Origin of the sequence: Curtobacterium sp. PhB146, from assembly GCF_004342995.1 — a bacterium.
GTDB lineage: Bacteria > Actinomycetota > Actinomycetes > Actinomycetales > Microbacteriaceae > Curtobacterium.
On the sequence record NZ_SMBN01000010.1, the window covers coordinates 1 to 47,863 of the forward strand.

At 69.2% G+C, this 47,863-nt stretch carries 53 protein-coding genes; 23 read left to right on the forward strand and 30 right to left on the reverse strand.

What is annotated here, in order from left to right; all coding sequences use genetic code 11:
* Positions 1-114 precede the first annotated feature (114 nt).
* From EDF33_RS19170 to EDF33_RS19195, 6 genes are all read right to left on the reverse strand, one after another.
* Complete coding sequence (locus tag EDF33_RS19170) at positions 115-939, reverse strand: helix-turn-helix domain-containing protein (protein ID WP_132100894.1); 825 nt, start codon at positions 937-939, stop codon at positions 115-117.
* A gap of 46 nt (positions 940-985) precedes the next feature.
* Positions 986-1,381 (reverse strand): hypothetical protein, encoded by a 396-nt coding sequence (locus EDF33_RS19175; protein WP_131847680.1) that lies wholly within the window; start codon positions 1,379-1,381, stop codon positions 986-988.
* A gap of 43 nt (positions 1,382-1,424) precedes the next feature.
* The gene (locus EDF33_RS19180; RefSeq protein WP_132100895.1) at positions 1,425-1,925 is read right to left on the reverse strand and encodes a hypothetical protein; all 501 of its coding nucleotides are present in this window, start codon (positions 1,923-1,925) and stop codon (positions 1,425-1,427) included.
* Between the two features lie 174 nt (positions 1,926-2,099).
* Positions 2,100-3,146: a GrpB family protein gene (locus tag EDF33_RS19185; protein ID WP_132100896.1), complete on the reverse strand. Its 1,047-nt coding sequence runs from the start codon at positions 3,144-3,146 to the stop codon at positions 2,100-2,102.
* 76 nt (positions 3,147-3,222) lie between these two features.
* The gene (locus tag EDF33_RS19190) at positions 3,223-3,849 is read right to left on the reverse strand and encodes a hypothetical protein (protein ID WP_132100897.1); all 627 of its coding nucleotides are present in this window, start codon (positions 3,847-3,849) and stop codon (positions 3,223-3,225) included.
* Between the two features lie 114 nt (positions 3,850-3,963).
* Complete coding sequence (locus tag EDF33_RS19195; RefSeq protein WP_132100898.1) at positions 3,964-4,242, reverse strand: hypothetical protein; 279 nt, start codon at positions 4,240-4,242, stop codon at positions 3,964-3,966.
* Positions 4,243-4,360: 118 nt separating this feature from the next.
* Between EDF33_RS19195 and melA the strand changes: the two genes are divergently transcribed.
* From melA to EDF33_RS19215, 4 genes are all read left to right on the forward strand, one after another.
* Positions 4,361-5,785: an alpha-galactosidase gene (gene melA, locus EDF33_RS19200; RefSeq protein ID WP_123293867.1), complete on the forward strand. Its 1,425-nt coding sequence runs from the start codon at positions 4,361-4,363 to the stop codon at positions 5,783-5,785.
* 125 nt (positions 5,786-5,910) lie between these two features.
* Positions 5,911-7,215 carry a sugar ABC transporter substrate-binding protein gene (locus EDF33_RS19205; protein ID WP_243692508.1) on the forward strand — a complete coding sequence of 435 codons (1,305 nt, stop codon included), beginning with the start codon at positions 5,911-5,913 and terminating at the stop codon, positions 7,213-7,215.
* Positions 7,199-8,158, forward strand: coding sequence for a sugar ABC transporter permease (locus EDF33_RS19210; RefSeq protein ID WP_132100899.1), 960 nt, complete (start codon positions 7,199-7,201; stop codon positions 8,156-8,158). Before EDF33_RS19205 ends, EDF33_RS19210 begins: the two co-directional genes overlap by 17 nt.
* Complete coding sequence (locus EDF33_RS19215) at positions 8,158-9,033, forward strand: carbohydrate ABC transporter permease (protein ID WP_071252441.1); 876 nt, start codon at positions 8,158-8,160, stop codon at positions 9,031-9,033. Before EDF33_RS19210 ends, EDF33_RS19215 begins: the two co-directional genes overlap by 1 nt.
* Positions 9,034-9,218: 185 nt before the next feature.
* Here the strand turns inward: EDF33_RS19215 and EDF33_RS19220 are convergent, their stop codons facing one another.
* The 4 genes from EDF33_RS19220 to EDF33_RS19235 form a co-directional block, all read right to left on the reverse strand.
* A complete protein-coding gene (locus EDF33_RS19220) occupies positions 9,219-9,428 on the reverse strand; it encodes a cold-shock protein (protein WP_111086735.1) in 210 nt (69 codons plus the stop codon).
* Positions 9,429-9,444: 16 nt separating this feature from the next.
* Positions 9,445-10,554: an acyl-CoA desaturase gene (locus tag EDF33_RS19225; RefSeq protein WP_123293869.1), complete on the reverse strand. Its 1,110-nt coding sequence runs from the start codon at positions 10,552-10,554 to the stop codon at positions 9,445-9,447.
* A 249-nt stretch (positions 10,555-10,803) separates the two neighbouring features.
* On the reverse strand, positions 10,804-11,790 hold the full coding sequence (locus EDF33_RS19230) for a Gfo/Idh/MocA family oxidoreductase (RefSeq protein WP_243692509.1): 987 nt from the start codon (positions 11,788-11,790) through the stop codon (positions 10,804-10,806).
* Complete coding sequence (locus EDF33_RS19235; RefSeq protein ID WP_123293870.1) at positions 11,787-12,290, reverse strand: heme-binding protein; 504 nt, start codon at positions 12,288-12,290, stop codon at positions 11,787-11,789. Before EDF33_RS19235 ends, EDF33_RS19230 begins: the two co-directional genes overlap by 4 nt.
* 116 nt (positions 12,291-12,406) lie before the next feature.
* On the opposite strand from EDF33_RS19235, the gene EDF33_RS19240 reads away from it, so the two are divergent.
* Entirely contained in the window at positions 12,407-14,224 is a 1,818-nt protein-coding gene (locus EDF33_RS19240) for a BCCT family transporter (RefSeq protein ID WP_243692510.1), read from the forward strand.
* A 44-nt stretch (positions 14,225-14,268) separates the two neighbouring features.
* Here EDF33_RS19240 and EDF33_RS19245 read toward each other — a convergent pair whose 3' ends face one another.
* The 4 genes from EDF33_RS19245 to EDF33_RS19260 are packed head-to-tail and all read right to left on the reverse strand — an operon-like array spanning position 14,269 to position 16,362.
* Complete coding sequence (locus tag EDF33_RS19245; RefSeq protein WP_132100900.1) at positions 14,269-14,898, reverse strand: hypothetical protein; 630 nt, start codon at positions 14,896-14,898, stop codon at positions 14,269-14,271.
* Positions 14,899-14,916: 18 nt separating this feature from the next.
* The gene (locus tag EDF33_RS19250; RefSeq protein WP_132100901.1) at positions 14,917-15,369 is read right to left on the reverse strand and encodes a GNAT family N-acetyltransferase; all 453 of its coding nucleotides are present in this window, start codon (positions 15,367-15,369) and stop codon (positions 14,917-14,919) included.
* A gap of 16 nt (positions 15,370-15,385) precedes the next feature.
* The gene (locus EDF33_RS19255) at positions 15,386-15,811 is read right to left on the reverse strand and encodes a VOC family protein (RefSeq protein WP_132100933.1); all 426 of its coding nucleotides are present in this window, start codon (positions 15,809-15,811) and stop codon (positions 15,386-15,388) included.
* A gap of 2 nt (positions 15,812-15,813) precedes the next feature.
* On the reverse strand, positions 15,814-16,362 hold the full coding sequence (locus tag EDF33_RS19260) for a hypothetical protein (RefSeq protein WP_132100902.1): 549 nt from the start codon (positions 16,360-16,362) through the stop codon (positions 15,814-15,816).
* A gap of 107 nt (positions 16,363-16,469) precedes the next feature.
* Here EDF33_RS19260 and EDF33_RS19265 point away from each other — a divergent pair, with 107 nt between their 5' ends.
* The gene (locus EDF33_RS19265; RefSeq protein WP_132100903.1) at positions 16,470-16,736 is read left to right on the forward strand and encodes a hypothetical protein; all 267 of its coding nucleotides are present in this window, start codon (positions 16,470-16,472) and stop codon (positions 16,734-16,736) included.
* Between the two features lie 81 nt (positions 16,737-16,817).
* On the opposite strand, the gene EDF33_RS19270 is transcribed toward EDF33_RS19265, so the two are convergent.
* Positions 16,818-17,681 carry an SMP-30/gluconolactonase/LRE family protein gene (locus tag EDF33_RS19270; protein WP_165918887.1) on the reverse strand — a complete coding sequence of 288 codons (864 nt, stop codon included), beginning with the start codon at positions 17,679-17,681 and terminating at the stop codon, positions 16,818-16,820.
* Positions 17,682-17,738: 57 nt separating this feature from the next.
* Between EDF33_RS19270 and EDF33_RS19275 the strand changes: the two genes are divergently transcribed.
* A complete protein-coding gene (locus EDF33_RS19275) occupies positions 17,739-18,782 on the forward strand; it encodes an LLM class flavin-dependent oxidoreductase (protein ID WP_132100905.1) in 1,044 nt (347 codons plus the stop codon).
* A gap of 129 nt (positions 18,783-18,911) precedes the next feature.
* On the opposite strand, the gene EDF33_RS19280 is transcribed toward EDF33_RS19275, so the two are convergent.
* Positions 18,912-19,994 carry a hypothetical protein gene (locus tag EDF33_RS19280; protein ID WP_131922623.1) on the reverse strand — a complete coding sequence of 361 codons (1,083 nt, stop codon included), beginning with the start codon at positions 19,992-19,994 and terminating at the stop codon, positions 18,912-18,914.
* Positions 19,995-20,129: 135 nt separating this feature from the next.
* On the opposite strand from EDF33_RS19280, the gene EDF33_RS19285 reads away from it, so the two are divergent.
* The gene (locus tag EDF33_RS19285; RefSeq protein WP_131922624.1) at positions 20,130-20,747 is read left to right on the forward strand and encodes a TetR family transcriptional regulator; all 618 of its coding nucleotides are present in this window, start codon (positions 20,130-20,132) and stop codon (positions 20,745-20,747) included.
* 27 nt (positions 20,748-20,774) lie between these two features.
* Here EDF33_RS19285 and EDF33_RS19290 read toward each other — a convergent pair whose 3' ends face one another.
* Both EDF33_RS19290 and EDF33_RS19295 read right to left on the reverse strand, forming a co-directional pair.
* On the reverse strand, positions 20,775-21,989 hold the full coding sequence (locus EDF33_RS19290; protein WP_123338439.1) for a glycosyl transferase: 1,215 nt from the start codon (positions 21,987-21,989) through the stop codon (positions 20,775-20,777).
* Positions 21,986-22,846, reverse strand: a complete 861-nt coding sequence (locus EDF33_RS19295; RefSeq protein WP_207906727.1) for an HAD-IIB family hydrolase — start codon at positions 22,844-22,846, stop codon at positions 21,986-21,988. Before EDF33_RS19295 ends, EDF33_RS19290 begins: the two co-directional genes overlap by 4 nt.
* Before the next feature lie 236 nt (positions 22,847-23,082).
* Here EDF33_RS19295 and EDF33_RS19300 point away from each other — a divergent pair, with 236 nt between their 5' ends.
* A complete protein-coding gene (locus EDF33_RS19300; protein ID WP_132100906.1) occupies positions 23,083-23,589 on the forward strand; it encodes a hypothetical protein in 507 nt (168 codons plus the stop codon).
* Between the two features lie 114 nt (positions 23,590-23,703).
* Here the strand turns inward: EDF33_RS19300 and EDF33_RS19305 are convergent, their stop codons facing one another.
* Positions 23,704-24,303 (reverse strand): TetR/AcrR family transcriptional regulator, encoded by a 600-nt coding sequence (locus EDF33_RS19305; protein ID WP_243692511.1) that lies wholly within the window; start codon positions 24,301-24,303, stop codon positions 23,704-23,706.
* Positions 24,304-24,483: 180 nt separating this feature from the next.
* Here EDF33_RS19305 and EDF33_RS19310 point away from each other — a divergent pair, with 180 nt between their 5' ends.
* On the forward strand, positions 24,484-25,032 hold the full coding sequence (locus tag EDF33_RS19310; RefSeq protein WP_235035867.1) for a hypothetical protein: 549 nt from the start codon (positions 24,484-24,486) through the stop codon (positions 25,030-25,032).
* Between the two features lie 32 nt (positions 25,033-25,064).
* Complete coding sequence (locus EDF33_RS19315; RefSeq protein ID WP_207906728.1) at positions 25,065-25,676, forward strand: hypothetical protein; 612 nt, start codon at positions 25,065-25,067, stop codon at positions 25,674-25,676.
* A gap of 9 nt (positions 25,677-25,685) precedes the next feature.
* Here the strand turns inward: EDF33_RS19315 and EDF33_RS19320 are convergent, their stop codons facing one another.
* The 6 genes from EDF33_RS19320 to EDF33_RS19345 form a co-directional block, all read right to left on the reverse strand.
* Positions 25,686-26,999 carry an MFS transporter gene (locus tag EDF33_RS19320; RefSeq protein ID WP_132100909.1) on the reverse strand — a complete coding sequence of 438 codons (1,314 nt, stop codon included), beginning with the start codon at positions 26,997-26,999 and terminating at the stop codon, positions 25,686-25,688.
* 24 nt (positions 27,000-27,023) lie between these two features.
* Positions 27,024-27,968 carry an amidohydrolase family protein gene (locus tag EDF33_RS19325; RefSeq protein WP_132100910.1) on the reverse strand — a complete coding sequence of 315 codons (945 nt, stop codon included), beginning with the start codon at positions 27,966-27,968 and terminating at the stop codon, positions 27,024-27,026.
* Between the two features lie 12 nt (positions 27,969-27,980).
* Entirely contained in the window at positions 27,981-28,919 is a 939-nt protein-coding gene (locus EDF33_RS19330) for an amidohydrolase family protein (protein ID WP_132100911.1), read from the reverse strand.
* Complete coding sequence (locus EDF33_RS19335; protein WP_132100912.1) at positions 28,912-30,204, reverse strand: MFS transporter; 1,293 nt, start codon at positions 30,202-30,204, stop codon at positions 28,912-28,914. Before EDF33_RS19335 ends, EDF33_RS19330 begins: the two co-directional genes overlap by 8 nt.
* An 86-nt stretch (positions 30,205-30,290) precedes the next feature.
* On the reverse strand, positions 30,291-31,634 hold the full coding sequence (locus tag EDF33_RS19340; protein ID WP_132100913.1) for a gluconate:H+ symporter: 1,344 nt from the start codon (positions 31,632-31,634) through the stop codon (positions 30,291-30,293).
* Positions 31,631-32,944 (reverse strand): homoserine dehydrogenase, encoded by a 1,314-nt coding sequence (locus EDF33_RS19345; protein WP_132100914.1) that lies wholly within the window; start codon positions 32,942-32,944, stop codon positions 31,631-31,633. The genes EDF33_RS19340 and EDF33_RS19345 overlap by 4 nt, the downstream gene beginning before the upstream one ends.
* 175 nt (positions 32,945-33,119) lie before the next feature.
* Here EDF33_RS19345 and otnK point away from each other — a divergent pair, with 175 nt between their 5' ends.
* The 3 genes from otnK to EDF33_RS19360 are packed head-to-tail and all read left to right on the forward strand — an operon-like array spanning position 33,120 to position 35,825.
* Complete coding sequence (gene otnK, locus EDF33_RS19350) at positions 33,120-34,340, forward strand: 3-oxo-tetronate kinase (RefSeq protein ID WP_132100915.1); 1,221 nt, start codon at positions 33,120-33,122, stop codon at positions 34,338-34,340.
* Positions 34,337-35,008: a class II aldolase/adducin family protein gene (locus EDF33_RS19355; RefSeq protein WP_243692512.1), complete on the forward strand. Its 672-nt coding sequence runs from the start codon at positions 34,337-34,339 to the stop codon at positions 35,006-35,008. Before otnK ends, EDF33_RS19355 begins: the two co-directional genes overlap by 4 nt.
* A gap of 4 nt (positions 35,009-35,012) precedes the next feature.
* A complete protein-coding gene (locus tag EDF33_RS19360; protein ID WP_132100917.1) occupies positions 35,013-35,825 on the forward strand; it encodes a DeoR/GlpR family DNA-binding transcription regulator in 813 nt (270 codons plus the stop codon).
* Here EDF33_RS19360 and EDF33_RS19365 read toward each other — a convergent pair.
* The gene (locus EDF33_RS19365) at positions 35,815-36,849 is read right to left on the reverse strand and encodes an alpha/beta hydrolase (protein WP_132100918.1); all 1,035 of its coding nucleotides are present in this window, start codon (positions 36,847-36,849) and stop codon (positions 35,815-35,817) included. The genes EDF33_RS19360 and EDF33_RS19365 overlap by 11 nt on opposite strands.
* A 275-nt stretch (positions 36,850-37,124) precedes the next feature.
* Here EDF33_RS19365 and EDF33_RS19370 point away from each other — a divergent pair, with 275 nt between their 5' ends.
* The gene (locus EDF33_RS19370) at positions 37,125-38,132 is read left to right on the forward strand and encodes a carboxypeptidase-like regulatory domain-containing protein (RefSeq protein WP_132100919.1); all 1,008 of its coding nucleotides are present in this window, start codon (positions 37,125-37,127) and stop codon (positions 38,130-38,132) included.
* A 195-nt stretch (positions 38,133-38,327) separates the two neighbouring features.
* On the opposite strand, the gene EDF33_RS19375 is transcribed toward EDF33_RS19370, so the two are convergent.
* Positions 38,328-39,041: a GAF and ANTAR domain-containing protein gene (locus EDF33_RS19375; protein ID WP_165918888.1), complete on the reverse strand. Its 714-nt coding sequence runs from the start codon at positions 39,039-39,041 to the stop codon at positions 38,328-38,330.
* Positions 39,042-39,191: 150 nt separating this feature from the next.
* Between EDF33_RS19375 and EDF33_RS19380 the strand changes: the two genes are divergently transcribed.
* The 4 genes from EDF33_RS19380 (at position 39,192) to EDF33_RS19395 (ending at position 42,402) form a co-directional block, all read left to right on the forward strand.
* The gene (locus EDF33_RS19380) at positions 39,192-39,659 is read left to right on the forward strand and encodes a hypothetical protein (protein WP_132100921.1); all 468 of its coding nucleotides are present in this window, start codon (positions 39,192-39,194) and stop codon (positions 39,657-39,659) included.
* A complete protein-coding gene (locus EDF33_RS19385; protein ID WP_132100922.1) occupies positions 39,647-40,939 on the forward strand; it encodes a hypothetical protein in 1,293 nt (430 codons plus the stop codon). The genes EDF33_RS19380 and EDF33_RS19385 overlap by 13 nt, the downstream gene beginning before the upstream one ends.
* Positions 40,936-41,598, forward strand: a complete 663-nt coding sequence (locus tag EDF33_RS19390) for an ATP-binding cassette domain-containing protein (protein WP_132100923.1) — start codon at positions 40,936-40,938, stop codon at positions 41,596-41,598. The genes EDF33_RS19385 and EDF33_RS19390 overlap by 4 nt, the downstream gene beginning before the upstream one ends.
* Positions 41,599-41,859: 261 nt before the next feature.
* Complete coding sequence (locus tag EDF33_RS19395) at positions 41,860-42,402, forward strand: VanZ family protein (protein ID WP_131881810.1); 543 nt, start codon at positions 41,860-41,862, stop codon at positions 42,400-42,402.
* Between the two features lie 152 nt (positions 42,403-42,554).
* Here EDF33_RS19395 and EDF33_RS19400 read toward each other — a convergent pair whose 3' ends face one another.
* Positions 42,555-42,938: an NUDIX domain-containing protein gene (locus EDF33_RS19400; protein ID WP_243692513.1), complete on the reverse strand. Its 384-nt coding sequence runs from the start codon at positions 42,936-42,938 to the stop codon at positions 42,555-42,557.
* 287 nt (positions 42,939-43,225) lie between these two features.
* On the opposite strand from EDF33_RS19400, the gene EDF33_RS19405 reads away from it, so the two are divergent.
* The 3 genes from EDF33_RS19405 (at position 43,226) to EDF33_RS19415 (ending at position 45,588) form a co-directional block, all read left to right on the forward strand.
* On the forward strand, positions 43,226-43,702 hold the full coding sequence (locus tag EDF33_RS19405) for a GNAT family N-acetyltransferase (RefSeq protein WP_132100925.1): 477 nt from the start codon (positions 43,226-43,228) through the stop codon (positions 43,700-43,702).
* A gap of 205 nt (positions 43,703-43,907) precedes the next feature.
* Positions 43,908-44,867, forward strand: coding sequence for an NAD-dependent epimerase/dehydratase family protein (locus EDF33_RS19410; protein WP_132100926.1), 960 nt, complete (start codon positions 43,908-43,910; stop codon positions 44,865-44,867).
* A gap of 64 nt (positions 44,868-44,931) precedes the next feature.
* Positions 44,932-45,588 (forward strand): hypothetical protein, encoded by a 657-nt coding sequence (locus tag EDF33_RS19415; RefSeq protein WP_132100927.1) that lies wholly within the window; start codon positions 44,932-44,934, stop codon positions 45,586-45,588.
* 176 nt (positions 45,589-45,764) lie between these two features.
* On the opposite strand, the gene EDF33_RS19420 is transcribed toward EDF33_RS19415, so the two are convergent.
* Both EDF33_RS19420 and EDF33_RS19425 read right to left on the reverse strand, forming a co-directional pair.
* Complete coding sequence (locus EDF33_RS19420; RefSeq protein ID WP_132100928.1) at positions 45,765-46,139, reverse strand: hypothetical protein; 375 nt, start codon at positions 46,137-46,139, stop codon at positions 45,765-45,767.
* A 13-nt stretch (positions 46,140-46,152) separates the two neighbouring features.
* Positions 46,153-46,821 carry a hypothetical protein gene (locus EDF33_RS19425; protein ID WP_132100929.1) on the reverse strand — a complete coding sequence of 223 codons (669 nt, stop codon included), beginning with the start codon at positions 46,819-46,821 and terminating at the stop codon, positions 46,153-46,155.
* Positions 46,822-47,092: 271 nt separating this feature from the next.
* Here EDF33_RS19425 and EDF33_RS19430 point away from each other — a divergent pair, with 271 nt between their 5' ends.
* On the forward strand, positions 47,093-47,638 hold the full coding sequence (locus tag EDF33_RS19430; protein WP_132100930.1) for a cysteine hydrolase family protein: 546 nt from the start codon (positions 47,093-47,095) through the stop codon (positions 47,636-47,638).
* Positions 47,639-47,863: the final 225 nt, after the last annotated feature.

Consider the following 47,863-nt stretch of genomic DNA (forward strand, 5'->3'; position numbering starts at 1 on the left):
CATCACCGCACAGATCAAGTAACACCCCACGTACTCCGGCTGTGCATGGCAGACCGGAACGGCCAACGCCCCGTCGCTCGCGACGGGGCGTTGCTCGTGCGTGGAGAAACCGGGTCAGCGAGCCCGCGCCCGGTACGCTCCCGGCGCAGTCCCGCACGCACGGGTGAAGTGCACGTAGAAACTCGACTGCGACCCGAATCCTGCGGCGTGCGAGATCTCCGACGTCGTCATGGACGTCGTCGCGAGCAACCGCTGCGCCTCGGCCACCCTGCACCGTGTCAGGTATTCGACGATCGTCGTGCCGACGTCCTGTCGGAACACCGACATCGCGTAGTGCGGGTGCAGGTGTGCGGCCGCAGCGACGTCAGCGACCTCGATCGGTTCGCGGAACCGGTCGACCACGAACCGCACCATGTCGATCACCCGGTGCATGGCATCCGCGGTGCCGTGCCCGCCGCCGGGCCGCAGGTCAACGGCGTCGCGGTGGTGCCGGAGCAGGCGACGCACGAGCGCCTGCGCCTCGAGGTTGGCGATGATCTCCGCACCGTCGTCCTCGAAGTCCTGCTGCCACGACCCGAGCATCGACTCGACGTCACGCCCGGCAGCTGCGGTCGGCACGACGACCGGGCGGTTCAGGAGCATCGCTCCGAGGTCGTGGTCGGGCAGTCCCCACGCCAGCACCTCGGCCAGCGGGATGTGCACCCAGCGGAACTCGCCCGTGCCGGTGCCGTCACCCACGAGCTGGTGCGGGGTCCAGCCCCAGAACAGTGCGATCTCGCCCGCGTGCACACTGACCGGCGCCCCGCCGAACCGGTAGTCCAGGTGCCCGTCGAGCACCAGGTTCATCTCGAGGTCGTCGTGCCGGTGGGACGATGCCATGAGCGGGGCCGGGCCGCGGTGGCTCCAGTACGCCGCTTCCATCGTCTCCACGTCGAGCACGTTGCTGAGCCTACGTCAGTGAGCCTTTCCCCACACAGGACCTCCGTCAGGGGGTCGCCTGACGAGACCAGTAGTCGGCCCTGATGACCAGGAGTTCCCCCTCCGCTTCCGAACTCAGGTTGACGGTGCGCGGGTCCCACAGTGTCCCGCGCTGACGAGCTTGGGGAGTCATCCCCAAGCTGGCCGCGAGATCCTGCGGGCGTACTCCCTCGGGCGGTCGGACCGAGAGCACGGCCCAGCACCCACCAGAAGCGCAGTCCTTCTCTTCCGCGATCAGCTCGCTGCCCGCGGGCAGCGAGACCGAGGAAGCGGGTGGCACATCCCCCTCGGTCGCGAATGCGAACAGGGACACGAGGCGAACTCCGGCGAGCAACGTGACGAGCGCAAGCGTCACCACGACCATCACCACGACCGATCGCTTCCGTCTCCCTGTGGCCGTCACGAGCGCCACCCTACGGCCTTGGCGCAGCAGCCTGTCCTGGTACTCACCCGACGGTGTGGAGTACTTCGATGCCCATGGAGCCGACGCACGGTCGGTACCGGACGAGCGCGACTCGTGCCCCGTGCATCTCTCCGAGCTCCTGGTGGCGCGATCGGTCCACGTGACGCACGACCGCTGCCTCGCGTGAGGCCTCGCGGTGCACACTGATCGAGAGGTGGGCCGTGTTCCTGATGAAGGCCATCGGAGGCGCGGCACCGCCGTGGAGCGCCGAGGCAGCCTCACGCATCCGGACACGGATCGGCCGCAGGGTGTCGTCGTCGAACCCCTGCACGAAGACGCCGGCCGCCGATCCTCCAAGGCCGTCGAGCCGGACTCGGTGGTCGAGCGCGCCGCGCAAATCCTCGACGACGTCGATGCAGTGCTCGAGCGTCGCACGGTCGATCCGATCGCGGTACGGTTCGAGGCTCGTGATCGTGAGGTGCACGTCCTCGACTCCGTACACGTGTTGCGTGCCGTCGTACGCGGCGGCCAGTTCATCCGCCACGCCAGCGATCCGCTGAGCGAGTGGCCTCGGAGGGAGCAGCCCCAGGCTCAGACCCCAGCGCGGATCACCGTCCACCGGTTCCCGGTCGAGCTGCAGGTCACCGACACGCAGCCGCTGACGGGCACGTTCCCAGAGCACGTCGTACTCCTCACGACTTGCCACAGGCGCCGACGCCTACTTGTCCCACGCCGTCACGGACGCGAGACCTCGAGCGGCACGTTCCTCATCGAGGAGCTGTTGCACCACCTGGCTCTTCGCGGCCGTGTAGGCACGACCGTCCGAGGATCGCGCTGCTCGGGTCTTGACCTCCCGGTACCGCGCAACGGCGGTGGGGTCGCGCAGCAGCTTGTCCCGGAAGAGCCGTTGGTTGCACTCGTCCCACTGGTCCGAGGCGAAGGCCTGGAGGATGTGGGTCCTTGCCCCGTCTCGCTCTCGGGTGTACACCCCGTGGCTCTTCGGACCGGAACGGTGCTGCGTGTAGCCCGTCGCCGCGAGCAACGGGCCGAGCGCCAACGGATCCGTGTCGACTGCGACCCGGACCGCGATGTCGATGACCGGCTTCGCTTCGAGGCCCGGGATGGCCGTGCTGCCGATGTGTTCGACCGCGAGCACGCGGTCTCCGAGCGCGGCGACGAGCCGCGACGCCTCACGCTGGTAGTCCGTCTCCCAGGAGTCGCGGTGTGCTTCCAGCTGCACCGCGGGAGGCTCTCCCCCGGACCGGATCGTGGCCATCGCCGCTGGCCACAGCGCGTCCAACCGCGGTCCCCACGGATCCGCCATCACGCCGCTCTCACGGAGTTCGACCACCTCGGACGCGGGGAGCCACTTCCAGGCCATCACCTCGGCCGGAGCTGGCCGCACGGTCGAGCCGGCAGGTTCCCGGACGGTGAAGAGATCCACCAGCGCAGAGTCCTCGGTGAAGCGACCGACCCACTGCAGCGCGTCGGGCGCGACCTCGATGGCGGTTTCCTCGCGCAGTTCACGACAGGCCGCCGCTGTCCCCGACTCGCCGGCGAGCGCGCTGCCACCGGGGAACTCCCACCCGTACGCGAACTCCTTCGTCGGCGCTCGTTGCGTGACGAGGACGGTCCCGTCGGCGCGGTGGACGCAGACCGTGACCACGAGGTGGAAGGACCCGGCGGGCCAGCCGCTGTCGCCTCGCCGGAACGTCGTGCCCGTCGCTCCACCGCCCGCATCGACCACGTCCCACCACTCGTCCACGTCCGCCAGCGTACGACGACCGTCGCGACGCCAGTCGAGCCGCTGCGCGACTCGTGGTCGCCGAGACCTCGGGAACCTAGGGACGCGCAGCGACGACGGCGACCAGACCGCGCCAGTCGGGGTGGTAGTCCTCGTCGACGGCCGCACGGCTCTCCGCGTAGACAGAGGCGACGCGCAACGCCAAGGACGGGCTCAGCGCTCCGGACAGTGCCGTCTGGCTATCGGCCGCGGCGAGGTCCGTGCCGGAGCCGAACCGGTGGTGCACCGTCCCCTCCCGCTGGTCGGCGAGGACCATGCTGTGCACGAGCGCCTCGCGGACCACCCCGAGCACGAGGTGCAGCCCGATGGCGTCAGCTCCGCGCCCGAATCGTGTGGCAGCCAGCGCGAGATCGAACCGCTGACTGTTGTCCGGAGGCTCCGGCGGAAGCTCCAGAGTCGCACCTCGCGTCGCGAGGTCCACGCGGCGACCGTCCGCGAGCACGATGCGAACGTGCTGCACCCCGTCGTCGAGGGTGCTCTGCCACGCCCACGGTTCACCTCCGAGGAGTGTCCGCGCGTCGACGTCCGCAATGAGATCGAGCTCGACGTCGAGGTCGCTCCACGGGTCCAGCTGGTCGGGCGTGAGGACGGAGCCGTACGGACGGACCGCGCCGACCGCCGGGTCCGTGCGGAGCCTCTCCAGGAGTGACTGCTGCCAGTGCATCACCGAACCCTACGAGCTCCACGCCATGAGCGGGGCCGGGCCACGGTGGCTCCAGTACGCCGCTTCCATCGCCCCGACGTCGAGCTCCACGTCGAGCACGATGTCGAGACCACGTCAGAGCCCCTTCCGTCTGTTCGTCTCCCAGTACCCCAGCACCAGCTCGTCGCCCGGCGGCAGTTCGCGTTCGACGAGCCGGAAGAGTCGACGCGCCTGGCGCTCGGACGAGCGCGCCGCGGCCTCGGTCGGCCATCCCGCTTCCACCGAGTAGTCCTCGTTGAACTCGGCGGCCCACCGCAGTACCTCGTCGCGGACCGTCTCCGACAACGCCGGTCTCCCCTCGGGGCACAGGCCGTCCTCGTCCCAGAGCGGCCAGTCGACGCTGTACTCGTTCATCAGTCGGTAGCGCACCGGACAACACTCGCACACCGGCCACGGACCGATCCGAGGATCCTGGAACCCCACCGTCCGAAGCCGGAGGACCGCACACCCCCGCGCTTCCTACCGTCGACACATGACCAAGATCACCATCATCGGCGCCGGCGGCTTCGTCTTCCCCTTCCGCCTCATCGGCGACCTCGTCTCCTTCCCCGCCCTGCAGGACGCGACGTTGCACCTCATGGACCTCGACGCGGGCCGGGTCGCCCGCACCGCGACCGCAGCCCGCGAGCTCGTCGCCCACCACGGCCTCGGTGTCGAGGTCCTCGAGACCACGGACCGCCGTGCGGCCCTGGCGGGTGCGGACGTCGTCATCATCACGTTCCAGGTCGGCGGCGTCGAGTCCTACAAGTGGGACGTCGAGATCCCGCGCAAGTACGGCATCGACCAGGCGGTCGGCGACACCGTCGGCCCGGGCGGCGTCTTCCGCTTCCTGCGGTCGGTCCGCGCGTACGAGGACATCGCCCGCGATGCCCTCGAGCTCTGCCCGGACGCCCAGTTCATCAACTACGCGAACCCGATGGCGATGGCCACGGCGTTCCTCAACGCGAAGGGGCTCCGGACGGTGGGGCTCTGCCACAGCGTGCAGGGCACGACCCGCATGCTGGCGCGCACGCTCGGCGTGCCGTACGACGAGGTCGAGTTCGTCAGCGCCGGCATCAACCACCAGGCGTGGATCCTCGAGTTCACGCGTCGCAACGGCGAGGACCTCTATCCGCGTCTGCGCGAAGTGATGACGGCGAAGCACCAGCGGGGCGTCGCGGCGTCCGACCTGCACGACGACGACGGCGACCACAGCGAAGCGGCTGCCGCGGCGAGCAACTACGAGGGCGGCAACGAGCAGGTCCGCACCCAGCTGATGCGCTCGTTCGGGTACTTCGAGACCGAGTCGAGCCACCACGCCAGTGAGTACGTGCCGTACTTCCGCAAAGACCCGGAGACGGTGCTCGAGTACATCCCGGAGCGCTGGGACTACTACGAGATCTGCCTGGCGCACGACGAGCAGGGCGACGTGGACACGCAGCTCGAGAAGCTCAAGGCCGACCTGACGCCGAGCGTCGAGTACGGCGCGAGCATCGTGAACGCGATCGTGACGGGTGTGCCGGCGGTCGTCTACGGCAACGTGCCGAACGCCACGGGCGTCATCCAGAACCTGCCGTCCGACGCCTGCGTCGAGGTCGCGTGCCTGGTCGACGGCAAGGGGGTGCAGCCGACGTCGTTCGGTGAGCTCCCGCCGCAGCTCGCCGCGATCAACCGCACGAACACGAACGTGCAGACCCTGGCGGTGCGCGCTGCACTCACGGGCAACGTCGAGCACGTCCACCACGCGGTGGCTCTGGACCCGCTGACGGCGGCGCACCTGACGCTCGACCGCATCGCCGAGATGACCGACGAGCTCCTGCACGCCCACGCGGCGCTCCTCCCCGAGTCGCTGCGTCCGGCGGACGCGGTCACCGCGGCACCGGTGGCCGACCGGGAGGCCCGCCCCGCGCTCGTCTGAACCGTCGCGCCCGACGTGGGGTCGGGTCCAGGACGCGACCCCACGTCGGACGCGCGGCGCCCCGTGTGCGCACCCCGCGCCTCCCGGCCGACCTGAACGGCACCACGACCTCAAAGGAGAGGACCATGCCGACCCGACCATCCCCCCAGCTCGCCAGACGGGGGTTCCTCGCCCTCGCCGGCATCTCGCTGACCGGCGCGCTGGCAGCGTGCGCCGGCGGCGGCACGACCGGCCGCGGCGGGACGAAGCACATCCGCCTGTCCACCTGGAACATCCCGACGGACATCACGAGCTACCAGGCGATCGCCGACGAGTTCGTCGCAGCGCACCCCGGTACGAGCGTCGCCGTCGAGGTGACCACCGGGCAGTTCCACCAGTGGTTCATCACCCGGCTCGCCGCCGACCTGGCGCCGGACGTCATCCGGATCACCCCGCAGCAGATCGGCCGGTACGCCGCGAACGGCAGCCTGGTCGACATCTCGGGGTCCGTCCCGGCGGACTACCGGCAGGACTACAGCGACCCGTTCTGGGCGATCGGCGCGCGGGACGACGGCGTGTACGGCGTCTTCCAGCACACCGACAACTTCATCACCTACTACAACCGCGACGTCATGGAGCAGATCGGCGTCACGCCACCGCAGGCGCTGGCCGACGCGTGGACGTGGGACGAGTTCCTCGACGTCGCGCAGGAGGTCAAGCAGGTCACCGGCAAGTACGCGTTCGGGTACGGGTGGTCGTCGCCCGAGACGGCGTACCGGTGGCTGCCGCTGGTCCACCAGAACGGCGGTGCGTTCCTCGGCGAGGACGGTGCCACCCCGTCGATGGACACCCCGGAGGCGATCGACGCCCTGGCCTTCGGCCGGAAGTGGTACGCCGAGGGACTCGCCACCACGGGCAACCTCAGCAAGAGCGGCGGCGGTGACGTCTCGCGGAACCTGTTCCTGACCGGGCAGATCGGCATGATGCTCAACAACCCGGAGTCGATCACGCAGCTCGACACCGACATGCCGGACAACTGGGGTACTGCCCCGATGATCCGGAACGTCGGCGAGGCGAGCGACCTGGGCGGCAACGCCCTGGCCGTCACGAAGTCGAGCAAGCACCCGGAGCTCGCGGCCGAGCTCGTGGCGATGATCACGTCACGGTCGAAGATGCAGCAGTTCTGCCACGACGGCAACTGGCTGCCCGCCCGGAAGTCCCTCGACGCGAAGGACATCGGGTACGCCGCGAACACCGACACGATGCAGCGGTTCATCGACCAGGGGACGACGATCCCGCTCTCGATGGTGAAGGCCGAGAGCGGCGAGTACTTCAGCTCGCTCAACGCGGTGTTCGCCGACTACCTCGACCTCTGTCTGCTCGGGCAACTGAGCCCGAGAGAGGCCTCGAACCAGATGATGGAGGCGATGCGCAGTGTCACTGCGAACTGAGACCGCGCCGGTCCGCACGACGGCGTCCACCGCCCCACCGACCGGCGGAGTCCCCGCTGGCGGCGGTGCCCGCCGAAGCCGGGGCCGCTTCGTCCCGTACGTGTTCATCGGCCCCGCGGCGCTGCTGTTCCTCGGCTTCTCGCTCATCCCGATCATCACGGCGATCGCGCTGAGCTTCCAGGACTCCAGCACCTCGCTCGGCGACGGCACCTGGGTCGCCGGGAAGAACTTCGTCGACATGGGCTCTGACCCGCTCATCGGCACGGCGCTGCGGAACACGCTCGTGTTCACGCTCGGCACCGTGCCGACCTCGATGGCGATCGGGCTCGCGCTGGCCGTTGCCCTGAACCGGCCGCTGCCCGGGCGCTCGGTGTTCCGCGCCCTGTTCTTCGTGCCGATGGTCGCGGCCGGCGTCGTGGTGGGCGTCATCATGTCGTGGATCTTCAACGGCGACTACGGCGTCGTGAACAACCTGCTCGAAGCGCTCGGCATGGGGCGCGTGCCCTGGCTGACCGCTCCGGGGTGGGCGATGGCGACCCTGGTGGTCGTCGTGGTCTGGACCCGGATCGGCTTCTGCATGGTGATCTACCTCGGCGCGCTGCAGTCCGTGCCCGCCGAGCTCAAGGAGGCCGCCGCGATCGACGGCGCCTCGCGCTGGGTGCGGTTCCGGACCATCACGTGGCCGCTGCTCCGCCCGACGACGTCGATCCTGCTCATCCTGAACGTCGTGTTCTCGTTGCAGGCCTTCGACGTCATCTACGTGATGACCGGCGGTGGCCCCGGCTTCTCGACGACCGTGCTGATCCAGTACGTGTTCCGGTCCGCGTTCATCGATGCCCGGATGGGCTACGCCGCGGCGCTCGGACTGGTGCTCGTCGCGATCCTGCTCGTGTTCACGCTGCTCCGGCAGCGCGCCAACCGCAAGGCGGAGGAGATGCTCTGATGGCCGTACTCGATGTCCGCGGTCCCCGCCGCCGTCCGGCTGGGGCCCGCTCCAGGCGCCGGCCTGGTCGCTGGGTGCTCGTCGCCGGGCTCACCGCCCTGGCCATCCTGATGGTGTTCCCGCTGTACTGGATGGTCGTCTCGGCACTCACCCCCGGCGGGCAGTCGCAGAGCGGCACGTTCTCGCTGTTCCCGACCCGGCCGACGTTCGAGAACTACACGCAGGTGTTCAGCACGCAGCCGGTCTGGCGGTGGCTCGGCAACTCGGCGCTCATCACCAGCGTCGGCACCGCGTTGAGCGTCGTCGTGTCGTTGATGGCCGGGTACGCCCTCGCCAAGTTCCGGTTCATGGGCCGGGGGCTGCTGTACTCGGCGTTCCTCGTCACGATCATGATCCCGATCCAGGTCACCCTGGTGCCGAGCTTCCTGGTCGTCGCGAAGATCGGCCTGGTCGACTCCCCCTGGGCGGTGATCCTGCCGACCGTGTTCGACGTCGTCGGGATCTTCATCGCGCGGCAGTTCATGCTCGGGGTGCCGGACGCCCTGATGGAGGCCGCTCGACTCGACGGCGCCGGCGAGTTCCAGACGTTCTTCCGGGTGGTGCTGCCCTCGTGCGGCCCCCTGGTCGGGGTGCTCGTGATCCTCGGCTTCATGACGCGGTGGAACGACTTCCTCTGGCCGCTCGTCGTGCTGCAGGGCAACGAGAATCTGACCGTGCCGGTGGCCCTGTCGACGCTGACGAACAACCCGGCGTTCAGTTCGCCGTGGGGTGCCGTGATGGCCATCGCGACCGTGACCGTGCTGCCGCTGCTCGTGGTGTTCCTGGCGTTCCAGCGCCAGTTCGTGCAGGGCATCGCCTCGACCGGCATCAAGTAACCCGGCGGCTCGCGCCGGCGCCGGCGGGGCGGCGGGCGGGCGGCGTACCTGCCCGAATCGGGCGTACCTGGTCGATTCTTTCGACCAGGTACGCCCGATTCCGCATACCAGCGCAGTGGACATGGGAAAGAAACGACGGGAGGCACGGTGCCAGCTGGCACCGTGCCTCCCGTCCGTCGTCCGCGTCAGCGGATGATCGAGATGTTGTCCGCCTGCGGGCCCTTCTTGCCGGGGCCCACGTCGTACTGCACGTGGTCGTTCTCCTCGAGCGACCGGTAGCCGGTCGTCGCGATGATGCTGGAGAAGTGGGCGAACAGGTCCTCGGACCCGTCGTCGGGGTGGATGAAGCCGTACCCCTTGGCGTGGTCGAACCACTTCACGGTGCCGGTCGGCATGGTCGACAGCACGGCGTCAGTGGATGCGCAGTTGCGCGACCATCGGGCAGGCGAACGGGTCACGGGCAGCGAGCCCGACCCGGTTCAGGTACCGGACGACGATGCCGTAGGAGCGCAGCAAGGTGGTCTCGGTGTAGGGCACCTCGAGCGTGTCGCAGTGGTCGCGGACGAGCAGGCGGGCCTGCTTCAGCGCCGGACGGGGCATCGACGGGAACAGGTGGTGCTCGACCTGGTAGTTCAGGCCGCCCATCAGGAACGAGACCCACCAGCCGCCGCGGATGTTGCGCGACGTGCGGACCTGGCGCGAGAAGAAGTCGACCTTGGCGTCGTGCGCGATGGTCGGCATGCCCTTGTGGTTCGGGGCGAACGAGGCGCCCATCATCACGCCGAACACGGCGAGCTGCACACCGAGGAACGCGCAGGCCATGCCGAACGGCAGGAACCAGAACACGACCGTCAGGTAGATGCCGAAGCGGGCGACGAGCAGCGCGGCCTCGAGCCAACGGTGCTTGACGTCGGCCTTGGTGCCGTTGCCGGTGACGATGCTCTGCACCGCGTACCGGTGCAGGTTCAGGCCCTCGAGCGTCAGCAGGGGGAAGAACAGCCAGCCCTGGAACCGCATGAACGTCGTCATGAGCGGACCCTTGACCGCGGCGGCGTCCTCCGGCAGGAACCGGATGCCGTCGGGTGCGATGTCGGGGTCCTTGCCGACGGTGTTCGGGTTGCCGTGGTGGCGGGTGTGCTTGTTCATCCACCACGAGTAGCTGAGGCCGACCAGGAACGTGCCGAGCCAGCGGCCGGCGTGGTCGTTCCACTTCTGCGAGGCGAAGACCTGGCGGTGTGCGGCTTCGTGCGACAGGAACGCGAACTGCGTGAAGATCACGCCGAGCGCGCCGGCGACGATGAGCTGGAACCAGGTGTCGCCGAGGAATGCGAACGCGACCCACGCGAGGGCGAAGGTGACGATGAGTGTGCCGAACAGCGACCAGTAGAACCCGGTGCGGCGGCGGAGGAGTCCGTTCTCCTTCACCTGCGCGAGCAGGGCTGAGTAGGTCGAGGTGCCCTTGGGGCTTCCTGTTCCAGGTCGAGTGCGGGTGTAGCCCGGAGCGAGCGGAGTGGTGGTCAAGATGGACCGACCTTCCGGTGCGGACCGGCCCTTCGGCCGGTTCGAGAGAGTTCACGCGATTGCGCTTGGTGCGACCCTAGGGCCTGAAGGTGCGATTCCACCTGACAATCAGCCTGCCCTGTCCAGCGGGCGTTGTGATGGCACCTGAAGGGGGTGTGCGTCCCCACGGGCGGACGGGAGGCGCGGGTCGCGCCCGCCCCGTGCCTCCCGTCCGCCGCACGCGCCCGACCAGGGCAGTGGCCCGCGCCGTCAGGTCGCGATCCGCGCTCCGGAGCGGTGCGACTCCGTCGCCGCGTCGGCGAGCAGGAGGGCCCGCCGGCCGTCCTCGAGCGTCGCGCGCGGGCGCTCGTCGCCGCGCGTCACCGCGACGAGGTGGGCGATCTCGGCCGCGTAGGCCTCGCGGTACCGGTCGCCGTAGTGGCTGATGGCGAGGTCGCCCGCACCGACGCCGGCAGCGGTCGACGCGGTGACCGAGGTCGCGGTCCGGTTGCCGACCGCGAGCGTGCCCGCTGGCCCGGACGCCTCGAGCCGCTGGTCGTACCCGGAGGCGTTGCTCCGCGCGTCGACGATCGTGACGAGTGCCCCGCCAGCCGTGGTCAGGGTGACCATCGCACCGGAGACGTCGTCGAGTGCGGCGACCTCGGGGTCGCTCACCTGGCCGACGGCGTGCACCGAGGTGACCTCGCCGCCGAGCCACCGGGCCATGTCGAGGTCGTGGATGGTCATGTCGCGGAACAGTCCACCGGACCCCGGTACGTAGGCGATGGGCGGCGGTGCAGGGTCGCGGCTGACGATGACGAGCTGCTCGAGGGGGCCGATCTCACCGGCCACCAACCGGTCGTGCAGGGCCGCGAACGACGGGTCGAACCGACGGTTGAAGGCCACGACGACCCGGTCTGCGGCAGCACCGACGGCCGCGATGCAGGCGTCGACCCGGGCGATGTCGAGGTCGACGGGCTTCTCGACCAGGACAGCCTTGCCACCGGCGACCGCCTGCGTGATGTGCGCGGCGTGCAGCGGGTTCGGCGACGCGATGACGACGGCGTCGATCGCCGGGTCGGCGAACGCGGCGTCGACCTCGAGGGCGGCGGCTCCGTGGCGAGCGGCGAGCGCCGGTGCTCCGGACCCACCGGCGACCGCGGACAGGACGGCACCGTCGGTGCGGGCCACGTTGGCGGCGTGCACGGCCGCCATCTTGCCGGCGCCGATGATCGCGATGCGGACGTCGGCGGTCACGAGGCGTCGGCCCGGATCGCTTCGAGCCCCTCGACCACGAGCGCGTGGTCGTCGTGCATCTCGAGACCACTGACCCCGACCGCCCCGATCAGGCGGCCCTGCAGCAGGAGCGGGAACGCACCGCCGGCCGCCGCGTACTCGTTCGTGTCGAGGGCGCCGTCCTGCTCGAAGCTCCCGCCGGCGGCCAGGTAGGTCGCGCGGACGCGCAGCGACGACTGGCCGAAGTGCCGCACGACGCGGAACTTCCGCTCGAGCCAGGCGTCGTTCAACGCGGCGGCGCCCTCGGTCGCGGCGTGGAAGACCCGCTGCTCGCCGAACACGACGGCGAATCCGATGGCGTGGCCGCGGTCGATCGCCGCCTGCCGGAGCCAGGAGCCGAGGCGCCACGAGTCGTCGAGGTCGAAGGACGGGAACGTCAGGCGCTGCTCCTCGGCCGCGAGGGCATCGCGCAGGGCGGTCGGGTCGAGGTCGCGGTAGTGGGCGCCGTCGGGGTGGGCCATGATCTCTCCTTCGAGGTGGTCCGGAACACGTTCTGGAACGTTCCAGAGCACCGAGCGTACCGCCCCCGACACACCTGAGCGAACGCACAGAGCCGCCGCCAGGCACCATGGAGGGCATGGCAAGCACCACCTCCGCTCCCCCGCCCGGCCCCGTCGAGACGACGTCGAAGGTGCGGCGGTGGGTGTTCTGGCCCGCCGCCGTCCTCGTGCTCGGTTTCGTGGCGTTCACCCTGATCTCCCCGTCGAGCGCCGAGGCGATGTTCGTCGGCCTGCAGGACGGCATCGTCAAGAACTTCAGCTGGTACTACGTCCTCGTCGCCGCGTTCTTCGTCGGCTTCTCGCTGTTCGTCGGCTTCAGCAAGTTCGGCGACATCAAGCTCGGCAAGGACCAGGACGAGCCCGAGTTCTCGACCGGGTCGTGGTTCGCGCTGCTCTTCGCCGCTGGCATGGGCATCGGCCTCGTGTTCTACGGCGTCTCGGAACCGCTCAGCCACTTCGCCTCACCGCGCCCCGGCGTCACCGGCACCGAGAACGAGCTCGCGCAGCAGGCCCTCACCCAGACGTTCCTGCACTGGGGACTCCACGCGTGGGCGATCTACGTCGTGCTCGGCCTCGCCCTGGCCTACGCCATCCACCGCCGCGGCCGTCCGGTGTCGATCCGGTGGGCGCTCGAGCCGCTGCTCGGCAACCGGGTGCGCGGCGGGTGGGGCAACCTCATCGACGTCATCGCGCTCGTCGGCACCCTGTTCGGTGTCGCGACCTCGCTCGGCCTCGGGGTCATCCAGATCGGCGCCGGGCTCGAGAGCGCTGGCATCGCCGACAGCAGCATCGTCAGCCAGATCGCCATCATCGCCGTGATCACCGCGGTCACCATCGTGTCGCTCGTGACCGGTGTCACCAAGGGCATGAAGATCCTGTCGAACTTCAACCTGCTGCTCGCCGCCGCACTGCTGCTGTTCGTGCTCATCGTCGGGCCGACCCAGTTCCTGCTCCGCGACTTCGTGCAGTCCATCGGCGCGTACCTGCAGAACATCGTCGGCCTGTCGTTCAACGTCACCGCACAGCAGGGCGCCGAGGGCGTCGCCTGGCAGGGCGCGTGGACCACCTTCTACTGGGGCTGGTGGATGTCGTGGGCGCCGTTCGTCGGCGTCTTCATCGCGCGCATCTCGAAGGGCCGAACGGTCCGCCAGTTCGTGTTCGGCGTCCTCCTCGTCCCGACCGCGCTCACGTTCCTCTGGTTCGCCGTGCTCGGCGGCGCCGCCATCCACCGCGAGACCGACGGCTCCGGTGGCCTGGTCGGCTCGGACGGCTCGGTCGACCTCGAAGGCTCGCTGTTCGCCCTGCTCGGCGACCTGCCCGCCGGAGCGGTGCTGACCTTCGGCGCGATCCTGCTCATCGGCGTGTTCTTCGTGACCTCGTCGGACTCCGGGTCGCTCGTGATGGCGATGATCGCGTCCGGCGGCGACATCGAGCCGAAGAACTGGCTCCGCGTCTTCTTCGCCACCGTCTCGGCACTGCTCGCCGTTGCCCTGCTGCTGAGCGGCGGGCTGAACGCTCTCAAGACGGCGGCGATCACCACGGCGTTGCCCTTCAGCGTCGTGCTGCTGCTCACCTGCTGGTCGACGATCATCGCCTTCACCCGCGAGCGGCGGGCGTACGACAAGGCCGAACGCGAGGTCCTGCTCGAGCACGTCGGTGCCTACTACGGCCTCGAGGTCGAGGGGCCGTCGGAGCGTGCTCCGCGGTCGGCCTTCGGTCGGCCGTGGGCAGCCGTGAAGAAGCGCGTGCGCGGCGGGTCAGCGGCGCACCCGACCGCCACCGCCCTCGACGACTTCCCGATCCGGACGCAGACGGTGTCACCAGACCCGGCGGTCGACGCGAGCCTGGACGACGGGCCGGCTGTGGAGAGCGCGCCGCGCCCGACGGACGGATGACGGACGGGAGGCTCGTGGCGGGGCCGCCACGGGCCTCCCGTCCGTCAGCGGTCGCGACCAGGGCGTCGCCGACGCCCGTCGTGCTCGCTGACGTCGGTGCGGCGGCTGGCTCGGAGGCTCCGGATGCCGAAGACGAGCGAGAACGGCATGAGGACCAGCAGCGGGAGCGACGACCCGATGTGGCTGGAGTTCAGCACAAGGTTCACCAACGCGAGCAAGAGCAGCACGGACGCGGTGACCACCGCGAACCACGCGAACGGTTCCGGCCAGGGGGCTAAGCGGCCAAGCTGTGGCGAGGGTTCGCCGGTGGATCCTCCGGCAAGGCCGGCTGCGCCGCCACCTCCGCCATCGTCGTACGCGACCGCAGCGTGGAGCGCGCGGATGTCGCGCGCACCCTCACCCCAGTCGAGCAACGTGAAGGGGACGATCGGACGCGTCCGGACGCGCAAGCCAGTTCCGCCTGCGGCAGGAGTCAACTCGATCGAGATCACCTCACCCCACGAGGAGAAGTTCCCGAGCACGGACAGCTCGATCCTGTCCTCGGCGACCGAGCGGACCCGCACGCGCGGCATCCCGGCGACAGCACGCAGAACCCGTTGGTGCGCTTCCTCGAGTGGCATCGCGAGCTCCCACTCGGCTGACGAGCGTGCAGCGGATGTCGTCACGTCGAGCATGACTTCATCCAACCCGAGTCAGAGCTGCTTCTCCATGCAGTAGCTCGTCGGGTCGTCGGTGTACGGCGGGAACCGCGGGACCTGGCGGTAGCCGAGCTTCTCGTACAGGGCGATCGCCGCGACCTGTGGCAAGCCCGTCTCCAGTTGCATCGTCGAGATGCCCCCGGCCAGCGCATGCGCTTCGAGCGCCTGGAGCAGGGCACGGCCGACCCCGAGTCCTCGGGCCTCGTCGGTGACGAACATGCGCTTGACCTCGCCGGATCCATCGCGCCGATCAACCAGCGCCGCCGTACCGACGGCCACGTCACCCTCGCGAGCGACGAACAGCGAGACCCCGTCGGCTTCCAGGGCGTCGACGTCGAGGCCGTAGTAGTTCTCGGCCGGGTACAGAGCCAGGGCGAACGCGTCCCCCTGGCGGAGCAGGTTGAGGACGTCGTCGCTGCGAGGGCTCTCGATCTGGATGGAAGGCACGGCCGATTGTACGAGTTCAGTCGGCCAGTGAACGTCGTCCCGCCGAGGACTGGAACCGCACCAGGTACCCGTCCGGGTCCTGCACGAGGAACTGGTCCACGCCGGCCTGCTCACTCCCGACGTCGTACCACTTCGTCTCGGGCTGCATGAAGAGTTCGGTGCCGGCACGGATCAGGGTGGCGGCGAGCGCGCGGCTGTCGGGCACGGTGATCTGGAAGTTCACGCCTCGGCCGAGCGGGCGATCGAGCGGGCCCGTGATCCAGTTCCGACCGACGCCGGCCTGTTCGAGCATCAGGTGGGCATTGCCGAGGGTTATGTACGCGAAGCGCTCCTCGGGCCGGGAGTAGCGGGTCTCGAAGCCGCACAGGTCGCGCCAGAACGCGAGGCTCCGGTCCAGGTCGGCGACGAGGAGTTCGGGGACGAGTGCGGGCTCGGGGGGCATGGTCACCGGAACAGGTCGAGGTGCGGTGTCGCGCCGGGATCGGCCATCTGCGCTTCGGTCTCGCGCACCAACTCGTCGACGCGGGCTCCCCACTTGCGCATGAAGACCACGCGGGCGATGCCGATGACGGCCCACAGCGCTGCGACGACCCCGCGCCCGATGCCCGCCAGGTCTCCCTGCAAGACCTCCGGCACGGCGAGCGCGGCCCACAGGATGCCCAGGCTGATCCAGACCCACCCGGTGACCGCGCCCTGCGACGTCTGGCGGCGCAGGAAGCGCCTCCGGATCACGACCGGGACACCGGTCGGGTCGGCGCCACCGCGCAGCCACCGGTTCATCGCTCGGTACGAGCCGTAGCCGCCGAATCGCGACCAGCTGCCCAGGATGAGCGCGAAGCCACCTGCGGCGAGGACGGCCACGACGACGAGGACGACCGTCTGGGACATCTCCGGGAAGTGGAGGCCGACCAGCATGAGCCACAGCCCCACGAAGAGGGCGGGGACGCCGAGGAGCTGTGCCCACCCGATGAAGTCGAGTTGTCTGATGCTCACCATTGCACTCTACGCACGCCCACCACCGCCGTCAGATGCCGGGACAGGAATACGACGATGCGGCGTCGTGCGAGGATTCGTCGACCACATCGACGAAGGGCTCGATCATGACCACCGCGCGCACGTTCCACCTGATCAGCACGCTGCTGCTGGCCGTCGGGTTCCTCGGGGTCGGCGCGCTGATGGCCGACGTCTACTACGGACCGGAGGGTGGGGGTGCCAACATCGGCCTCGGGCTCGTGATGCCACTGTGCCTCGGCTCCGGCGTGGTCGGCATCGCGATGGGGATCGCGGCCCTCGTGACGACGTGGTCGGCCGGCCGCGCCGAACGTTCGCGCCAGCCACGCCCGGGGCACCTCCCCGAGGTTCCATGACATGCCGCGTGCACGTCGCCGAGGTTCGACGGGCAGGCTCCGCGGCGCGTGAGATGCCCGAATTTGGGAACCTCGGCGCGCTCACCAACCCGGCACGGCCACCCGCACCGCACTGATCCGCCCCGCACGCGTCTGCGCCGTCGTCGCCGGGTCGTAGCTGTCCGCCGTCGCCAGGTACAGCGTGCGGCCGTCCTCGCCGCCGAGCGCGCAGTCGATCGCGCACAGCCCCGGCGCATCGATCCGGTCCGTGACCTCGCCGCCCTCGAGGACCCGGAGGAACTCCCCCGTGTCGACGGAGCAGACCCAGACGGCGCCGTCGCGGTCGACCGTGCTGCCGTCCGGCGTGACGCCACCGGGCAGCGCTGCCCACTCGCGTCGGCCGGTCAGCGACCCGTCGGGCTCGATGTCGAACGCGGTGAGCCGGCCGCCCCACGTCTCGCTCACCACGAGGGTCCGGGTGCCGGGCAGGACGTTCGCGCTGTTCGGGAACACCAGCCCCTCGGCGGCGAGGCGGAACGAGCCGTCCTGCTCGATCACGTACAGCGGACCAGGGCGGAGCTCCTCGCCGCCGTACAGGTCGTAGCCGAAGGCCCCGATGTAGGTGCGGCCGGTCGCCTCGTCGACGACCAGGTCGTTCAGGAGCGACGACTCCTCGCCGGACAGGTCGGCGAACACCGACGTCTGGCCACGATCGTCGACGGCGACGACCGTGCGGGACTCCATCGAGCTGACGATCAGTCGCCCGTCAGCGAGCCACCCGAGCCCCGACGACTGGCCCTCGACCGTGGTCTCGAGACGCGGAGCCGCGGTCGAGGTCGGGTCCATCGAGAAGACCTCGCCGGTGTGCATGTCCGAGTACCAGAGCCGCCCGTCGTGCCAGCGGTTGCCCTCGGGGAAGCGGATGTCGGTGACGACGTCGGTCGCGGAGTCCAGAGTGATGTGCACCGATCCACCCTGCCAGCCGGACCCCCGCGCCACCCGGTGGTCTGGCACGATCGAGGCATGCCCCTCGACGGAACTCCCCTGGAACGGCTCGGCTTCCTGACGATCGGGTCGTTCGACCCCGCCCGACCGTCCGAGGGACACGAGGACACCCTCCGGGTGATCGAGCGCGCGGAAGCCCTCGGCTTCGACAGCGCGTGGCTGCGCCACCGGCACCTGCAGCACGGCATCTCGTCCCCCGTCGCGGTGCTGGCCGCCGCGTCGCAACGGACCTCGCGGATCGAGCTCGGCACCGCCGTCACGCCGATCGGGGCGGAGAACCCATTCCGCCTGGCCGAGGACCTCGGCACCGTCGACGTGCTGTTGGGCGGGCGGCTGAACCCCGGTTTCTCGGTCGGCACCCCGATGAACTTCGACCTGTACCGCGACGCGATCTACCCCGACACCCTCGAGCACGAGGACCTCGGCAACGACCGACTCCTGCGCTTCCGTGCCCTCGTGCGCGGAGAAGCGGTGACCGGAACCGGAACCGCGACCGGCACCGTCGAACGCCGAGGGATCGAGGAGTTCGCGAGCACCGTCCAGCCCCACAGCACCGGCCTCGCCGACCGCATCTGGTACGGCACCGGCAGCACGAAGTCGGCGGTCTGGGCCGGCGAGAACGGCTTCCACCTGCTCACCTCGAGCGTCACGCGCAGCGAGGTCGGCACGGACTTCGCCGCCAACCAGCGCGCGCAGATCGACGCCTACCTCGACGTCCACCCCGATCCCAGCACCGCTCGGGTCTCACAGGGCCTGGTCGTCATCCCGACCGACACGGCGACCCGCGAGCAGGAGGCCCGCTACCGCGCCTACGTCGAGAGCCGCTCGGGCCGCGTCGGCGTGCCGATGGGGCCCGCGGGGATGCTCTTCGCCGCCGACCTCGTGGGGACCTCGGCGGAGATCGCGGACCGGTTGCGCGCCGACGCCGGCTACCAGGCGGTCACCGAGGTCGCCTTCGCGCTGCCGTTCTCGTTCGAACCGGACGACTACGCGCAGATCACCACGGACATCGCCGAGCACCTGGGTCCGCAACTCGGCTGGGCGCCGGGACCGGCGTCCTGAGAACGGCGCCAGACCGCGAGACGGGAGGCACGGTGCCAGCTCGCACCGTGCCTCCCGTCCGTCCGTTCACCGTCCAACGCCGTTCGCGCCTGGCAGACGCGGCTCGGAAGCCGGTCAGTCGGGTCCGGCTCAGACGGTGAGCGGATCCGGTGCGTGCTCGCGCACGGCGACGTGCTCACCGTGGTGCGCGTGACGACGGCGCAGGTGCAGGAGGGCTCCGACGCCCATCAGCGCGAGGCCGAAGGCGGTCCAACCGGCCAAGATCAGCCACTGGGGTGCGGCGTTCGCATCCGGGAAGTACGAGATGTCGCGGAGCAGTCGCGAGCCGGCTCCCGGTGGGAACCACTGGCCGATCGTGCCCCACGGAGCGGGCAGGAACGACGACGGGGTCGCGGAGGACGCGATCGGGTTCGCGAACAGCAGGAAGAGCACGGGCCCCACACTCACGCCGAGTCGACCGATCAGTGTCGAAGCGCCGAGGATCGTCGCGGCGACGGATCCGAGTGCGAGCACGAACGCTGCCACGTTCTGGACGTAGGGCCCCTGGAGGATGCCCAGCCACCCCTGCAGGATCCCGGCGACGGCGAACCCGCCGACCACCACGAAGACGGCCAGCCCCATCACACGACGACCGGTGCCGTGCACGAGGAACGTGAGGAGGATGCCGCCGAGCATGCCGCCCATCACGAGCGGGAACGCCGCCGCCACCAGGCCGGCACCCGTCGGGTCATCGTCCGACAGCGGGACCACGTCCGTCACGGAGACGGTCGGGGCAGCAGCCCCGCCACCAGCGCCCTGGGCGGTCTGCGCGGCGGCCTGTGCGCCCAGCTTCGTCGCGACGCCGTTCATCACCTGCGCGACGGCGGGACTCGCGGCGGAAGCGGTGAGCACCTCGGGCGCCGCACCGGCGGAGAGCACGACCGCTCCGTAGACGTCACGCTCCTCGAGCATCCGGACGGCCTCGGCGCGGTCATCGGCGCGGGTGACGTCGAACGTGTCGTTGCCCTTGGTCAGCGATGAGCCGAGCTGCTGGGCCTGCTGGGCCTGCTGGGCAGAGGCGGCGATCGCGATCGGGATGTCGTGCGCGGACGACGTCCTCGCGGGCCAGGTGAACGCGATCACCACGAGGGAGACGACGGCCGCGACGAGCACCCCGATCGCGAGGGCACGGCGCCACGGCGTGACGGTGGGAACTGCTGGAGAGGTGCTCATTCGGCTACTCGATTCGCGGTCGGACTGGCCCTGGCACCGATGGCAAGGCAGAGGATCGTCAGTGAGCATAAGTTCACTCAGCGGGAAAAGCAACGCCCGTTGATATCCCTCGCCACTGCCCGGTATGGTCGTCTCATGGTCGAAGCCGAACCGAACGCAACGGCGGGTCGTCCCCGCGGGCGCCGACCCGGCGTCAACGACACACGCCAGGCCGTACTGGACGCAGCGCGGGCGCGGTTCGCCACCGACGGCTACGCCGCTGCGTCGATCCGCAAGATCGCCGCAGACGCCGGGGTCGATGCCGCGCTGGTGATGCGCGCCTACGGCTCGAAGGACGAGCTGTTCGCCGCATCGATGGCGATGCCGTCGGAAGCCGCCGCAGTGTTGAGCAGCGCCCTGGACGGCCCCGCCAACGGCATCGGAGAACGCTTCGTCAGCGCCTTCCTCGGCCTCTGGACCGCGCCCGCGACATCCGGCCCCCTGCTCGCCACGTTCCGATCGGCCGTGACGAACGAACAGGCAGCGACCCACCTGCGCGCGTTCGTCAGGGGACGGGTCCTCGAGGCGTACGCCCCGCACTTCCCGGACGTCCCGGATGCTGCGCTGCGCGCGACGCTGGTGTCGTCGATGCTCATCGGTGTCGTGGTCGGACGGCAGGTCGTCGGCATCGACGCCCTCGTCGACGCCGAGCCCGACGACATCGTCACGATGCTCGCACCGGTGGTGCAGTCGATCCTCGTCCCGACGCACTGACCGGCAGCGCTCTCCGCCGGGCTCTGGTCAGTCCTGCTGGTCCGCCTCCACCGCATCCTGCAACCGCTCGAGCACGTCCGGCACCGCCGAACGCACCCGGCTCCAGCTCGGGATGAACGGCTTGTCGTCCGGGCGCGCGCTGAAGGCGCCGCCGGCGTCGAGGATCGCCTTGGTGAAGAGCTCGACCGCGGCTTCCTCGGCGTGCTGGTCGAAGCCGAGGCCGCTCATCTCCGCTTCGTGCCGGTAGACCTCGACGATGTCGAGGGCGTTCCGGTAGTACGTCGCCTTGAGCACCCGGAACGAGTCCGAGGTGAGCGGGACGCCCATCGTCGCGAGCTTCCGCAGCAGCGACTGCACGATGTCGTTCCCCATGCGGGCGAGTCCGCCGGTGCCGTCGGCCTCGGCGAGGGGCTGGTGCTTGTGGTCGTACGCGTCGGCGATCTCCACCTGGCACACCTGCCGGGTCGCGTAGTCGCGGTAGACCTCGGACAGCATGCCGATCTCGAGGCCCCAGTCCCCCGGGATCTTCAACCCGTTCAGCACGTGCGCGCGCATCGCGAACTCGCCGGACAGCGGGTACCGGAAGCTGCTGAGGTACTCGAGGTACTCGGACTCCCCGTAGACCTGGCGGAGCGACCGGAGCAGCGGGCCGACGAGCAGCCGTCCCACGCGACCGTTGATCCGGCCGTCGGCGACGCGGGCGTAGAAGCCCTTCGAGAACTCGTAGTCGAACGCCGGATTCGCGACCGGGTAGAACAGCCGCGCGAGCATGCCCCGCTCGTACGTGGTGATGTCGCAGTCGTGCAGCGCGATGCACTCCGCGCGCTCCGACGCGAGCGCGTAGCCCGTGCAGTACCAGACGTTCCGGCCCTTGCCCGGCTCGCCGGGAGCCAGCCCCTCGCGCTCGAGCTCGGCGTCGAGCTCCCGCAGACGCGGCCCGTCGTTCCACAGGATGCGGTGCCGCTGCGGCAGCCGCGCGAAGAACTCCCGGGCGTGCTCGAACTGCGAGCGGTCGGCGCGGTCCAGCCCGATGACGATCTCGCTGAGCCAGTCGGCCTCGGCGAGCTCGTCGACGATCCGTGAGAGCGCCGGGCGTTCGAGCTCCGAGTACAGCGCCGGCAGGATCAGGCTCATCGGCCGCTTCTCGGCGAAGCCCCGCAGGTCGTCCTCGATGCTCGCGGTGCTGCGGCGGCCGAGGTCGTGGAACGTCGTGATGACGCCGTTCTGGTGGAAGTCGCTCATCGGTGGCTCCTGACGTGCTGTTCGCGGTGCTGTTCGAGGTGGTGTCCGAGCTGGTGTTCGAGGTGGTGTCCGAGGCCTTCGCTCCAGCCGAGCGGGCCGGGGTGCGTCGTGCGGTACACGCGCTCGGGTCGGTCGTCGGCGAGCGGTCCGGGTGCCGGGCCGTGGCCGCGGACGACGACCGCCAGGTCGACGGCGTCGAGCAGCGCCGAGTCGTTCGGGCCGTCGCCGAGCCCGACGGTGCGCGGAGCAGTGCCGGTGCGACGTTCGTGGTCGGCGACGAGCAGGCGGACCGCGGTGCCCTTGTCGCGCCCGGCGGGCAGGACGTGCCAGAAGCGGCCGCCGCGCACGAGGTCGAGGCCGGCCGCGGCGAGCGCATCGCGGAACGCGTCGGCGCGGTCGTCGTCCTCGGCGTGCCAGAGCAGGACCTCGGAGGCTTCGCGCCGCCGAGCATCACCGGCTGCTCCGAGGTCGAGTCCGGTCCAGGCGGCGACGACCTCGTCGGTCTCGCCGCTGAAGGTCGCGAAGTGGAGGTCCAGGTCCGATCGGGTGTGGTCGAGGGCCGTGCGGAGACGCGCGAGGTCGGCATCCGCGGGGCCGGCACCGGCGCCGGTGGTCACGTTGCCGTCCGGTCCGACGACGATCGCGCCGTTCTCCGCGACGAACGCCTGGCCATCGAGACCGGTCCGCCGCTGCAGGGCGGTGATCTCGGCCGGGGTCTTGCTGCTGCAGAACACCACCGGCACGCCGTCGGCGCGTAGGCGCTCGAGCATCGGAAGGGCAGCGTCGAACGAGTAGTCGTGGTGGTCGAGGAACGTCCCGTCGAGGTCCGTGACGACCATCAGGTCCTGTGGTGGCACAGTGCTCCGCTCGCGGCTGGGTGGGCTGCGGGCGACGGTGCCCCGGACCACCCTGCCATGCGTGGGAGTCCGGTTGGTGAACAGGGGCGGCTGGGTTCCGTGGTGCGCGCTGCGCGTAGGTCGCTCGATTCGACGTGGGGCGCCGGGCACCCCAAGCCCATGCCCGATCCCCAGCCGAAGGGGATGACCGACTTCCAGAAGTCGCTCCTGGAGAACCCGCAGTGGACACTGTGAACGTGAACCAACGAATCCGTGGCGCCGCCCGCACCAGCGTCGGCGTCACCCTCATCCTGACGGCGGCACTGACCGTGGCCGGCTGCAGCAACACCCCCGGAGGCATGACAGTGGATCCGTCCGAAGCGAAGAAGTCGATCGTCGACGCCGTCAAGGAATCCACCGACGCGGTCGGCGGCGAGTGGACCGTGTACCGCGGCCCGGCCGCCGAGGTCTGCACCCGGTCGGGCGGCGGCGATGGTGCCCGTTTCGTGTACATCCTGGAGCGGAGCGGCACCAACGGCACCGATCCGGCTGCCGACATCCAGACGGTCGAGGAGCTCTGGAAGTCCAAGGGGATCACGACGGAGCGGTTCGAGAGCGGCGGCTCGGACCCGCTCACCGTCATCCGGGGCGCGGACGGGCCCGTCACCTCCATCGGCTTCAACGCGTACCCGCTGCGGTACAGCATCACCGGTGTCTCGAAGTGCTCGGACGGCGACGTGCAGGACCTGCGCAGCGCCGAATGAGGCCGGCGCCATGATGATCCGACATTCGCGATCCTGATCGCCGAGGACGAGCCCGTTGTCGTGGCCCCGACTCGACGCCCGGGAGCCCGGTCGGTGGGCAGGAGCGGCTGGCCCTCAGCGCAGTACGGCAGCGACCGCCAACCGCATGGACGCCCGCTCGAAGGCGGCCCGAGCAGGCGCACCGGGAAGGGCACGCTCGAGTGCGAGGCCGTTCACGACCGTGAGCAGGAACCGCGCGTGTTCCTCGGGACTGCCGTCCTGCAGGACCCCCTCCTGCCGCAGCACCGACAGCCACCGCTCGACCCGATCGACGGCGAGCCGTTCCATCGCGAGGAACGTGTGCTCGGCATCACCGGCGACCGGCACGGCGACGTAGGCATCGTGCAGCGCCGCCCAGTTCTGCCGAGCGGACGCACCGCTCCCGATGCTCGCGAGGAGCAGGTGCAGGCACCCCTCGAGTCGCTCGGCGGGCTCCTTGGAGTGGTCCGCGATCGGGTCTTCCGGGAGGTCGAGGCTCTGGAGTCCCTCAACGACGGTGTCGATGAGCTCCCGCTGCGTCGGGAAGAAGTGCCGGAGCGACCCCGTGCTGACGCCGGCGCGGGCAGCCACCCCACGCACGCTCAGGCGAGCCGTCGGGTCCTCTCCGATCATCGTCGCCGCAGCGATCAGGATCTTCGACCGGGTGTCCGGTGCCGCCGGATCGACCAAGGTCACCATCCTCTCCATTCGACTAGCACAGTGTGCTAGCGTCTCGCCGTGTTGTCACACTGTACTAGAGAGGACGGGCGGATGGATGCGAACCGGCGAGCACAACGGTGGGCCAGCCGAGCGAAACCCGGTGACGGAACGAGCCTGAAGCCCTTCCGCTGGTGGCAGACGACGCGGCGCTCACTGATGTCGATCACCCTGACGCGCAACGGCGTCCCGGTCCACCACACGATCGACGTCCGCCACGGCGGGGACGCGACCGACGGGGTCGTACGTGCTCGCCTCTACGTCGACGGCACCTTGACCCTCGTCTCGCGGGTCCCTGCACGATTCCCGGTCACCGGCGGGCACATCGAGGTCCGTGTCAGCGAGTCGGGCCTGCGCCGCTGCCACTTCGTCGCCGAAGACGGCACCCAGCGGCAGCTCGTTCCCGACCCTCGCTCGGCCGAAGGGCGCCGCCTGCGGTTCGCGCAGCGCCACCCTGCTGCGAGCAGGATCGTCGGAGCCGTGTCGGTCGTCGTGCTGCTCGTCGGTGTCGGTCTCAACGTCCTGCAGGTGCTCGAGCCGATCTCGGAGATCCCGCCGATCGCAGACACGGTCGGCACGTTCGAGTCGCCTGTGCACCTGACCCCGTGGGCCAACGTCGCGCTCGGCTTCGCGGCAGCCCTGGGAGCGGTCGAGCGAGCGACGCGGCTGCGCTACCACTGGCTGCTCGACGGCGGAGCAGCCTCGTGACGCCGCCGGTCGGCCGCAGCGTGGTGCGAGGCTTGGGCCAGATCGTCCGACGGGAGTCCCGCGCGTACCTCGTCCTGAACCTCTCGGCGTACGGGCTGGTCGTGCTGGGCTTCGCGCTCGGCCTCGTGTTCCCCGGACTCACCGACGCCCGGATATCCGCGATGGAAGCCGACGGCACCGCCGGACTCGTCACCCGACTCGTGAGCTCGCCGGCGCTCTTCGCACTGACGATCCTCGCCGTCAACGTCCTCCGGCTGAGCCTGCTCACGCTCGTCCTGCCGTCACTGGTCGTCCCGTTCGCTGGGCTCGCGATCTTCGGCGCTTGGGCGGTGCAGACCGGGATCACCCTCGTGCCGTCGACCGGAGAAGGCTGGGTGGCGTTGATCCCGCACTCCGTCACGCTCCTCATCGAGCTGCAGGCCTACGTCCTCCCGCTGCTGGGCTCGTTCCTGGTGGGCAAGTACTGGCTCCGCCCCGGGGCCGCCGGGGTGGAGCGTCATCGGGACGGGTACCGACGTGGACTCCAGCAGCTCGGCACCCTCGCCGTCCCCGCCCTCGCCCTCCTCGTGATCGGTGCCGCGTGGGAGGCGGCCTCGCTGCGGTACCTGGTCCACCCGCTGAGCCAGTGGCTCCTCGCGCCGTGACGCAGCTCGCTACGAGGTGAGGTCGGGGGTCTCGACCCGGCCAGGCACTGCGGCATGTGCACGCGCGGTCCGCACCGTCAACGTCAGGACACCGCCGAGCACCATGAACCCCGCGGTGATCCACAGCGCGATCGTCGCCGAGTCCGTGGCGTCCTTCGCCGCGCCGATGGCGTACGGCGCCGCGAACCCCGCCAGGTTCCCCGTGGAGTTGATGAGCGCGATGCCACCGGCGAGCGCGGTGCCACTGAGCATCGACGTCTGGAAGCTCCAGAAGACGGCTGGGATCGAGAGGGCGCCGGCGTTGGCGAGCATCAGTCCGATGATCCCGAGCACCGCCTGGTCGCCGGCGAGGATGCAGATGACGAACCCGACGGCGCTGAGCGCGAAGGCCGCTGCGATGTGCTTCTTCCGTTCGCCGTGTCGGTCGGAGCTGCGGCCGAAGATCACCATGGACACGATCGCGGCGAGGCTCGGGAGTGCCGACACGAGACCGACCGTGACGTCGCCGTCGATCCCGAGGTCACGGATGAGGTTCGGCAGCCAGAAGCTGATGCCGTAGAGCGCGAAGTTGTACGAGAAGTAGATGCCGGTGAGCATCCAGATCATCGGGCTCCGGAAGACCTCCCGGAGCTTCGTGTGTCCGGCGGGTGGGGCTTCGGCGTCGAGGAGCGCGCCCAGCCGGCTGCGTTCGGGTTCGGTCAACCAGCGCACGGTGCGGTGGTCCTCCTGCAGGTACCGGAGGACGACGAAGCCCAACACGATCGTCGGGATCGCCTCGATGATGAAGAGCCACTGCCATCCGTCGAGACCCGCGACGTCGCGCATGCCGTCGAGGATGAAGCCGGACACCGGCCCGCCGACGACCCCCGAGGCGGCGAGGGCGATGTAGAAGATGCCCCATGCTCGGCCGCGACGGCTGGCGGGGAACCACTGGGACATGTAGAAGAGCACGCCGGGGATGAAGCCGGCCTCGGCGACACCGAGCAGGAACCGCAGCACGTAGAACGTGGTCTCGGAGTCGACGAGGAACATGCACCCGGAGATGAGGCCCCACGTGATCATGATCCGGGCGATCCACTTCCGCGCACCGACCTTGGCGAGGATCAGGTTGGACGGGATCTCGAAGATGAAGTACCCGACGAAGAACAGGCCGGCGCCGAGTCCGTAGACGGCGTAGGAGAAGCCGAGGTCGGTGCTCAGTTGTTCCTGCGCGAATCCGATGTTCACGCGGTCGAGGTAGGACAGGAAGAAGCCGATCATCGCGAGCGGGAGCACGCGGGTCGACACCTTCCGGAAGAGTGCGTCGTCGTTGACGGTGGTCATCGGGTTCCTTCGTTCGGTGTCGGATCAGCCGACGGTGTCGGCGAGCGGGATGCGGTAGACGCGAGCGGCGGTGCCGTGGAAGAGGGCGTCGAGCTGGTCCGGGGTGGACCCGGCGGCCCCGGTGAGGATCGTGTCCATCACCTCGTCGAAGTCGGGCGCCGTGAGCGTCGCGACGGGCAGGTTCGAGGCGAACATCGACCGGTCGTGACCGAAGACCGCGAGGGTCTCGCGGACCACCGCTTCGTTGCTCGGACGGTCCCAGCGGTTCCCGGGCAGGCCGAGCTCGGAGACCTTGACGACCGTGTTCGGCAGGGCGGCGAGTCGTTCCATGCCGTGGCGCCAGATCGCGAGTCCGTCGTCGCTGCGGTCCAGGGGCAGGCCGCAGTGGTTGATCACGACGGTGGTGTCCGGGATGTCCTGGACGACGTCGGCCGCTTCCGCGAGGTGGTGGTACGGCACGCGGAGGTCCCAGCTGAAGTCGTACGCCGCCAGTCGGTGCAGACCGGCGATCCAGGCTGGGTCCTGCATGGACCCGGGGACCCCGCGCACGGTCGAACCCGGGTGCGCGGAGGTCACGGGCTTCGACCGGACGCCGCGGACCAGGGGGTGTTCCGCGTGCCCCGCGAGCACGTCGTCGAGGTCTGGCTGGGTGAAGAACACGTGTCCGACGGCCGCCATCGGGAACCGCGGGTCCGTTTCGTGGAGCGCGGTGAGCCATGCCGATTCCTCGACCTGCTCGGTGCGGGAGCGTTCGGCCTCGCAGTGCACCGTGCCGATGACGTCCCATCCCGCGGTCGCGTGGAGGTAGTCATCGGGCATGAAGGTGTGGCGCATCGCGGCGTAGTCGCCGAGGAAGAAGTCGGCGTTGACATCCGTCTGGATCCAGGGCCAGTGCCCCTCGCTCTGCAGGTCCCAGAAGTGGTGGTGGGCGTCGAGGATCCTCGGACGGTGGCCGTTGGCGATGGTCATGGTCGGTGCTCCCTACGAAGCGCTGGCGGGCTGGTGGATGCGGGTAGGTCGGTAGACACGGGCAGCGGTGTCGTGGAACACGGCGCGCTGCCCGGCCGCCGGGAGGTCGGCGAGGATGTCCCGGAAACCGTCGAGCATCGCCGCGTAGGTGGTGAACATGCCGTCCACGGGGAAGTTGCTGCCGAACATCACCCGCTCGGCGCCGTAGAGGCCGACGAGTGTCAGGACGACTTCGCGGTTGACGAACTGGTCCCAGCCGTCGGCCTCGGTGCACAGTCCGGATGCCTTCACGACGACGTTCGGCAGGTCCGCGAGCTCGGCGAGCGCTGCACGCCACCCACGCATGGTCCGTGCGCCGTGGTCGAGGAGCACGCCGGCGTGGTTCACGACGATCAGCGTCTCGGGGTGGTCGACGGCGAGCTCGGCCGCTTCGTGGAGGTTCCACCACGGAGTCTGCAGTTCGAAGTGGAGTCCGTGGTCGGCGAGCAGCGCGTAGCCGGCGCGCCAGGTCTGGTCGCTCATGCGCGTCCGACCGGACCCGACCTGCTCGAGCCGAGCCGGGCCTCCTGGCTTGTGCCGGATGCTGCGGACGGACGGGTGCGACGCCTGTGCGGCGAGCACCTCGGCGACGTCGTCGGCGTCCAGCCGCGCCTGCGCGGCCATCGCGCCGGGCACGCCGGTGGTCGCGGCGACCCGTTCCAGGGACCGGGTCTCGCCGACGGGGTCGGCCGGGTCCCACTCGGCCTCCATCGAGACGGTCGCGACGACCCCCTGACCAGCGGTGTCGCGGAGCAGGTCGGCGGCGGTGTAGTCGTGCTTGATCGCCGAGTAGTCGCCGTAGCGGTGCGGGACGAGGACGCCGGGCCGCAGCCACGGGTACCGGTCGTCGGCGAGCTGCCACAGGTGGTGGTGCGCGTCGATGACCGGGCCGCGGTACCCGGCCTCAGGCACGAGCGGGCTCCGTCCGCGTGGTGCCGGTGAAGTTGATCGAGAGCGAACCGACCAGGTAGACGGCTGCCGCCATCGCGAGGAACACGAGGACTGCCGTGTACCCGCCGGTGAGGTCGAGGAGCACCCCGGCCGCGATCGGGACGATGATGCCGGCGGCGGTACCGGCGAAGTTCATCACGCCGCCGACGATGCCGACGTTGCTCGGCTTCGCGAGCATCGACGGGATGGTCCAGTAGAGCCCGCCGAACAGGTTGAAGAACACGCCGATGCACAGCAACGCGACGGCGACGGCGGTGTCGGTGACGAACGGCAGGGCGACGAGCGCCACCAGGCTGAGTGCGCCCGAGCCGCCGAACAGCATCTTGAACGCCACGTTCCGGCGGAACCGGCGCTGCAGACGGTCAGCGAGGAAGCCGCTCAGGATCTCGCCCACCGCGCCGCAGGAGAAGATCAGGAACGTCGCGAACCCGAGCGCGGAGAGGTCGAGTCCACGGGCGGCGGAGAGGTAGCTCGGCCCCCACGTGACCAGGCCCCAGAACACCATCGCCCACGCCAGACGTCCGACCACCATCGCGACGACGTTCGCGCGGCTGACCCCGGGGCGGTCGGACTGCTCGTCTTCGGCCTGTTCGATGAGGGCGACCTCGGCGGCGTTCACCGACCGGTGCTCGGAGGGACGGTTCCGCAGGTACAACCACGCGCCGATGCCGAACAGCACCGTGCACACGCCGATGATGACGAACGAGACGCGCCACGAACCGGTCGTACCGATCAGCCATGCCACGACCAACCCGCCGACCGCGGCGCCGAGCGGAGCACCGGAATCGATCAACGTGACGCCGCTTGCTCGCTTGCGCGGCGGCATCCACTTCGACACGAGCGACGATGCCGCCGGCATGAACGGCGCCTCGAACGCGCCGAGGCCGATGCGGGAGAGCACGAGCATCACGGCGTTCGCGGCGAACCCGGCGAGGGCCATGAACGAACCCCAGATGACGGAGGCGATGCCGATCACGGTGCGCGGCCCGAACTTGTCGACCGTCAGACCGCCGGGGATCTGGAGCAGGCAGTACGACCAGAAGAACGAGCTGAGGATGATCCCCTGCACGGTGCCGGAGATGTGGAAGTCGTCCCCGATGAAGGGCAGGGCCACGCTGAGCGCGCTGCGGTCGACGCTGTTGATCGTGTAGAAGACGAACAGCAGGACGACGATCGCCCAGCGGATCCTGGTCGGGCGGGCGACGCTGGGATCGCTGTCCGGCTCGAGGCGGGTGGACGCGGTCATGATGCTCCTTTGCACGGGGTGGGTGCGGCGAGCGCCGCGTCGGGGGCGGCGAGCGCCGCGTCGGGTGCAGCGCAGGCTGCGTCGGGTCAGACGACGAGGGAGAGCAGCAGCACGCCGACCAGGCCGATCACCGACTGGAGGGAGAGCATGAGCGTCCACGTGCGGAACGTCTGCTTGACGGACAGCTGGAAGTACTCCTTGAACAGCCAGAACCCGGAGTCGTTGACGTGCGAGAGCATCACCGAGCCCGACGCCGTGGCGAGCACGAGCAGCTCAGGCGAGATCGACGGGTCGGCCGCAGCGAGCGGAGCGATGATCCCGGCTGCCGTCACGGTGGCCACGGTCGCCGACCCGAGCGCGATGCGCAGCAGGGCAGCGATCACCCAGGCCAGGATGAGTGCCGGCACGTGCCATCCCTGCGCGTACTCGACGATGACCTTGCTCACGCCCGTCTCGGCGAGCATCGCTGCGAGTCCACCGCCGGCTCCGATGATGAGCAGCACCGGTCCGACTGTCTTGAGTCCCGAACCGGCGACGCTCCCCATCGTCGCGATCGACGATCCGGAAGTCCGGCCGAGGCCGATCATCGCGACGACCACGGCCAGGAGCAGCGCGACGACCGGGTCGTCGCAGAACGTCAACACGGTGTGCAAGACGGTGCCGTCGGCCGTGGCGTCGACGCCGAACGCGCCGATCACGAGCAGCAGCGGCGGGAGAAGCACGACGCCGAGGGCGAGCCACAGCGGCGGGCGCAGTTCCGTCAGCTCACGGGACCCGGCAGCGGGACCGGCATCGAGGTCGGGTGCCGGTCCGAACCAGCGCGAGGCGACCCGGGTGAGCACTGGCCCGCAGAGGATGACCGTCGGTATCGCGACGACCAAGCCGAGTGCCAGGGTCAGTCCGAAGCTCGCGTCGTAGGCGGCGACCGCGGCGGTGGGTGAGGGGTGCGGTGGGAGCAGGCCGTGTGCGGTGTACAGGCCGGCGGCGAGGGGCATCCCGACGAACAACAGGTGTGTGCCGGAACGGCGTGCGAGGGCGTAGGCAAGCGGCACGAGCATGACGAAGCTGACGTCGAAGATGTTCGGCAGGCCGATGACGAGCGCAGCGACGGCGATCGAGATCGGGATGAGCGCGACCTTGCGGTTGCCGATGAAGGCGTCCGCGATCCGGTTCGCCCCACCCGTGCTGGTGAGGATCGCGCCGAGGAGCGACCCGAGTCCGATCACCGGAGCGGTGTCGGAGAGCGTGTCGCCGAATCCCTGCTCGAACGTGCCGACGGTGTTCTCGACGCCGAGTCCGCTCGCGAACCCGAGCAGCAGCGCACCGATGAGGAGCGCGAGGAACGGGTTGAGCTTGAACTTCGCGATGCCGATGACGAGCAGGACGATCGCGACGGCGGCGAAGACGAGGTGGAGTTCCGGTGCGCTCACAGCGCAGCTCGCGAACCTGCCGCACGGGCTTCCTCGAACATGCGCTGCCCGATCTCGTCGATCCCGGTGAGGTCGTCGAACGTCAGCAGGTGACCGGCGGGCACGTCGCGGACGAGCCGTGCACCGCCGAGCAGGTAGAACGGCGCGGTCCCCGCGGGCGCGTCGTCATCGGACAGCAGGACGGGGTCGATGCCCGCGACCTCGTGGTGGTGCCCAGCCACCTGGAAGGCCGCGCCGGCCGTCAGTGGCTCGGCGGTCCGGCCGGCCAGCACGGAGCTCTGGCGCGGCGCCGGGATGGTCGCGGTGCCCGAGGCTGCGGCTGCGATGGTGAGCGGCGTCTCGACGCCCATCAGGTGGTACGGCCAGAACACGCAGGCGTAGCGGCCGTCCCGGCTCACGACGTGCCCCTTGCCGGCGAGCAGTCTCCAGGTCTCCGGGTCGCCGGTGCGGACGACGACGAAGACACCTCCGCCGAAGCTCGCCTCGTCGGGCAGGCGGAGCATCGAGAAGACGTCGAGACTGCCCGGACGGTCGATGATCCCGCCGTCGGCACGGGCCGCGTACACGTCGGCGAGCTCGGCGGTGCGGACGACGGGGTAATGCAGGTCCTCGCGGTCGGCGGTGTACCCGGTGTACTGGGCGACGACGGTCATCTCGCAGTGGTCGGCCGCGGCACGGCGCTTGAGCGGAGCGACCAGGTCGGCGCGCGCGGCGAGTGTGGCGTGCAGGTCGTCCCCGAGGGCGAGCAGGTCGGCCATGCCCGGCGCGGGGATGGTCTCGTCGACCTGGGTCACGGTGCCGGCGGTCGGGTCGAACACGAGGTCGTACTCCCCCGACTTGCCGAGCGCGACGATGTCGAGCCCGACACGTTCGATCCAGGTGACGAGGCGGATGAGGTTGGCCGGCTGGTCCCCGTCGCCGGGCAGGTAGCGGACGCCGGCCGCGGCGGCCGTGGCGGCGAGCGTGACGCCGGCGACGGTCTCGACCTCCTTGCTCACCATGACGACGTGCACGCCGTGCGCGATGGCGGCTTCGGCGTACGCGACGCCGGCGGCGACCCGGCCGGTGGCCTCGACGAGCACGTCGATCGCGCTCCAGTCGATCCCCGCCAGGTCCGGTACGACGGTGGCGTCGCTGATGCCGAGGTCGGCGAGCATCGACTCGACCCCTGCCCCGTCCGGGTCGACGAGGACCGTCGGCGTCATGTCGGCCACGTTCCGCAGCTGTGCCAGGAGGGTCCGTCCGTAGCCTCCGCGCGCGCCGGTCAGCGCGACTCGGGTCTGCGTGCTACTGGGCTGCTGGATCGCCATCGTTCCTCGTCTCCTCGTTGATCAGGTGCCCGATGACCGGGTCAGGTGACCACCGGGCGATCGCCACCGTAACACCGCTTGTCACAGTTGTTCAACTTCTTTCACACGGATTCACGTGTATTCTCATTGGAGGACGCGCGCCGGAGAGCGGCGGGCATCGTCAGGAGGGAACGACATGGCCACGATGGGCGTCATCGCCGACGACTTCACCGGAGCGACCGACATCGCGACCGCGTACGCCGCCCGGGGCTACCGGACCGAGGTCCTCACGGCACCCGACGCGCGCGCAGACCCCGGAACGGACGTCTCCGTCGTGGCGCTGAAGAGCCGGACGGCGCCGATCGACGTCGCCGTCGCCCAATCGCTCGCCGCGCACGACCGTCTCGCGGCAGCCGGCCACACGAGGTTCTTCCTCAAGTACTGTTCCACGTTCGACTCGACCGATCGCGGCAACATCGGACCGGTCCTCGACGCACTCGTCGAACGCACCGGTGCTGCACGCTGCGTCGTCGTCCCCGCGTTCCCCGACAACGGCCGCACCACCTTCCAAGGACACCTCTTCGTCTGGTCCGACCTGCTCGAGCACTCCTCGATGCGGCACCACCCGCTCACCCCGATGACGAAGTCACGCGTGGCCGACATCCTCCGCCCGCAGACCCGGCACACCGTCGGCGAGGTCCGTCTCACGACGGTGCAGGCCGGGCCGGAGGCAGTCCGGACAGCACTCGACGCGTCCGCAGATCCGTACGTCGTCGTCGACGCGGTCGACGACGACGACCTCGTCACGATCGCCGCGGCCACCGAGGGAGACGTCCTCCGGTCCGGCGGCTCCGGGCTCGCCCTCGGCGTCGCACCGGGCAGTGCGGACGCCACCGCCGCCTTCACCGCGCCCGTCGGCCGCCGCCTCGTCGTCTGCGGCAGCGCGTCTGCGCGCACCCGCGAGCAGATCGCATCCGCCGTCGCGGCCGGCTCCCCCACGCACCAGCTCGACGTCGCCCGGCTCGCCGTCGATGCACCAGCGGTCGTCCAGGAGGCCGTGGCCTGGCTCCGAGCGCAACCCGCGGACAGCGCACCCGTCGTCTACAGCGTCGGCGTTCCGTCCGACGTCTCCGCGGACGCCGACAGCTCGACCCGGGTCGAGCACACACTCTCCGAGATCGTCGACCGTGCGATCGCCGACGGCTTCGCACAGTGCATCGTCGCCGGCGGGGAGACGTCCGGCGCGGTGGTCTCGCGGCTCGGGATCCAGCGGCTCGTCATCGGTGCACCGATCGCCCCCGGTGTGTGCTGGGCAGAAGGGGTGACCGCATCGGGACGCCGCATCGCCATCGCACTGAAGTCCGGGAACTTCGGGTCGCCGGACATGTTCGTCACCGCATGGGAGGCCCTCGCGTGAACACCACCGACCACTGGCTCGCCGACGTCACCGTTGCCCTGGCCGACACCGGCAAGCGCCTCGCGGCGGCCGGCCTGAGCCCCGGCAGCACCGGCAACATCAGCGTCCTCCGCGACGGACGGGTCGCGATGACCGGTACCGGCACCGACCTGAGCGACCTCCGCCCCGACGGCATCGCCGAGCTCACCCTCGACGGCACCCACGTGCACGGGCCGCGGCCGTCGAAGGAGGTCGCCATGCACCTCGCCATGTACGCCCGGAACCCGACGCACGGCGCATGCGTGCACGTGCACTCGCCGTTCTCCGTCGCTGCGTCCTGCCTCGCGCCGTGGTCCGCGACGAGCGCGATCCCACCGATCACCCCGTACTTCGTCATGCGTGTGGGGCAGACGCCACTCATCCCCTACCGGACTCCCGGCCACCCGGAGATCGGCGCGCTCATCCGCGACGAGCCGACACCCTCCAGGGCCGTCCTGCTCGCCAACCACGGCCAGGTCGTCAGCGGGACGAACACGGCCGACGCCCTCGAAGCCGCCATCGAGCTCGAAGAGGCGTGCCGCATCAGTGTCCTGACCGCGGGACACGACCGACGACTGTTGTCCGAGGACGACGCGATCGAGCTCGCCGACCGGTACGGCACGCCGTGGACCCGACGATCGCTACAGTGACCGTGTGAGCGAGCCGCAGACGTCCGAACCGCCGCTCATCCCCGAGCAGCGGCGCGACCTGATCGTGCGCCACCTGCGGCAGGACTCCGTCCTGAGCTACCGCCAGCTCGCCGGTCTCCTCGGGGTCAGCCACATGACCATCCGGCGGGACATCGCCGAACTCGAGGAACAGGGCCGGGTGATCGCGACCCAGGGCGGCGCGAAGAGCGTCGCACGGGTCGCGAGCGAGCCGCCACGGATCGAGAAGTCCACGACCGAGGTCCGCGAGAAGGACGCGATCGCTGCCAGGGCCGCGCAGCTCGTCCACGAGTCCATGACGGTCTACCTCGACGCCGGGACGACCATCCAGGCGATGCGGCCCTACCTCGACCACCTGCACGACCTGACCGTCGTGACGAACGACCTCGTCATCGCGTCGTCGTACCTCGACCACCCCACGATCGAGGTCATCGTCGTCGGCGGACGCCTCGACAAGCAGAACCAGTCCACCGTCGGACGGCTCCCCTCGATCGTGCTCGCAGAGCTCTCGATCGACGTCGCGTTCCTGAGCACCAGCTCGTGGGACCTCCGTCGCGGGATCACCATCCCGTCCGAGTCGAAGGTCGAGCCGAAGAAGGCGGCGGCGCGCGCGGCCGGTTCCACCGTGCTCGTCGCGACGAGCTCGAAGTACGGCACGTTCGGCCGGTACCGGGTCCTCGGACTCGACGAGTTGTCGACGATCATCACCGACGACGGCCTCCCACTCCGCGATGCCGCGTCCATCGAGGCCGACGGTGGTGGCGGAACCTCCGTCGAACGCGTCACCGTCAGCCGCTGACACGGTCGAGGCACATCCGGAGGTGTCGGCCTCTGTCGTCCCGGGAAGGATCGCCGAGCAGCCGTCGGGTCCAGTCCGCCAGGGCCGCGGTCGCGGTCCTCGAGATCGCGGCGTCGGGCACCATGCTCGTGAACCCGTGGAAGGCACCGGGCCAGACGTGGAGCTCCGCGTCGACCCCCGCTGCCCAGAGGCGGCTCGCGAAGGCGACGTCCTCGTCGCGGAAGACCTCAGCACTGCCGCAGTCGATGTAGGTGCGCGGCAGCGCCGACAGGTCTGCGGCACGAGCCGGAGCGGCGTACTCGGAGACGTCAGGGGTGGCACGGCGTGGGCCGAGGTACGCGTCCCACGCGAAGCGGTTCATCTGGCGGTCGGCGACCCCGACGCCGTCGATCTGCTGGGTCGAGACCGTCTCGTCACGGTCGTCGAGCATGGGTGACACGAGGATCTGCGCCATCAGGTCGGGACCCTGCCGGTCACGGGCGAGCAGGGCCGTCCCCACCGCGAGTCCGCCGCCCGCGCTCTGCCCCGCGATGACGATCCGCGCCGGGTCGATGCCGAGCTCGTCGGCGTGCGCCGCCACCCAGACGAGACCGGCGTAGCAGTCCTCCACCGGGTACGGATCGGGGTACTCGGGTGCGAGGCGGTAGTCGACGCTGACGAGGACCACGTCGTGGTCGAGCAGCCAGTCGTCGAACGAGTCGAGGTTCCCGAGGTGGTGGCCGAACATCATGCCCCCGCCGTGAATCGAGTAGACGGCCGCGGTCGCACCGGCCGCACCGGTGCGCTCGACGCGGTCGATGATCGCGAGGTCGATGGGCTCACCGAGGTACCCCGGAACCGTGACGTTCCGCCGCTGGTACCCGCGGGACCGCAGGCGCTCGTCGAGGACGTCCTCGGGCACGTCGAGCTGTCGCATACGGGGCAGCATCTCTGCGGTGATGGTGAACGGACCACGGGCCTCGAGCGCCGTCAGGAAGGTCGCGAGTTCGGGGTCGAACGGCGGGCGGGCGATGGGGTCGGACACGGGCACACTCCTTCGATGAAGAAGTGGCGACTCCCGTGAGACGCGTGTGCGGTCCCGCCTGCCGGAGCAGCGCGGGATTTTTTCCCTCTGCCGAGGACAGTAGTGCACGCGACGCTCCGGAGCGCGCACCGCACTGTGCAAGAAGCCGCGGAAACGAGGTACTGAACGCCGACGTTCCTGGTGCGCAACCGGGACGCCGTCCTTCCCCACCACTCGCACGACGCGTACAGTCCCCCGCAAGGTAAGACCGGTGGGCGGGGAACGCGATGCGACTGATGACGGGAACGACACTGGTCGTGGCGCTTGCCGCAGCAGCGATGGTCGGCCTGGCGCCGCCAGCGGCCGCGGCCGGGTCGGGGACGATCGCTGTGCAGCTCGCGACGCCGGACGGCACCCCGATCAGGTTGGCGGACGTCGAAATCGCTGCGATCGGCATCGACGCCGTCGTCGGGACCGCCACCACCGATGCCGACGGCACCGCGACGTTCACCGGCATCCCCGCCCCGGACACCGTGACGGTCACCACACGGCAACTCCCGCCGCGCGGAACGCAGACCTACGCCCCCGGACTCCGCTCGGCCATCGTGGTCCGCGGCGGCACGACGGTCGCGGTCACCGTGCCGCTCGTGATCGGCGCCACCGTGGAGGGCGGGGTGGTCGGCCCCTCGGGTCCCGCTGCTGGACGGTTGATGTACGCCTGGAACGAAGACACCTCGCAGGTGTTCCGGACGACCTCGGACAGCGCGGGCCAGTACCGGTTCGTCGGGTTGAGCACCGGGAAGTACCGCATCGAGGCCTACGCCAGCGGCACGGCGTCGCCCGCCGTCTGGAAGACCCGGGTGTACCAGCAGCGCGGGACCCTCCCAGCGTCGCAGGTGACGTTGTCGAGGCACTACGCACACAGCGACTACGACCTGGTCGTCTACGCCGACACGGCGTCCCGCACCCCGTCGCCGCTGCTCAGTGGCGCGCGCGTCACGGTGACGAACGCGACGACCGGTGCGTCGTTCTCGACCCGGTTCTCGACGCTGCTCGACAGCGAGCAGACGGCACAGTTCCAGATTCCCTCCGGGCAGTACTTGGTCGAGCTCCGGACAGTGGCGACGACCGCGACGCCGGCGCGTGTGCTGTGGCTCGGACGCCCCGGCGGCGTGTACCGGTACGTGACCGACCGGGCCCAGGCCGTCCCGGTGCGGGTCGTGTTCGGCGGATTCAACGGCTGGGGTGGGGCGGTGCCGGAAACGTCCGTGGCCGTGGCCGCTTCGACCGCAGCCACGTCGTGATCCACAGGACGGCGCTCCGGGTGACCGAAGCGGAAACGAGCGAAAGCGGCGACGCCGGGCGCGTGGCTGAGTCTGGCTGAGCGGCGCACCGCGCCAGCGGGGCGACGGCCGTGACGGGAGGGACGGTGTCAGCTGGCATCGGGCCTCCTGTCCGTCTGGAACACGTACCGGCGCAGCGTTGCGAGGGGGCGGGGACTAGCCGAGGGTGGCCCGTCCGGCGAGGACGGCGAGGGCGACCTCGGCGAGCGGGAGCTGGTTCCGCCGCGCGTGGTCGCGCAGCAGGGAGAACGCGGTCGCGGTGTCCACCCCGTTCCGGTTCGCGATCCACCCCTTCGCCTGCTCGATGACGGTACGGCTGTCGAGTGCTGCTTGCAGTTGCCCCTGCGTCGTCACCGCGTCGTCGATGGTGCGCTGCTGCATGAGCGAGACCGCTGCGATGTCGGCCAGTGCCCGCGCAGCGATGAGGTCGTCCTCGTCGAACGCGCCGGCGGACTCGCCGAACAGGTTGAGCGATCCGATGACGGTGGTCCGGAGCCGCAGCGGGATCGAGTGGACGGCTGTGTACCCGGCGTCAGCCGCGGCCCGGCAGAAGTGCGGCCATCGCGGCTCGGCCACTCGGACGTCGGGGATCGAGACCACGCTCCCCGTCCGCGCTGCCTCGAGACAGGGCCCGTCGCCGACTTCGAGCTGCAGGAGCTCGAGCAGTCCGCTGTGGTGCCCCACCGAGGCGGTGATCTGCAACCGGTGATCCGAGCCGAACAGCATCAGCCCGGCAGCGTGGACGTCGAACAACGCCGCCGACTCGTCCACCAGGTGCTGCAGGCGCCCGGTGAGGTCCTCTGAGCTGGTGGCGCTGCCGACCAGCGCGATGATCGTCTGCAACAGTCGTCGTTCGCGGTCGGCGCCCACGGGGTCACTCCAGATGCTGTGATCAGAAGTGGCCGGTCGTGCCCTGCTCCAGCAGTCGAAGACCGCGTGCCGCCACACTACGGCCCGGGGATGCGAACACGCCTGGCGCAACGACTCCCCGCTGGGGACTCGTCCAGATCACCGACCCGGGTGCGAACGGCCGACTGGGCGTCAGATCGTGCTGGCGTCGAGGACGAACCGGTACCGGACGTCGCTCGCGAGCATCCGTGTGTACGAGTCGTTGAGATCATCGACGACGGCACGAACCGCAGGACGAACGTCGACGCCGTGTCACCGGTCCTGGTCGCGCTCGGCGCGCTCGTCATCATGCTCATCGCCGTGGTCGCAGGTCTTCAGGCTGGACGATGGGAACTCCGCACCGCCGCCGTCCGCTTCACCACCGGGTTCCGACCGCTGAACACCCTTCGCAGCGCGGCCGCCAGAGTCGCTCTGATCGGCACCGCCGCCTGTACGACCGCCCTCGCGGGCGCGGCGGTCGTCAGGCAAACCACCACCCTCGACCTCGACGTCACCACCGCAGTCATCGCGGTCGGAAGCGTCGTGTTTGCCGTGTCCGTCGCTTCGTTCTGGCAGGGAAGCCGTCGATGGAACTGCTGAACGACCTTCGGTCCAACTGGACGATCATCGTCGCCAAGATCGTCCTGATCGTGCTGCTCGCACTCTGCTGGTACAACGTGGCGTCGTTCACCCAGTCCACGTCGCAGGCCGTGACCCAGGGCCTGTCCACTGTTGCCGATGCCGACCTCTACACGGTGATCGACGATCTCGACCCGGAGGCTTTCGAAGCGATTCGGCGAGACGAGCGCGCACTCGACGCAGTCGCCTCGTTCGTCGACCGCATCGATGACGAGCCCGGATTCAGGTTCATCTCCTCGTACGACCAACCCGTCACCGTCCAGGACTTCCGCGGCGACGATCGCTTCGACGTCGGCTACGGGACCGAGTACACGCTCAACGGGAAGTACCAGGACGAATCGGGGCGGAGTGTTCAGGACATCAAGTCCATCCAGCTCAACGAGACCGCGTTCGAGTTCGCGGGGCTCTCCGTGCAGGACGGCAAGCCGATCGATTGGGACGCCGTCGACTGGGCTTCCGGCCGGATCCCCGTGCTGCTCGGCAACGAGTACCGCGGCGTGTACGAGCTCGGGCAACACCTCACCGGAGCGGTCATCCTGCAGGCGCAGGAGCTCGAAGTCGTCGGTTTCCTCGAACCGGACAGCGCCATGTACTTCCGCGGTGAGGCCAACCACTACCTCGATGACACCGTGATCGTGCCCTACCCGCCGACACTCGCCGGACTCGACCGAGCAGCACTCGACCGGTTGGATCCCGAGCTGTTCGGACGCCTGGTGTTCCAGGTACTGAACGCCGACCTCGCCGTCGATCGCAGCCTCGATTTCGGTGGAGTGGTCGCACGACTCGACGGGATCGGAGACGAGACCGGCTTCAGGTCGTACACGTTGCTCGGAGTACCGACCTACCTCGTGCAGCTCTCCCTCGTCCGCCAGCTCATCCAGGACAACCTGTTGCTCGTCACCGCGCTGCTCGTCGTCCTCACCGCGGGCGTGGGCCTCATCACGGTGTTCCTCAACCGACTCCTGCACCACCGTCGAGCGCCGGTCGCGCACGTGCACCATCTCCTCGGGAAGAGCCCGGACCACACGAGCCGACTGTTCCGCCCAAGCCGCCTCACCGAGTACATCGCCGCGTTCGGGCTGTTCCTCGCGACGAGCGCGGTGCTCCCCAACGACAGTGCGACGGCTCGATTCGGCGCCGGTACCGCCCTCCTGCTCTGGTGCGTGGCGGACGGGGCACTCGGCCGACGTGCCGTCCGCATCGAACTGACCACCGGACGCAGAAGAGGTGCCCCACGATGATCACACTGCGCGACGTCTCGAAGACGGTCACCGAGCCCGACGGATCGACCAGAACGCTGTTCGACCGACTGCACTTCGACCTTCGCGAAGACGATCGCTCCGTAGCCATCACGGGACGCAGCGGATCGGGCAAGAGCACGCTGCTCCGGGTCCTCGCCGGCCTCGACACCGACTTCGAGGGGACCTACGTCCATGATGGGCACATCCTTGAGCGCACCGCGTCCAGGATGGCGGCCTACCGGCTCCGACACATCGGCATCGTCACCCAGGACCACAGCCTGCTCGGCGACCGCAGCGTGCTCGACAACGTCCGGCTCGGAGTCCCTGCTCGTGCGGACTCGGCGGGCCGAGCGCGTGACGCCCTGGAGGCGGTCGGCATCAGTCACCTCGCCGGCAGGCGCCCACGACGACTCTCAGGAGGAGAAGCGCAGCGCGTCGCGATCGCCCGAGCCATCGCGAAGCGCCCAGCCGTCGTTCTCGCCGATGAGCCCACCGGCGCACTGGACGAGACGACCGAAGACGACGTGCTCGCCCTCTTCGACCAGCTGCAGCAAGCAGGAACCACGTTCGTGATCGTCACCCACAGTGAGCGCGTCGCACAGAGATGCGGACGTCGATTCCACCTGCAACATGAACAACTCATCGAGTGCAGTACTTGACGGAACCAGAAGCGAAAGGGAGGGAGGTGGGCCCCACCCGCCGGTACCGGCGCACCGCGCCAGCGGGGTGACGGCCGTGCCGGGAGGGACGGTGCCAGCTGGCACCGGGCCTCCCGTCCGTCAGGGGTTGCGCTGCAGAGCCCCGATCACGCGTCCGCCGTGCGGTCGCGTGCGTCCTGACGGATCGCGGAACGCGAGCACCTGCGGCGGTCGACGCTCGTTGGTCCTCCGCAGCAGCTCAGCGTCACTAGGCTTCTCCGGATGTCTTCCAACCCGTTCGGCGAAGTCCCCGTCCTGCCGGTTGCCGTTCCCTTCGGTGTCGTCGTGTTCGTCGTCCAGCTGGCGCTCCTGCTCAGGGGACGGCGCTTCACGTGGCCGCGTGTTGCCGTCGCCGCCGCGATCGCCGTCTACGCCGCGGGGATCCTCGCGAACACGGTCTTCCCAATCTTCCTTTACCCGACCTCGAGCGACGAGCCGTGGGCACCGGCACTGGCGCTGATCCCGTTCCACGACTACGAGCTCGCGGACGCGCTCACCAACGTGGCGGTGTTCGTGCCACTGGGCGTCCTCCTGCAGCTCCTCATGCGGCGTCCGCGGTGGTGGAAGGCGCTGCTCACCTCCGCGGCCGTCAGCCTGACGATCGAGCTCCTGCAACTCGCCGCGCAGAAGCTGTTCTCCGGTGGTCACGTCGCTGACGTCAACGACTTCATCTGGAACACCCTCGGTGGAGTCATCGGCTACGCGATCATCGTGTTGCTGACACGTGTCCCGATCGTCGCCGCGCTCGTGAACCGGTTCCGCTGACGCTCGACCGCCGGGGCAGCACGCACCGCATGAACTGCGGAGCGCCGGGCACTCGCGGATCCACCCGGGGCAAGGTCTTGCCCCCGCCCGCAGAAGTGGATGGGGCAAACTTTCAATTCAGGGGCGGAAGGAGAAATCCGGTAGCCGATCCGCTACCGGGCGGCGTCGGTCAGCACCTGGTCGATCCACTCGTGATGATCGAGTTCGGTGAGCTCGGCGAGAGTCGCCCACCGGGTCTCTAGCACCTCGTGCTCGTCGAGCACGAACGACGACGTACGCAGTGAGCAGAGGTACACCACTGTCACGTACCCAACTTGGTCGCCGTTGGGGTAGACGTACTCGAGGGTGGCGCCGCCATAGGCTCCGATGATCCGGATGATGTCGATGTCCACACCGAGTTCTTCTCGAACTTCGCGGAGCAGGGCGGTACTTGGGTCTTCGCCGGGTTCGATACCGCCTCCGATCAGGCTCCATCGTCCGGAGTCGCGCTGCCGCGCCAGGAGCAACCGATCGTCATCTCGGATGACCGCGGTCACGCCCGGAAGCAGGAGGTAACCGCTCCCGATCCGCGCGCGCAGCGATCGGACGTACTCAGAGGCAGGCATGCTCAGAAGCTACCGCGTGCTGTTACCGCAAAAGGATGAGTAGCCGTGCCCACGAGGACGCACCTCTTCCCCGGCTGAGTCCCGCTGGATACCGTGGTCGCATGGATTGCTTCGCGAGCTGGCGCACGCGTAACTGAAGGGACGGCCCTGGCCGTCGCTCTCCTCCACCCCGACCCCGGGCGTGGAGCCTTCAGACTGCTCACGAGAGAAGCACAACCATGCGCATCCGCGACTGCACACCGCTCGACCTGCCCGCGCTGACCGACTTGACGATTCAGGTCTTCCGGCCACTCCTTGCCGGCTCGCTCGTGCAACTGCGACCCGAAGTGACCGCGCACGACCACGGGCACTGGGAAGACGACTACCGCCGCGAGATCCCGTCACTGCTCGCTCCCGATGAGGGCCGCTTCATCACACTGGCGGAAGAACACGGCAAGCCGCTCGGCTACGTCGGCTGGAACACCACGGGCAAGTCGTCTGGACGGCTGGAGATGGTTGCCGTTCACCCTGACGCTCGACGGCGCGGAGTCGCGCGAGCGCTCTGCTCATCTGCACTGACCAGCCTCGAAGCGCTTGGCGTCGCCGTGGCGCACATTGGGACCGGTGGCGACGAGTTCCACGCGCCGGCACGAGCCCTCTACGAATCCCTCGGCTTCATTCCGTACCCGACCGTCGACTACGCCCGGACGCTCTGATTCGAGCCGGGAGGACCCCAACTGCGGCCCTCCCGGCTCAGCACGTCGCTCTCAACGGCGTCTCGATCGCCGATCGGTTAGGGACGGTCAAGCCGAGGCGCGTAACCGAGAGGGAGGGCTCGAGGGGATCTGTTACCGCGACCAAGCGCGTGCGCTCTGAGCGGATGTGCGTCCGGCGGCGCCGTCGGGACGGTTGGCTGAGGGCATGCGAGCACTGGTATTGGGTGGGACAGGGTGGCTGGGGCGAGCGATTGTGCGCGATCTCGTCGCGGCGGGAGTCGAGGTCACGTGTCTTGCGCGAGGCGAGTCCGGAGCGGTGCCGGAGGGCGCACGGTTCGTGCGCGCGGATCGGCTTGCAGCCGACGCACACGAGTCGATCCGGGGCGAGTGGGATGAGGTGATCGAACTGTCCAGCGAGCCGGAGCTCGTTGAACCAGCCCTCGCAGAACTTGCTGACACTGCAGCGCATTGGACGCTTGTGTCGACGGTCTCTGTGTACGCCCGTAACGATGAGCCAGGAGCGGACGAGTCAGCAACGCTGGTGGAACCGACGAACCTCGCGGAGTACGCGGACGCGAACGTCGCGGCCGAGCGCAGCAGCACGGCCCGGCTGGGCGCCCGACTGCTCATTGCCCGACCTGGCCTCATCGTCGGCCCCGGCGATCCAAGCGACCGATTCGGGTACTGGCCGGCACGATTGAGCAGGCGCGGTCCAGCGCTCATTCCGACAACGGCCGGTCGATTCGTTCAAGTGATCGACGTCGCTGATCTCTCTGCCTGGCTCAGCCGGGCAGCGCGGGACGGTTACGTCGGAGTCGCCAATGCCGTTGGGGATGTCATGCCCATGAGTACGTTCTTTGAACGAGTCTCGGCTGTCACCCACTTCGATGGCGCATTCGAGGAGGTCGAGGACGAGGTGCTGCTTGCGCACGACGTCCGGTACTGGGCGGGACCCCGATCGCTGCCGCTGTGGTTGCCGCTATCTGACGCAGCCATGGCCCAGCGATCTGCGCGGATCTTCCAGCAGATGACTGGACGTGTTCGACCGCTTGAATCGACAGTGGCTGACGTCCTCGAGGATGAACGATTTCGGGGGTTGGACCGGCCACGTCGCTCGGGTCTGTCGGCCGCCGAAGAAAGCGGCGTCCTGCAAGACGTCCGGTAGTCGATCGGCTATTGGATACGCCTCGAGGGACTCCACGGCACCGGCCGTCTGAGAGACTACGCGCATGATTTCGGACTCTGTGCCGTGGCGTGAGCATCTCTGGAAGGCCGCGACGGAACTCGAGAAGCGTGCGCACTCGACCCGATGGATCGAACGAACGTCGTTCCTTGTCGAGCGCGACTTGTTGAACGGGATGTTCGCGATCCGGCGTCTGATCGAAGCAGCGAAGACGTCCTCGAACCTGCCCGCGGAGCGTGTTTCTTGCGGCGTGCACCCGCTCACTGGACGGGTGCCCAAGATCTACGACAGGTGGTCCTTTTGGGAGCACTATGACATGGCCTCGAAGCAGCAAACTCAGTTGGCGGTGAGAGAGCTAGTCACGATCTTCATCCATTCATTCGTGTTCGACTTCTACCCCGCGTCGGACGCTGGGCCGGCGATGATCTGGGTCGTGTCAGACCGCGACCGGCACAAGCGGCTCTACTCCGTGACATTCGAGCGAGTCGTCGCATTGTTTCGGCGGGTCGGTAGCGAAGACGTGATCTTCACGGCCGGTCCATTCGATGAGTCAGCGGTGCGGCTGTCGCAACACGACATGGTCGACGCAGGGTTTGCTAGCTACGAGCCGTTCCCCTATGTGTCAGACTCGGACGCGTCGATCAGTCAACTACGAGCGGCCTTCCCGTCGCTCGCCTGGTCGCCGTTCACCGCCGACCGATAGCCGATCGTCTACCGGGACGGGCGACGTGCGAGCATCTCTTCCTGCAACCCGGACGGCACAGCGAGCCAGCTCGGAGTACAGCTGGCGAAGCTCGCGCATCGCAACAGCCGTCGCTCAAAGCAGAGCAGGCGTGAACGCAGCTTCGCGTTGCGTCCACGCCTGCCAGCAAGCCAGCGCTATAAAGCCACTCCGACCCAACGCACGTCGCCCGGGGTGTCGCAGAGACCGTCAGCCCAATCCACAGCACGGAGTTCGCCGGGGCCCGACGGGTCTACGAAGTCCCCCGTCCATGCCTCAGCTGCCAACGATTTCGCGCTGTTGTCGGTGAACAGTGCGCGTTCTTGCGCTAGGTCGTAGCGGCGGCCAAGGACCGGGCCGTTCGGCCGATCCCGGTAGAGCACGACGGCAACATCATCAGTGAGGGCGCGGGCGCCGACCCACTCCATGCCCGTGTTCCAGTCCGTGTCGGTCTGGAAAAGGTGCTGAAGCTGGGCGATGAACGTTTCCGTATATGCGCGCCGGTCGTCTGCGGTCGCGTAGTCCATGGTCATGATGCAAGCACGCTCAGTCGTCGGCGTCGAGTCCGGACTCACCGGTCGACGGCTCAGTGACCGGGCCGAGCGGCTCGTAGCTGAGCGTGACGGAATCCTCGCTTACGTCGGCGTCGGACTGCACGGCGGCACGCTTGCTGCCGATCCGGTCCGTCGGAGTCTGGAAGGCTGTGTCCACCCAGCTCGGGCAATCGTGCGCCTTGTCCTCGTTCGTGCAGTACGCCGTGGCGATCCCGAGAGTGGTCTGGTGCAGGTCGACGCCGTAGTACACGCCGACCTTGCGGTAGTCCATAACGACGTGGAACGGACGGCTGTCGGTGTACTTACAGTTCTTGCCGTTGACACACTCGATCTTGTTTGCCCAAGCGTCGTACTGCCGCTTCTGCCCCTTCGCCGTTCCGCCGTTGGGGTTGTTCGTGGCGAACTTCAGCGAGTTGATCAGCTTGATGTTGTGCTTCGTGCGGATCTTCTTCATCCCGAAGCCCTTCGCTGTCGTAGCGCTGTACGCACCCTCGCGGACAAAGACGTTGCGGCCCTTGTAGTCCTCCCACGAATTCAGGATGACGCTGCCAGCGGTCGCCGCAGTCGCCGATGAGACCGGCACGACGATCCCCGCAGTCACCGCGATGAGTGCGCCAGCGCTTGCCAGCAGGCGAAGCTTGGATCTGTTCTTGTTCAGCATGTTTCCTCCCGAAGGCGCGGAGGAAGCCCCTCTCCCCCGAGCTGCCGCGAAGGACGCTATCGGTGATCAAAAACCATTCCTTGCAATCACCTGGCAACACCTGAATTTCCGTTCACCTGAACCTCTTCAAGTGATTCGGGATATAGCCGACGCTCCAGAGCGGGACGTTCTGAGCAGCTTCGGTGGGTGTCATCACCATGCACCGTTCCGTGTCGTGGTCGCGTCTCGTCAGCCGATCGGCCGCCCGACGCGTTGGTTGAGAGGATTGGGTATGCCCGCTACAGCTGCGCTTCTCGTCATCGACCTTCAGCGTGGCGTCGTCCAGGGTTGCTTCGACGCCGACGGCGTGCTCCATCGCACCGCGCATCTCATTGAGCGCGCGCGATCGACAGGCGTGCCTGTGGTGTGGGTGCAGGACCACGGCAGCTTCGCAGAGGGCACCAACGAGTGGGCACTTGCGGCACCGCTCGAAAGAAGGGTGAACGAGCCGCTCGTCCGGAAGCAGTACCGCGACTCCTTCGCAGACACCGACCTCGCCGACGTCTTGCACTCCTTGGGTGTTCAACACCTCGTCGTTGCCGGCGCCCAAAGCGACTACTGCATCCGAACGACCACGCAAGCAGCGGCCGCGCGTGGGTTCGACGTCACGCTGGTGTCCGACGCGCACACGACGACGGACGCCGAGCACGACCGCGTCCTCATCACCGGCGAGCAGATCGTCGCGCACACGAACATGTTCTTCGACAGCCTGCGCTACCCCGCCCACAGGTATGCCGCCGAACGGCACGATCAGGTGCGGTTCCAGCCCGACCGGTGAGCGATCCTCAATCGAGACGGGCTCCGACAAAATACACGACCCTCGAACAGGTTACATTTCCCACAACAAATATTACGATGCGGTAACGGGGTACGGGGTTCCAATCTCCTCGTCGGAGGGCGCCGAATAGCTTGCACAGACCGGGAAACACCCGGAGCGCTCACCAGCCGCACATTGCTGGTTCTCCACCCTGCACCAGGGTGTGTTCGGCGCGCACACAGCAGC

Bases quoted from the DNA above. Each gene is read 5' to 3' on its own strand.
- EDF33_RS19190 (WP_132100897.1), bottom strand. From the start codon at position 3,849: ATGCACTGGCAGCAGTCACTCCTGGAGAGGCTCCGCACGGACCCGGCG.
- EDF33_RS19195 (WP_132100898.1), bottom strand. From the start codon at position 4,242: ATGAACGAGTACAGCGTCGACTGGCCGCTCTGGGACGAGGACGGCCTG.
- melA (WP_123293867.1), top strand. From the start codon at position 4,361: ATGACCAAGATCACCATCATCGGCGCCGGCGGCTTCGTCTTCCCCTTC.
- EDF33_RS19205 (WP_243692508.1), top strand. From the start codon at position 5,911: ATGCCGACCCGACCATCCCCCCAGCTCGCCAGACGGGGGTTCCTCGCC.
- EDF33_RS19215 (WP_071252441.1), top strand. From the start codon at position 8,158: ATGGCCGTACTCGATGTCCGCGGTCCCCGCCGCCGTCCGGCTGGGGCC.
- EDF33_RS19220 (WP_111086735.1), bottom strand. From the start codon at position 9,428: ATGCCGACCGGCACCGTGAAGTGGTTCGACCACGCCAAGGGGTACGGC.
- EDF33_RS19235 (WP_123293870.1), bottom strand. From the start codon at position 12,290: ATGGCCCACCCCGACGGCGCCCACTACCGCGACCTCGACCCGACCGCC.
- EDF33_RS19240 (WP_243692510.1), top strand. From the start codon at position 12,407: ATGGCAAGCACCACCTCCGCTCCCCCGCCCGGCCCCGTCGAGACGACG.
- EDF33_RS19245 (WP_132100900.1), bottom strand. From the start codon at position 14,898: ATGCTCGACGTGACGACATCCGCTGCACGCTCGTCAGCCGAGTGGGAG.
- EDF33_RS19255 (WP_132100933.1), bottom strand. From the start codon at position 15,811: ATGCCCCCCGAGCCCGCACTCGTCCCCGAACTCCTCGTCGCCGACCTG.
- EDF33_RS19265 (WP_132100903.1), top strand. From the start codon at position 16,470: ATGACCACCGCGCGCACGTTCCACCTGATCAGCACGCTGCTGCTGGCC.
- EDF33_RS19275 (WP_132100905.1), top strand. From the start codon at position 17,739: ATGCCCCTCGACGGAACTCCCCTGGAACGGCTCGGCTTCCTGACGATC.
- EDF33_RS19280 (WP_131922623.1), bottom strand. From the start codon at position 19,994: ATGAGCACCTCTCCAGCAGTTCCCACCGTCACGCCGTGGCGCCGTGCC.
- EDF33_RS19285 (WP_131922624.1), top strand. From the start codon at position 20,130: ATGGTCGAAGCCGAACCGAACGCAACGGCGGGTCGTCCCCGCGGGCGC.
- EDF33_RS19290 (WP_123338439.1), bottom strand. From the start codon at position 21,989: ATGAGCGACTTCCACCAGAACGGCGTCATCACGACGTTCCACGACCTC.
- EDF33_RS19310 (WP_235035867.1), top strand. From the start codon at position 24,484: ATGTCGATCACCCTGACGCGCAACGGCGTCCCGGTCCACCACACGATC.
- EDF33_RS19320 (WP_132100909.1), bottom strand. From the start codon at position 26,999: ATGACCACCGTCAACGACGACGCACTCTTCCGGAAGGTGTCGACCCGC.
- EDF33_RS19325 (WP_132100910.1), bottom strand. From the start codon at position 27,968: ATGACCATCGCCAACGGCCACCGTCCGAGGATCCTCGACGCCCACCAC.
- EDF33_RS19335 (WP_132100912.1), bottom strand. From the start codon at position 30,204: ATGACCGCGTCCACCCGCCTCGAGCCGGACAGCGATCCCAGCGTCGCC.
- EDF33_RS19345 (WP_132100914.1), bottom strand. From the start codon at position 32,944: ATGGCGATCCAGCAGCCCAGTAGCACGCAGACCCGAGTCGCGCTGACC.
- otnK (WP_132100915.1), top strand. From the start codon at position 33,120: ATGGCCACGATGGGCGTCATCGCCGACGACTTCACCGGAGCGACCGAC.
- EDF33_RS19370 (WP_132100919.1), top strand. From the start codon at position 37,125: ATGACGGGAACGACACTGGTCGTGGCGCTTGCCGCAGCAGCGATGGTC.
- EDF33_RS19385 (WP_132100922.1), top strand. From the start codon at position 39,647: ATGGAACTGCTGAACGACCTTCGGTCCAACTGGACGATCATCGTCGCC.
- EDF33_RS19390 (WP_132100923.1), top strand. From the start codon at position 40,936: ATGATCACACTGCGCGACGTCTCGAAGACGGTCACCGAGCCCGACGGA.
- EDF33_RS19395 (WP_131881810.1), top strand. From the start codon at position 41,860: ATGTCTTCCAACCCGTTCGGCGAAGTCCCCGTCCTGCCGGTTGCCGTT.
- EDF33_RS19405 (WP_132100925.1), top strand. From the start codon at position 43,226: ATGCGCATCCGCGACTGCACACCGCTCGACCTGCCCGCGCTGACCGAC.
- EDF33_RS19410 (WP_132100926.1), top strand. From the start codon at position 43,908: ATGCGAGCACTGGTATTGGGTGGGACAGGGTGGCTGGGGCGAGCGATT.
- EDF33_RS19415 (WP_132100927.1), top strand. From the start codon at position 44,932: ATGATTTCGGACTCTGTGCCGTGGCGTGAGCATCTCTGGAAGGCCGCG.
- EDF33_RS19420 (WP_132100928.1), bottom strand. From the start codon at position 46,139: ATGACCATGGACTACGCGACCGCAGACGACCGGCGCGCATATACGGAA.
- EDF33_RS19425 (WP_132100929.1), bottom strand. From the start codon at position 46,821: ATGCTGAACAAGAACAGATCCAAGCTTCGCCTGCTGGCAAGCGCTGGC.
- EDF33_RS19430 (WP_132100930.1), top strand. From the start codon at position 47,093: ATGCCCGCTACAGCTGCGCTTCTCGTCATCGACCTTCAGCGTGGCGTC.